Annotated in this window: 56 protein-coding genes (2 of these 56 running past the window's edge); 26 read left to right on the top strand and 30 right to left on the bottom strand. The window is 63.0% G+C overall.

Annotation, left to right across the window (positions count from 1 at the left end; all coding sequences use genetic code 11):
* The 12 genes from ACMQ11_RS11435 to ACMQ11_RS11380 all read left to right on the top strand — a co-directional run.
* On the top strand, positions 1–679 hold the 3' portion of the coding sequence (locus ACMQ11_RS11435) for a hypothetical protein (RefSeq protein WP_418992904.1). It extends 158 nt beyond the left edge of the window; the window shows 679 of its 837 coding nt (coding positions 159–837); the start codon falls outside the window, past its left edge; it ends in the stop codon at positions 677–679.
* A gap of 228 nt (positions 680–907) precedes the next feature.
* The gene (locus ACMQ11_RS11430) at positions 908–2,383 is read left to right on the top strand and encodes a lipopolysaccharide biosynthesis protein (RefSeq protein ID WP_418992903.1); all 1,476 of its coding nucleotides are present in this window, start codon (positions 908–910) and stop codon (positions 2,381–2,383) included.
* Positions 2,380–2,547 (top strand): hypothetical protein, encoded by a 168-nt coding sequence (locus tag ACMQ11_RS11425; protein WP_418992902.1) that lies wholly within the window; start codon positions 2,380–2,382, stop codon positions 2,545–2,547. Before ACMQ11_RS11430 ends, ACMQ11_RS11425 begins: the two co-directional genes overlap by 4 nt.
* Before the next feature lies 1 nt (position 2,548).
* Positions 2,549–3,694 carry an ATP-binding protein gene (locus ACMQ11_RS11420; protein ID WP_418992901.1) on the top strand — a complete coding sequence of 382 codons (1,146 nt, stop codon included), beginning with the start codon at positions 2,549–2,551 and terminating at the stop codon, positions 3,692–3,694.
* Between the two features lie 4 nt (positions 3,695–3,698).
* Entirely contained in the window at positions 3,699–4,202 is a 504-nt protein-coding gene (folK, locus tag ACMQ11_RS11415; RefSeq protein WP_418992900.1) for a 2-amino-4-hydroxy-6-hydroxymethyldihydropteridine diphosphokinase, read from the top strand.
* Between the two features lie 10 nt (positions 4,203–4,212).
* Positions 4,213–5,184, top strand: coding sequence for a hypothetical protein (locus ACMQ11_RS11410; RefSeq protein WP_418992899.1), 972 nt, complete (start codon positions 4,213–4,215; stop codon positions 5,182–5,184).
* Complete coding sequence (locus ACMQ11_RS11405) at positions 5,181–7,220, top strand: Ig-like domain-containing protein (protein WP_418992898.1); 2,040 nt, start codon at positions 5,181–5,183, stop codon at positions 7,218–7,220. The genes ACMQ11_RS11410 and ACMQ11_RS11405 overlap by 4 nt, the downstream gene beginning before the upstream one ends.
* Positions 7,221–7,222: 2 nt before the next feature.
* Positions 7,223–8,032 (top strand): outer membrane beta-barrel protein, encoded by an 810-nt coding sequence (locus ACMQ11_RS11400; RefSeq protein WP_418992897.1) that lies wholly within the window; start codon positions 7,223–7,225, stop codon positions 8,030–8,032.
* 13 nt (positions 8,033–8,045) lie between these two features.
* Positions 8,046–8,384 carry a 30S ribosome-binding factor RbfA gene (gene rbfA, locus ACMQ11_RS11395; RefSeq protein ID WP_418992896.1) on the top strand — a complete coding sequence of 113 codons (339 nt, stop codon included), beginning with the start codon at positions 8,046–8,048 and terminating at the stop codon, positions 8,382–8,384.
* A gap of 162 nt (positions 8,385–8,546) precedes the next feature.
* On the top strand, positions 8,547–9,752 hold the full coding sequence (locus ACMQ11_RS11390; protein ID WP_418992895.1) for an ABC transporter permease: 1,206 nt from the start codon (positions 8,547–8,549) through the stop codon (positions 9,750–9,752).
* Between the two features lie 2 nt (positions 9,753–9,754).
* A complete protein-coding gene (locus ACMQ11_RS11385) occupies positions 9,755–10,582 on the top strand; it encodes a DUF4296 domain-containing protein (RefSeq protein ID WP_418992894.1) in 828 nt (275 codons plus the stop codon).
* A complete protein-coding gene (locus ACMQ11_RS11380; RefSeq protein ID WP_418992893.1) occupies positions 10,542–10,997 on the top strand; it encodes a cytosine deaminase in 456 nt (151 codons plus the stop codon). The genes ACMQ11_RS11385 and ACMQ11_RS11380 overlap by 41 nt, the downstream gene beginning before the upstream one ends.
* 63 nt (positions 10,998–11,060) lie before the next feature.
* Here ACMQ11_RS11380 and ACMQ11_RS11375 read toward each other — a convergent pair whose 3' ends face one another.
* The 3 genes from ACMQ11_RS11375 to prmA all read right to left on the bottom strand — a co-directional run bounded on the left by ACMQ11_RS11375 (position 11,061) and on the right by prmA (position 13,348).
* Positions 11,061–11,438, bottom strand: a complete 378-nt coding sequence (locus ACMQ11_RS11375) for a hypothetical protein (protein ID WP_418992892.1) — start codon at positions 11,436–11,438, stop codon at positions 11,061–11,063.
* A 34-nt stretch (positions 11,439–11,472) separates the two neighbouring features.
* Positions 11,473–12,198: a DNA repair protein RecO gene (recO, locus tag ACMQ11_RS11370; RefSeq protein WP_418992891.1), complete on the bottom strand. Its 726-nt coding sequence runs from the start codon at positions 12,196–12,198 to the stop codon at positions 11,473–11,475.
* A 319-nt stretch (positions 12,199–12,517) separates the two neighbouring features.
* Complete coding sequence (gene prmA / locus ACMQ11_RS11365) at positions 12,518–13,348, bottom strand: 50S ribosomal protein L11 methyltransferase (protein WP_418992890.1); 831 nt, start codon at positions 13,346–13,348, stop codon at positions 12,518–12,520.
* 68 nt (positions 13,349–13,416) lie between these two features.
* Here prmA and xerA point away from each other — a divergent pair, with 68 nt between their 5' ends.
* Positions 13,417–14,313: a site-specific tyrosine recombinase/integron integrase gene (xerA, locus tag ACMQ11_RS11360; protein WP_418992889.1), complete on the top strand. Its 897-nt coding sequence runs from the start codon at positions 13,417–13,419 to the stop codon at positions 14,311–14,313.
* A gap of 6 nt (positions 14,314–14,319) precedes the next feature.
* On the opposite strand, the gene ACMQ11_RS11355 is transcribed toward xerA, so the two are convergent.
* From ACMQ11_RS11355 to tgt, 6 genes are all read right to left on the bottom strand, one after another.
* Positions 14,320–16,032 (bottom strand): YgiQ family radical SAM protein, encoded by a 1,713-nt coding sequence (locus tag ACMQ11_RS11355; RefSeq protein ID WP_418992888.1) that lies wholly within the window; start codon positions 16,030–16,032, stop codon positions 14,320–14,322.
* Positions 16,033–16,137: 105 nt separating this feature from the next.
* On the bottom strand, positions 16,138–17,220 hold the full coding sequence (locus ACMQ11_RS11350; protein ID WP_418992887.1) for an RluA family pseudouridine synthase: 1,083 nt from the start codon (positions 17,218–17,220) through the stop codon (positions 16,138–16,140).
* Positions 17,220–18,179 (bottom strand): PASTA domain-containing protein, encoded by a 960-nt coding sequence (locus ACMQ11_RS11345; protein ID WP_418992886.1) that lies wholly within the window; start codon positions 18,177–18,179, stop codon positions 17,220–17,222. The genes ACMQ11_RS11350 and ACMQ11_RS11345 overlap by 1 nt, the downstream gene beginning before the upstream one ends.
* A gap of 10 nt (positions 18,180–18,189) precedes the next feature.
* Positions 18,190–19,314, bottom strand: coding sequence for an LptF/LptG family permease (locus tag ACMQ11_RS11340; protein ID WP_418992885.1), 1,125 nt, complete (start codon positions 19,312–19,314; stop codon positions 18,190–18,192).
* A gap of 13 nt (positions 19,315–19,327) precedes the next feature.
* On the bottom strand, positions 19,328–20,215 hold the full coding sequence (locus ACMQ11_RS11335) for a hypothetical protein (protein ID WP_418992884.1): 888 nt from the start codon (positions 20,213–20,215) through the stop codon (positions 19,328–19,330).
* 14 nt (positions 20,216–20,229) lie between these two features.
* Positions 20,230–21,366 (bottom strand): tRNA guanosine(34) transglycosylase Tgt, encoded by a 1,137-nt coding sequence (gene tgt / locus ACMQ11_RS11330; RefSeq protein ID WP_418992883.1) that lies wholly within the window; start codon positions 21,364–21,366, stop codon positions 20,230–20,232.
* A gap of 122 nt (positions 21,367–21,488) precedes the next feature.
* Here tgt and ACMQ11_RS11325 point away from each other — a divergent pair, with 122 nt between their 5' ends.
* Genes ACMQ11_RS11325 through rsmG form a run of 3 tightly spaced genes read left to right on the top strand, consistent with a single transcriptional unit; the run spans position 21,489 to position 23,859 of the window.
* Positions 21,489–22,643, top strand: a complete 1,155-nt coding sequence (locus tag ACMQ11_RS11325; protein ID WP_418992882.1) for a glycosyltransferase — start codon at positions 21,489–21,491, stop codon at positions 22,641–22,643.
* Positions 22,634–23,215, top strand: a complete 582-nt coding sequence (locus ACMQ11_RS11320; protein ID WP_418992881.1) for an RNA polymerase sigma factor — start codon at positions 22,634–22,636, stop codon at positions 23,213–23,215. Before ACMQ11_RS11325 ends, ACMQ11_RS11320 begins: the two co-directional genes overlap by 10 nt.
* Positions 23,216–23,232: 17 nt before the next feature.
* Positions 23,233–23,859 carry a 16S rRNA (guanine(527)-N(7))-methyltransferase RsmG gene (rsmG, locus tag ACMQ11_RS11315; RefSeq protein ID WP_418992880.1) on the top strand — a complete coding sequence of 209 codons (627 nt, stop codon included), beginning with the start codon at positions 23,233–23,235 and terminating at the stop codon, positions 23,857–23,859.
* Between the two features lie 236 nt (positions 23,860–24,095).
* Here rsmG and ACMQ11_RS11310 read toward each other — a convergent pair whose 3' ends face one another.
* Positions 24,096–24,518 carry a thioredoxin family protein gene (locus ACMQ11_RS11310; protein ID WP_418992879.1) on the bottom strand — a complete coding sequence of 141 codons (423 nt, stop codon included), beginning with the start codon at positions 24,516–24,518 and terminating at the stop codon, positions 24,096–24,098.
* Between the two features lie 55 nt (positions 24,519–24,573).
* Positions 24,574–25,611, bottom strand: a complete 1,038-nt coding sequence (rlmN, locus tag ACMQ11_RS11305) for a 23S rRNA (adenine(2503)-C(2))-methyltransferase RlmN (RefSeq protein ID WP_418992878.1) — start codon at positions 25,609–25,611, stop codon at positions 24,574–24,576.
* A 154-nt stretch (positions 25,612–25,765) separates the two neighbouring features.
* Here rlmN and ACMQ11_RS11300 point away from each other — a divergent pair, with 154 nt between their 5' ends.
* From ACMQ11_RS11300 to ACMQ11_RS11275, 6 genes are all read left to right on the top strand, one after another.
* Positions 25,766–26,449: an energy transducer TonB gene (locus ACMQ11_RS11300; RefSeq protein ID WP_418992877.1), complete on the top strand. Its 684-nt coding sequence runs from the start codon at positions 25,766–25,768 to the stop codon at positions 26,447–26,449.
* A gap of 448 nt (positions 26,450–26,897) precedes the next feature.
* Positions 26,898–28,112 (top strand): GTPase HflX, encoded by a 1,215-nt coding sequence (hflX, locus tag ACMQ11_RS11295; RefSeq protein ID WP_418992876.1) that lies wholly within the window; start codon positions 26,898–26,900, stop codon positions 28,110–28,112.
* A 19-nt stretch (positions 28,113–28,131) separates the two neighbouring features.
* On the top strand, positions 28,132–28,788 hold the full coding sequence (gene upp / locus ACMQ11_RS11290; RefSeq protein WP_418992875.1) for a uracil phosphoribosyltransferase: 657 nt from the start codon (positions 28,132–28,134) through the stop codon (positions 28,786–28,788).
* Positions 28,789–29,069: 281 nt separating this feature from the next.
* A complete protein-coding gene (locus ACMQ11_RS11285; RefSeq protein WP_418992874.1) occupies positions 29,070–30,905 on the top strand; it encodes an LTA synthase family protein in 1,836 nt (611 codons plus the stop codon).
* Positions 30,906–30,986: 81 nt separating this feature from the next.
* The gene (locus tag ACMQ11_RS11280; protein ID WP_418992873.1) at positions 30,987–31,910 is read left to right on the top strand and encodes a LuxR C-terminal-related transcriptional regulator; all 924 of its coding nucleotides are present in this window, start codon (positions 30,987–30,989) and stop codon (positions 31,908–31,910) included.
* Complete coding sequence (locus tag ACMQ11_RS11275; RefSeq protein WP_418992872.1) at positions 31,907–32,830, top strand: cation diffusion facilitator family transporter; 924 nt, start codon at positions 31,907–31,909, stop codon at positions 32,828–32,830. Before ACMQ11_RS11280 ends, ACMQ11_RS11275 begins: the two co-directional genes overlap by 4 nt.
* Positions 32,831–32,966: 136 nt before the next feature.
* On the opposite strand, the gene yidD is transcribed toward ACMQ11_RS11275, so the two are convergent.
* From yidD to ACMQ11_RS11225, 10 genes are all read right to left on the bottom strand, one after another.
* Positions 32,967–33,227 (bottom strand): membrane protein insertion efficiency factor YidD, encoded by a 261-nt coding sequence (gene yidD / locus ACMQ11_RS11270; RefSeq protein ID WP_418992871.1) that lies wholly within the window; start codon positions 33,225–33,227, stop codon positions 32,967–32,969.
* On the bottom strand, positions 33,184–33,495 hold the full coding sequence (locus ACMQ11_RS11265) for a ribonuclease P protein component (RefSeq protein ID WP_418993036.1): 312 nt from the start codon (positions 33,493–33,495) through the stop codon (positions 33,184–33,186). The genes yidD and ACMQ11_RS11265 overlap by 44 nt, the downstream gene beginning before the upstream one ends.
* Before the next feature lie 145 nt (positions 33,496–33,640).
* Complete coding sequence (locus ACMQ11_RS11260) at positions 33,641–34,504, bottom strand: uroporphyrinogen-III synthase (protein ID WP_418992870.1); 864 nt, start codon at positions 34,502–34,504, stop codon at positions 33,641–33,643.
* A 34-nt stretch (positions 34,505–34,538) separates the two neighbouring features.
* Positions 34,539–35,558 (bottom strand): DUF4271 domain-containing protein, encoded by a 1,020-nt coding sequence (locus ACMQ11_RS11255; RefSeq protein ID WP_418992869.1) that lies wholly within the window; start codon positions 35,556–35,558, stop codon positions 34,539–34,541.
* Positions 35,555–36,739, bottom strand: coding sequence for a sensor histidine kinase (locus ACMQ11_RS11250; protein WP_418992868.1), 1,185 nt, complete (start codon positions 36,737–36,739; stop codon positions 35,555–35,557). Before ACMQ11_RS11250 ends, ACMQ11_RS11255 begins: the two co-directional genes overlap by 4 nt.
* Before the next feature lie 49 nt (positions 36,740–36,788).
* Positions 36,789–38,450 carry a S41 family peptidase gene (locus tag ACMQ11_RS11245; RefSeq protein WP_418992867.1) on the bottom strand — a complete coding sequence of 554 codons (1,662 nt, stop codon included), beginning with the start codon at positions 38,448–38,450 and terminating at the stop codon, positions 36,789–36,791.
* Complete coding sequence (locus tag ACMQ11_RS11240; RefSeq protein WP_418992866.1) at positions 38,443–38,913, bottom strand: hypothetical protein; 471 nt, start codon at positions 38,911–38,913, stop codon at positions 38,443–38,445. The genes ACMQ11_RS11245 and ACMQ11_RS11240 overlap by 8 nt, the downstream gene beginning before the upstream one ends.
* Positions 38,914–39,000: 87 nt before the next feature.
* Positions 39,001–39,882, bottom strand: coding sequence for a 4-hydroxy-3-methylbut-2-enyl diphosphate reductase (locus tag ACMQ11_RS11235; RefSeq protein WP_418992865.1), 882 nt, complete (start codon positions 39,880–39,882; stop codon positions 39,001–39,003).
* A 158-nt stretch (positions 39,883–40,040) separates the two neighbouring features.
* Entirely contained in the window at positions 40,041–40,739 is a 699-nt protein-coding gene (gene cmk / locus ACMQ11_RS11230) for a (d)CMP kinase (RefSeq protein ID WP_418992864.1), read from the bottom strand.
* Positions 40,729–41,403: a LysE family translocator gene (locus ACMQ11_RS11225; protein ID WP_418992863.1), complete on the bottom strand. Its 675-nt coding sequence runs from the start codon at positions 41,401–41,403 to the stop codon at positions 40,729–40,731. Before ACMQ11_RS11225 ends, cmk begins: the two co-directional genes overlap by 11 nt.
* 300 nt (positions 41,404–41,703) lie before the next feature.
* On the opposite strand from ACMQ11_RS11225, the gene ACMQ11_RS11220 reads away from it, so the two are divergent.
* On the top strand, positions 41,704–42,009 hold the full coding sequence (locus ACMQ11_RS11220) for a DUF3467 domain-containing protein (protein ID WP_418992862.1): 306 nt from the start codon (positions 41,704–41,706) through the stop codon (positions 42,007–42,009).
* Between the two features lie 151 nt (positions 42,010–42,160).
* Here the strand turns inward: ACMQ11_RS11220 and ACMQ11_RS11215 are convergent, their stop codons facing one another.
* Together ACMQ11_RS11215 and lnt are read right to left on the bottom strand one after the other, a co-directional pair.
* A complete protein-coding gene (locus ACMQ11_RS11215; RefSeq protein WP_418992861.1) occupies positions 42,161–43,450 on the bottom strand; it encodes a bifunctional folylpolyglutamate synthase/dihydrofolate synthase in 1,290 nt (429 codons plus the stop codon).
* A gap of 9 nt (positions 43,451–43,459) precedes the next feature.
* The gene (lnt, locus tag ACMQ11_RS11210) at positions 43,460–45,049 is read right to left on the bottom strand and encodes an apolipoprotein N-acyltransferase (RefSeq protein WP_418992860.1); all 1,590 of its coding nucleotides are present in this window, start codon (positions 45,047–45,049) and stop codon (positions 43,460–43,462) included.
* Between the two features lie 138 nt (positions 45,050–45,187).
* On the opposite strand from lnt, the gene ACMQ11_RS11205 reads away from it, so the two are divergent.
* Together ACMQ11_RS11205 and ACMQ11_RS11200 are read left to right on the top strand one after the other, a co-directional pair.
* The gene (locus ACMQ11_RS11205) at positions 45,188–46,057 is read left to right on the top strand and encodes a hypothetical protein (RefSeq protein ID WP_418992859.1); all 870 of its coding nucleotides are present in this window, start codon (positions 45,188–45,190) and stop codon (positions 46,055–46,057) included.
* A 67-nt stretch (positions 46,058–46,124) separates the two neighbouring features.
* On the top strand, positions 46,125–47,519 hold the full coding sequence (locus tag ACMQ11_RS11200) for a Gfo/Idh/MocA family protein (protein WP_418992858.1): 1,395 nt from the start codon (positions 46,125–46,127) through the stop codon (positions 47,517–47,519).
* 166 nt (positions 47,520–47,685) lie between these two features.
* Here the strand turns inward: ACMQ11_RS11200 and ACMQ11_RS11195 are convergent, their stop codons facing one another.
* Complete coding sequence (locus ACMQ11_RS11195; protein WP_418992857.1) at positions 47,686–48,645, bottom strand: UDP-glucuronic acid decarboxylase family protein; 960 nt, start codon at positions 48,643–48,645, stop codon at positions 47,686–47,688.
* A gap of 95 nt (positions 48,646–48,740) precedes the next feature.
* On the opposite strand from ACMQ11_RS11195, the gene ACMQ11_RS11190 reads away from it, so the two are divergent.
* Entirely contained in the window at positions 48,741–49,808 is a 1,068-nt protein-coding gene (locus ACMQ11_RS11190; RefSeq protein ID WP_418992856.1) for an endonuclease/exonuclease/phosphatase family protein, read from the top strand.
* 295 nt (positions 49,809–50,103) lie between these two features.
* On the opposite strand, the gene ACMQ11_RS11185 is transcribed toward ACMQ11_RS11190, so the two are convergent.
* From ACMQ11_RS11185 to ACMQ11_RS11160, 6 genes are all read right to left on the bottom strand, one after another.
* Positions 50,104–51,258: a response regulator gene (locus ACMQ11_RS11185; RefSeq protein WP_418992855.1), complete on the bottom strand. Its 1,155-nt coding sequence runs from the start codon at positions 51,256–51,258 to the stop codon at positions 50,104–50,106.
* 62 nt (positions 51,259–51,320) lie between these two features.
* Positions 51,321–52,493, bottom strand: coding sequence for a glycosyltransferase family 2 protein (locus tag ACMQ11_RS11180; protein WP_418992854.1), 1,173 nt, complete (start codon positions 52,491–52,493; stop codon positions 51,321–51,323).
* Positions 52,490–53,971, bottom strand: a complete 1,482-nt coding sequence (locus ACMQ11_RS11175; protein WP_418992853.1) for a lipopolysaccharide biosynthesis protein — start codon at positions 53,969–53,971, stop codon at positions 52,490–52,492. The genes ACMQ11_RS11180 and ACMQ11_RS11175 overlap by 4 nt, the downstream gene beginning before the upstream one ends.
* Positions 53,964–54,896 carry a glycosyltransferase family 2 protein gene (locus tag ACMQ11_RS11170; protein WP_418992852.1) on the bottom strand — a complete coding sequence of 311 codons (933 nt, stop codon included), beginning with the start codon at positions 54,894–54,896 and terminating at the stop codon, positions 53,964–53,966. The genes ACMQ11_RS11175 and ACMQ11_RS11170 overlap by 8 nt, the downstream gene beginning before the upstream one ends.
* 2 nt (positions 54,897–54,898) lie before the next feature.
* Positions 54,899–55,498 carry an acyltransferase gene (locus tag ACMQ11_RS11165; RefSeq protein WP_418992851.1) on the bottom strand — a complete coding sequence of 200 codons (600 nt, stop codon included), beginning with the start codon at positions 55,496–55,498 and terminating at the stop codon, positions 54,899–54,901.
* Positions 55,499–55,510: 12 nt separating this feature from the next.
* Positions 55,511–55,653 carry the final stretch of a glycosyltransferase gene (locus tag ACMQ11_RS11160; protein ID WP_418992850.1) on the bottom strand. Its footprint extends 979 nt past the window's final position, so 143 of the gene's 1,122 nt are visible here — the last part of the coding sequence; its start codon lies beyond the right edge, outside the window; the stop codon is at positions 55,511–55,513.

The following is a 55,653-nucleotide window of genomic DNA, read 5'->3' as shown; positions in this document are numbered from 1 at the left end:
CGTACTGCGGCTGGCCCCCGAGGCCCGCGTGGGGATCATCGACAACACCTCCAACCGGATCTTCTACTCCGCCGAAGCGGGCGAGCAGCGCGTCGGCCAGATCATCAACAGCGCCAAGCGCCGGGCCGACCGGATCACCGGTCAGATGAACGAGCAAATACGCCGCTCGGTGGCCTCGAATGCCGCCGAGGGGTATACGCACGAGTCGGTCGGCGCTTCGTACCGCGGCATGGCCGACGGCAGCACGACCGAATCGGTCTATGCCTCGCTGTGCGAAGCCATTGCCCGGCCCCCGGTCGGCTCCGACGAGCGGCTCGTGCTGCGCAAAGTCGCCACCGGGGACGGCGATTTCTATTTCGCGGTGTCGAACCGCAGTGCCGAGGCGCTCTATGTCAACGTGCTGGCCCTCTCCGAGCGGCTCAATTTCCCGGTGCTGTGCTTCAACCTGGGTTATTCGTGCGACGAACCCTACATGCTCGTACCGCCCCATGCCGAGCTGGCGGTCGAGCACTTCGTCTTCGCCGGACTTTCCGACGACGATACGGTCTATCTGCTCTTCGGCTCGGCCGAACCGTTCGACACGCAGGAGTTGCAGACGCTGTTCGCCAACGCCGTAAAATCGACCGTCTCCGAGGAGCAGCGGGCATCGCTGGTCCTCACGACGCTTGGCGCACAGTAGAGGCTGTCCCTTGCTCCGGGTAGCAATTCGCCCCTGCCAGCTGTATGCGGCAGGGGCGAATTGTCCATGCGGCCGCTTAACGAACGCCTCCGACAGACCCGTCGGCCCTGCGAACGGCGGGCTGTACACCCCACTTTCCCCGGTTCGGCGCTTTCTTTCCCGGAAAGAAAAAAACCGTGTCGCCTTTTCCGGCTAAAATTTGTATCTTTGCAGGCTTACCGTTGGGTTATGCTCGAAAAACTGGCCAAACAAACCGCTGTCTACGGCATCAGCACCATTGCGGTGCGGTTCCTGAGCTATCTGCTCACGCCCTACTACACGCGCATTTTCGGGCAGGAGACCTACGGCATCGTCACCTACGTCTATGCCCTTATCCCGCTCGCGCTCACCCTGCTGACCATGGGCATGGAGTCGAGCTATTTCCGTTTTTCGGGCAAGGCCGACGCGGCCGGGGGCGATGTTGCGGCGGCCAAGCGCCGGCTCTTCGCCACCACGTGGGGCATCACCTCGCTGGCGGCGGCGCTCTTTTTCGGGGCGGTCCTGCTCTTCCGCAACGGCATTTCGCAGTGGATGGGACCCGATTACGTCGCGCACCCGGAATACGTGGTGTGGGTCGGGGCGATCATCCTCTTCGACGTGTGGAGCTGCATCCCCTTTTCGCGGTTGAGGGAGCAGGGGCGGGCCCTCACGTTCGTGGGGCTGAAAGCCCTGAGCGTGGTGCTCAACGTGGTGCTGGCTGTGGCGTTCGGCGCCGCGGGGCTCTTCTCGACCGATTTCGGCGTGGGGTGGGTCCTGGTGGCCAACCTCGCGGCCAGCGTGGTTACGTGGGGAGCGGTCCTCTGCACCGTCGACCGCACCCTGCCCCGGATCGACCGGGCGCTGCTCGCGGCGGTCTTCGCCTACTCGCTGCCGCTGCTGATCGGCGGACTGGCGGGTACGGCCAACGAATTCATCGACCGCTTGATGATCTACTCCCTGGCGCCCGTGAACGCCGGGGCGCAGCTGGGAGTCTACGGGGCGATCACCAAGATCGCCGTGGTGATGATGCTCTTCTACCAGATGTATCGCCTGGCCGCCGAGCCGTTCTTCCTCTCCAATTTCCGTAAATCGGATTTCGTGCAGATGAACGCCGCCGCTCTGAAATACTACGTCATGGTCTCCATGGTCATTTTTCTGGGCATCGCCCTGTTCCGCGACCTGTTCGCGCTGATCGTGGGGCGCGATTTCCGCGAGGGAATCTTCATCCTGCCCGTCGTGCTGGGGGCCAACGTGCTGACGGGCGTGTGGCTCAACCTCTCGTTCTGGTACAAGCGCGAGGAGCGCACCTGGCTGGCCATCGTCGTCACGGGCGCGGGCCTGGCGGCCATCGTGGCTTTCGGCGGCTGGCTCATTCCGCGCTGGGGCTACTACGGAGCGGCCTGGGCGCGCCTGGGGAGCGAAACGGTCATGGTCGCGGTGAGCTGGTGGCTCAACCGGCGGTTTTTCCCCACGCCCTACGCCTGGCCGCGCATCGGCGAATTCGTCGCCGTGGCCCTTGCGGCATTTTTCGCCGCCGAGTGGTTCACGGTGCTGGCGGGCAATAAGATCGCCGGCTATGCGTTTAATATATTGGTCTTTGCGGGCTATGTCGCCTACCTGGTGCACCGCGAGCGGATCGACCTCGGGGCCATGCTCCGGGCGGTACTGAAAAGAGGGGAGCGATGAGGGGAAAGGCGACCGTGCTGCTCGTGAGTTTCGCCCTCTTCGTAGGCGGCGTGCTGGCGCTCCAGTTGGAGCGGGGAGGCGTGCGCACGACCCTGCTGGTGCTGGTTTTCGCCGCGCTGGGGGCCGTGGCCGTGCGGCAGACCATTCGCAAGCGTAAGAAATAGTATGAGATTTGCAGACATAACGGGACAGGAGGAGTTGAAACGGCATCTGGCGCAGAGCGTCGAAGCCGGGCGCATCAGCCATGCCCAGCTCTTCACGGGGCTCGGCGGCTCGGGCGCGCTGGCGCTTGCCGTGGCCTACGTGCAGTACCTCTGCTGCCGCCACCGTGCCAACGGCGACTCGTGCGGCGAGTGCCCCGACTGCCGGCAGATCGCGGCGCTGGCGCATCCCGACCTGCACCTGGTCTTCCCCGTGAACCGCCAGGGCAAAAAGTCGGGCGAGGCGATGCTGAGCGACGAATTTCTGCCGCAGTTCCGCGCCTTGTTCGCCGCGCGGGGCGGCTACGTCTCGCCCCGGCAGTGGTACGAGGCGCTCGACCTGGGCCGAACGCTCAAGGGGATGATCTCGGCGCGCGAGGCCGACGCGATCATTCGCAAACTGTCGTTCAAGAGTTTCGAGGCCGACTACAAGACGATGCTGGTCTGGCTGCCCGAGACGATGAACGAGGAGGCTTCGAACAAGATCCTCAAGATTTTGGAGGAGCCGTGGGAGCGGACGCTGTTCGTCCTGGTCTCGGAGCAGTCCGAGCGGCTGCTGCCGACGATCCTCTCGCGCACGCAGGAGGTCGCCGTACCGCGCATCGAGACCTCGGTGCTGGAGCGCGCGGCGGTCGAAAAGGGCGTTTCGGACCCCGTGCAGGCGCGCAACATGGCGCGGCTCGCAGGGGGCGACCTGCTCGAACTGGGGCACCTCGTGGCGGGCGAGGGCGATGCCGTGCGCAAGGAGAATTTCGACCTGTTCTGTTCGCTGATGCGCCTGAGCTACAACGACAAACACCTCGAACTGCTGGGCTGGGCCGAGGAGGCCGCGCAACTCGCGCGCGAACAGCAGCGGTCGCTGCTCCACGATGCCGCCCGCCTGCTGCGCGAGAGTTTCGTGCTGCATGCCGGCATTCCCCGCATCAGCTACCTTTGGGGCGAGGAGCTGGCTTTCTGCGCGAAATTTGCGCCGTTCGTCGGTCCCGGGAATATCGAGCCGCTCATCCAGCAGATCGAGAGCGCCACGGCGCAGATCACGCAGAACGGCAACCCGACCATCGTATTCACCCATTTTGCGCTTTCGGTGAGCAAACTGATAAAACCGATGTAATTTTATGGCACGTGTGGCACTTTTGACCGGAGGAAATACGGGGGACGTAAAACGGACCCTGCAAGCGGCCCAGCAGCTGATCAACGCCCGCATCGGGGCCGTGCTGCGCTGTTCGCACCGCTACGAGAGCGACGCTTGGGGCTTCGAGACGGCCGACCGCTTTTCGAACCAGGCCCTGGAGGTCTCGACCGACCTCTCGCCCTTGGAGGTGCTCGACGCCTGCCAGGAGATCGAGCGGGAGCTGGGACGCAACCGGGCCGCCGAGGCGGTCGAAAAGGCCTCGACGGGCGCGCGGTATACCGCACGCCCGATCGACATCGACATCGCATTCTACGACGACGAGGTGCTCGCCACTGAGCGGCTTACCGTGCCCCATCCGCTCCTTTCGGAGCGGGAGTTCGCCCTGGTGCCCCTCGCCGAGATCATGCGTTCGCACCGCCATCCGCTGACGGGACAGACCGTCGGCGAGATGCTCGACGCTTTGAGAGAATTAAGAATTAAAAATTAAGAATTAAAAATTGAAGACCAGATTCTTAATCGTCGCAGTTGCTGCCGTGCTGCTCGCGGGGTGCTTCAAGAAGGTCTCCTACCGGACCACCTACGTGCTCAAGCCGCTCGTCGAGCGGGTCTCGGGGGACATCAAGCAGCCGCTCGCCGGTGCCGTGGCCTACGCCTACGACGTCGACACGACGCTGTGGACCGTCGTCTCCTACGACGATGCCCTGCGGGGGGTGCTCACGTCCAAGGAGAACCCCTCCGAGAAGCGCTCCGACCCCGTCGCCACGGCCGAGCCCTACGAACTGGAGGGCACCGTGGGGTGGTTGCAAATGCCCCTCGTGCGGCCGTCGCAGATGGTGCTGGCGGTCGATACCGGGAACCGCATCTACGCCTACACCCAGCAGCCGATTCCCGAGAACCTGCCGCAGCTCACCGTTTCGCTGCTGTTCCAGCCTTGGAAAGCGGGTAACCGCTACCAGAGCGGCGCCTGGAGTTTCTTCAACGAATTCTACGAACCGCCGACCTACGTGGAGTGCACGATCGTGCCGGAGTTCCAGTCCGCCGAGGGCGGCGATACGGCCCCCGTTCCGACGGTGACGGCCTATGCGTTCGCCGCCGACACGGCCTACTGGTACATCGCCTCGTACGAGGACGCTCTCAAAGGCAAGATCACCTCGAAGAACGACCCCGCGCAGATACGCGACGTGCCCAACTTCACGGCCCGCAAGGATGGCGACCGCAACGCCTACGTCATGTCCGTGAGCGCCGCGGAGCTGATGGTCGTGGTCGTCGACCGCACCCACGAACGCTACGCCTACACCCGCAGGGAGGTGCTCCTGGACGGCGAACCGCAGACGTTCCCGGTCCTCTTCCGCATCTGGATCGAACAGTGGCACACCGAAGAGGATGGCTGGCTGGTGGTCGACCCGGCTCTGGAACCCGAACCCGCGGAGCCCGAGCCGCCCCAAACCGCAAGCACGTACAGACGATGAACACGACAAAGAGACCGATTGTGCGCACCCTGCGCCTGGGCGTCGCGCTGCTCTTCGCCTCGGCGTTCCTTTCGCGCTGCGCGAGCATGATGACCCCCACGGGCGGTCCGCGCGACACGCTGCCGCCGGTGATCGTCCAGATGGTGCCCGACAATTTCACGACCGGCCGTCCCACCACGGGCCACGGCAAAATCTACATCGAGTTCGACGAATTCGTCCAGCTCAAGGACCAGCAAAAGGAGTTCTTCACCTCGCCGCAGATGAAGAAGAAACCTACGGTCACCCTGCGCGGCCGGGGCATCGTGGTCCAACTGCGCGACACGCTGGAGCCCAACACGACCTATGCGCTGAATTTCGGCTCGGCCATCCGCGACAACAACGAGGGCAACCCGCTCTACTCGATGCGCTACGTCTTCTCGACCGGTCCCGAGATCGACTCGATGGTCCTCTCGGGCTACACGGCCGACAGCTACACGGCCGACTCGGTCTCCAAGTCGTTCATCTGGTTCTTCCCGGCCGATTCGGTCGAGAACGTAGCCGAGTACGACTCCACGGTGTTCAAGTACAAACCGGCGGTCATCGCCCGGGCCGAGAACAACGGCATCTTCATCGCCCAGAACCTCAAGCCCATTCCCTACCGCGTCTACGCCGTCCAGGACAAGAACGACAACCAGTCCTACGAGCCGGGCACCGACCAGGTGGGCTTCATGGAGGGGGTCTACAACCCGGCCGAGCTGCCCGATTTCGCCCTCTGGTACGACTCGCTGCGCCGCTACGTCTCGGCCGAGCCGCAGCTGTACCTGCGCATGTTCACCGACAAGGCGTTCCGCCGCCAGCTCCTCTCCGAGACCGCCCGACCCCGGCAGCACCAGGCCATGCTCTATTTCGGGGCCAACCGCCCGCGCATCGAACGGATCCGCTTCGACAGCATCCCCTCCGAGCGGGTGATCGTCGACCCGCAGACCGTGGGCCGCGACACCATCGCCCTGTGGTTCGACGTTCCCGCGGCGTCCCTGCCCGACACGATCAAGGGCGAGATCACCTACTACAAGCACGATACGCTCAACATGCTGCAACCCGTCACCGAACCCTTGAAACTGGCCTGGCGCTTCGTCGAGACCAAGGAGCAGGAGAAAGAGCGGGAAAAGCTCGAACGCGAACGGCGCAAGGCCGAAGCCGCGGGCGAGGAGTGGACCGAGCCCGAGAAGCCCAACCCGTTCGTCTACAAACTCCCGCTCACAGGCGAGATCAACCCCGAGAACCACCTGTCGATCGATTTCGACTACCCCGTGGTGCGCATCGACTCCGCGGTCACGCTTTTGACGGTGACGCATCCCGACAAGACCATCGAGGACGTTCCGGTCCATTTCGTCCGCGACACCGCCTCTCTGCGCCGCTGGCAGATCCGCGCCGACTGGCAGACCGGAGGCGAATACACGCTGACCATCCCCAAGGGCGCCGTCACGGACGTCGCGGGCTTTCAGAACGACTCGATCGTGGGTAAATACACGGTCTACGACCCCGAGAAATTCGCCACGGTGAAGATTCACGTCACGGGGCGCGACAGCACGCGGTACATCGTGCAGTTGCTCGACGGCAGCAACGCCCTCAAGCAGGAGCGGCGCGACGTCACCCCGGGCGATATTCAGTTCAACTACGTGCCTGCCGGAGAGATCAAGTTCCGTGTGATCGAGGACCTCAACGGCAACGGCAAGTGGGACACGGGCAACCTGGTCGAGCGGCGGCAGCCCGAGCGGGCCGAGATCTACACTAACGACCAGGGCGAAGAGACTTTCGCCACCAAGACCAACTGGGAGATCGAGTTCACGATGGACATGACGCGCCTGTTCGCCCCCGTGACGATGGAGTCGCTCACGCGGATGCTCGACGAGCGGGAGGCCCAGCGCCTCAGGCGCGAGGCGGAGAAGCGCGCCAAGGAGGGTCCCAAACGCGACGACCGCCATGAGCGGGAGGAGAACCAACGCTTCAACAACAGCATGAACGCTACGGGCGGCATGTTCAGCAATTTCAGATAAGGATGATACCACGCAGGATAGTTCCCCTTTTGCTGCTCTTTGCGGCGCTGGCGCTCGCCGGGAGCGCCTCGGCGCAGCACACCCTGGGCTTCAACGTCGGCTACGGCATGGGCAGCGCCCGCTTCGAACCCACGCAGGAGACCCGTGCCCGCTGGGGCATGTACAGCGGCGGCCTCTCGTGGCGCTACTACGGCCGGCAGCGCATCGTGGGGGGCTTCGGCATCGACCTGGAGTTCCTGCAACAGGGCTACTCGTTCGCCACCAACGCCTCGCAGGTCGACGAGAAACGCGATTACCTCTACTATTCGCGCAACATCAACTCGGTGGTGCTTCCCGTCGTCTGGCAGCCCCACGTCTATATGCTGCGCCACCGCCTGCGGGTCTATCTCGAAGCCGCCGCCACGTTCTCCTACAACCTCAGCTCCACCTGGGAGAACGAGTACCTCGACGCCGACAAGCAGAAGCGCATCGAGCGGGGCGACTACCGTTTCGAGACCGCGCGCGACAACCGCTGGGGCTACGGGCTGGCGGGCGGAGGCGGCGTGGCGGTGCTCGTCCGGCAGTTCGAGATCAACGTGCGCGTGCGCTACTATTTCGGCTACTCGGACATCGTGCGCAACCGCAACAAATACTACGACAACGCCACCGACGGCCCCGAAAACCCGTTCTATGCCACCCCCCTGCGTTCGCCGCTCGACAACCTGACCATCTCGGTGGGGCTGAGCTACCGTTTCAACAAGGAGGGGTTCGAAGCCTGGAAACCGCGGCCCAAACGGCCGAAGAACCGCGAAGTGTTCAAATACGGACTTTAAAAACCAATCGACTATGGAAAACAACCGCCAGCAGAAAATCGCCAAACAGATACAGAAAGACATCGCCGACATCTTCCAGAAAGAGGCCGCGCCCCTGGTGCGGGGCGAGCTGATTACCGTCACGGCCGTGCGCATGTCGCCCGATCTGAGCTATGCGAAAGTCTATGTGAGCGTCTTCCCGTTCGAGCGGAGCGGCGCGACGATGCAGCAGCTCGAGCAGCACAACCGCTTCCTGCGCGGCGCCTTGGGCCAGCGTCTGCGCAACCAAGTGAAGAACATCCCCGAGATCCAGTTCTTCCTGGACGACTCGCTGGAATATATCGAGCACATCGACGAAGCCTTGAAGAAATGAAAAATGAAGAATTAAGAATTAAAAATTGAGGGATTGTTACGGGACGGGCATACGGAATCCCTATTGTCAGTATACATACATTGCCCGGCACTCCTCGGCTACGCTAATTTTTAATTCTTAATTCTTAATTTTTAATTTTTGATTTTTGATTTTTGATTCGGAATGCTCGCCTTGCTCCTCGCCCGCCGCTACCTCTTCTCGCCCCGGTCCCGATCGGTTGTCAACTTGATCTCGGGCCTGAGCGTGGTAGCCGTGGCCATGCCCGTGGCGGCGATGATTATCCTGCTCTCGGTCTTCAACGGCTTCGAGACGCTGGTACGGGCGACCTGTACGGCATTCGACGCCGACCTGACGCTCTCCCCGCGCGCGGGGCAGACGTTCGAGGCCGCGCGGCTCGATACGGCGGCCCTCGGCCGCATCGAGGGGGTCGGTGCCGTCTCGTTCCTTTTGGAGCAAAGCGTGCTGCTGGAGCATGCCGGGCGGCAGGCCACGGCCACGCTGCGGGGCGCCGACGACAACTATGCCGCCGTCTTCCCGCTCGAAGAGGCAGTCACCGCGGGGGAGTGGCGCCTCCGGCTGGGCGACCTGGAGCGGCTCGTCGTCGGGCAGTCGATGGCCTACATGCTGGGCATCCGCTCGCTGGCCGACGCCGAGGTGAACCTCTACGCCGTGCGGCGCGGCTCGTTCTCGTCGCTGCTTCCGATGGCCAACTACACGCGCCGCACCGAGCCCGTGGGCGGGGTCTTCACGCTCGACCTCGAGACCGAGCGCACCTACGTCCTCGCGTCGCTCAGGCTGGCGCAGCAGCTCTTCGCCCATCCGGGCCGCGTCTCCTCGCTGGTCGTGCGCCTGACGCCCGACGCCGATCCCGAGCGGGTCCGCCGCGAGGTTGCGGCCGTTGCGGGCGACGAGTTCCGGGTCCGCACGCGCGACGAACTGAGGGCCTCGTTCTACCGGATCATGGCCTACGAAAAGTGGGGCATCTTCTTCATCGCCCTGCTGGTCCTCGTCGTGGCGTCGTTCTCGGTGGTGGGGGCGCTGTCGATGCTGATCGTCGAGAAGCGCCTCGACATCCGCACGCTGCACGCCCTGGGGGCCGACACACGGCTCGTCCGGGCCGCATTCCGAGGCGAGGGCTACCTGATCTGCGCCTTGGGGGCCGCGCTGGGAGTGCTTTTGGGGGTCGGCCTCAGCCTCGTGCAGCAGCATTTCGGCCTGATCGAGATTCCGGCCGAGACGTTCCTCACGAAGAGCTACCCCGTCGAGTTCCGCCCCTCCGACCTGGGGGCCGTGCTCCTGAGTTTCGCCCTGGTGGCCGCCCTGTTGACCGAACTTACGATACACAGCATGATAAAAAAGAACGCATAGCCATGAAACGCCCCTTACGAACGCTCCTCTTCGCGCTTCTCGTGCTGCTGGCCGGTGCATGCGCCCGCCACAAGATCATTCCCGACCGCGAGCTGGCCGAGATTTTCCACGACGCTTTCCTGGCCAACGCCTATGTGGGAAACCGGAGCCTCAAGCTCGATTCGCTGAACATCTACGAGCCGATCTTCGCCAGTTACGGCTACACCACCGACGACGTGCAGTACACCATCGGCAACTTTTCCAAACGCAAGAGCGCCCGCCTGGGCGATGTCGTCGAGCAGGCCATCGTGTTGCTCGAAGCCGAGGGCAAGTACTACGACCGCGAGGTGGCGATCCTCGATACGATCGACAACGTGGCCCGCCGCCGCTACACGCAGACCGTGCTTTCGGACTCGCTCATCCGCGTCGGCTCGCTGCGCGACACGGCGCGCCTGAGCTTCTCGCTCCCCGTGCGGCCGGGCGAGTACGAGCTGCGCTTCTCCTACCGGGTCGACTCGCTCGACCGCAACACGCGGGGGCTGCGCGGCCGCATGTGGCTCGACCGCTCGGACAGCACGCGCGCCAACGTCTACACCATGACCCTGCGCCGCCACCGCACCGAGACGTTCTCGCGGCGCTTCACGGTCGATTCGACCCACTGCCGTCTCAGGCTGGACCTGCTCGATTTCGTCGACAAACCGCAGCGTCCCTCGGTGACGGTGACAGACCTCACTGTCCGCTACATCCCCACGGCCGCCGACGCCGTGAGCCGCTTCTACGACGAGCAGCTCGACATCCGCATCTTCGCCGATGAATTCTTCCGTGCAGCCACCGCGGCGGATAGCCTCTAACCTCCTCTGGACAGGGGATGGGCTGCTGCGCGACCCGCTCGTGGAACTCGCGCCCGACGGGAGCATCCTGCGCATCGCACAGTGCGCCGAGCCCGACCGCCTGGCCGCGACCGAGTTCTATGCCGGGGTGCTGGTTCCCGGTTTTCCGGCCGACTACCGCGCCGCCTTTTCGCGGATGTGTGCGCACACACCGCCCTTTTTGCCCGACCTGCTGCGCGCGCTGCCGGCCGGTGCGGCAGGGGGATCGCACCCCGCGTTTTCACCCGGCGGCAACACCCCGTTTTCTTCGGTGTGTGCGCACACACCGCCTTTTTCGACCTGTACGGAGGGGGTGCTGGTCGTGATTTCGGGGCTGGATTACGAGACGATGCTTCTGACCGGGCGCTCGTGCATTCGCTGTCTGACGGGGAGATAAAAAGAGACCCCTGCGACGCGCTTGTCGCAGGGGTAATTCGTTCGTGCCAGCGTAAGCGCGGCCTTACCGCCGCATGGGGAACGAGAGGGTCCGGGCGTCGAGGTAGGCGTCGGGGAAAGGACTCCAGTTCCACGCCTGCCCGTTCGAAAGGGTGAAATGGCTGCCCAGACGCAGGGTGTTGTTGTCGATCACCGTCACCCGCGCCGGGAGGTTTTCGCGCTGGATCACCACCACCGAGGTCATCGAGACGTTGGGTTTGGACTGGATCGGCGACATGGTCCGGTAGTCGGGTTTCCAGGGGGTCAGGTGGGCCAGCGAATCGGGCAGCTGGAAGCCCGCCATGCGGGTCGAATCCCGCTGCGGCAACTCGAATTTCGGCTCCTGGGCCGCAACCGTCAGGGCCGCGCAGAGAGCGGCGAGAGCCGTCGTGATCTTTTTCATAAGCACCTCTCCTTTCATCTTTAAACAGTTAACGTTAAAATACCTCTCTTAGTATGCGGACCGACTGCACGGCGCTGATCGCGTCGAGGTGGTAGCCGTAGTAGACCAGCACGGCGTTCAGAAACTCGACCCGCTGCGTGCGGTTGAGCCCGATCCGGTCCAGCTGGCGGACGTCGGAGGCCATCATCCGCTCGAGGATGCCGGCGCACTCCTGCGTCATGACGCTCGTGTGGGTGGGCCGCACGGGCGTATACAGCCCCTCGCGGATGTCGAACCACGCGCCGGGCGCGTAGTCGTTCCCGGGGCGGAATCCCAGAAAGCGGCTCAGATTGGCCAGGAACCAGAGGTGGAAGTTGGCCACGCCCTCCTCCATGCCGTCGAGCGCCCCGACCGAGTTCCAGACGAAATCGAAAAGCCCCTCGTTCGGCTCGCTCTCGCGGACAAGGCGGTACAAAACCTCTGCCATGAAGAGGGCCATGGTCGATTTGCGCACGTCGAACGGCACCCCCTGCAACAGAAATCCGCTCCGCACCTCCTTGAAGCGGTCCAGCTGGCAGCGCGATGATTGCAACCCCTCGAACTCCACGGGGAACATCGGCTGGAAGAGTCCCATCTTCGAACCCCGCCCGCTGCGGCTGCGCACGCCCTGCACCAGGTAGCTGCGGCGTCCTCCCACGTCGGTCAGGAGGTAGACGACCAGCGACGAGTCGCCGTATTTGAGCGTATGGAGGACCACTCCGCGCCCCTTGTAGCTTTTCAATTCAAAATGCAGAATTCAGGATTCACAATTTCGCGGGGCAAGTCCGAGCCTCGAGCAAGGGCGAGCTGCCGCTATTCTCGGGGATCGAAAATGCCTTTCATCTGCTTTCAGCGGCTTGGCTTTGCATCCGCACGGCATAACCTGCAAACAGCCTCTGGCTCCTACCTTTCACCTTTCACTTTTCACCTTTCACTTTGTTGCGACCACTCGACGTTGCTCGGGGATCGAGAACCTTTCACTTTTAACCCGCTTTTGGCGGCTTGACTTTGCATCCGCACGGCATAACCTGCAACAGCCTCTGGCTCCTACCTTTCACTTTTCACCTTTCACCTTTCACCTTGATGAGCATCCACCCGTCGAGCCCGGCGACCTCCACCCGCTTCAGTCCCAGCCGTGACGCACACTGCGTGAGGGGTTCGACGTCGGCTTCGAGAAAGCCGCTCATCACCAGATCGCCGCCCGGCGCCAGCGCCGCAGCATAGGCCGGCATGTCGGCCAGGAGGATGTTGCGGTTGATGTTGGCCAGGATGAAATCGTAGCGGCGGCCCGCGATGCTCGCGGCGTCGCCCCGGATCGCGGTGATGCGCTCCGCAACGCCGTTCAGCGCCGCGTTCTCGCGGCAGCTGGCGTCGGCCCAGTCGTCGATGTCCACGGCGTCCATGTGCGCGGCGCCGCATTTCAGGGCGGCGATCGCCAGCACGCCCGTGCCGCTGCCCATGTCGAGCCCCGTGCGGCCGGCAACCCCCAGGTCGAGCACGGCGCGCGCCATGAGCTGCGTGGTGGCGTGGTGGCCCGTGCCGAAAGCCATCCTGGGCATCACCACGATCTCCATCCCGCCCTCGGGTGTCGGGTCGTGGAACGGCGCGCGGATCCGGAGGCGCCCGTCTACCTCGACGGGCGGAAAATTGCTCTCCCACAGCGCATTCCAGTTTTGCGTCTCGATGGCCACATAGCGGCCCGCGACGCCGTGGCGCGCGAGCAGGTCGTCCACCTCCGTTTTGCAGTCGCACAGCCGCTCCTCGGGGATGTAGGCCTTGAGAATGCCCGGCTCGCTTTCGAAACTCTCGAACGGATAGTCGGCCAGGTACGCCGTCAGGATTTCGGCCTGCGCATCCTCCGAAAGGGCGACGTTGAGGGCGATGTAATTCATATTATGTAAATTTTCGTACCTTTGTTTCTACAAAGTTACGGATAATCTTCGGATAAGGGAGGAAGATAATGGCAGAAAATACGAAAAAATGGGAAGAGGCGGGAAAACGCTACCGCACGCATCTGAAGCTCGAGAAGCGTCTTTCGCAGCATACGGTGGACTCCTACATGCGCGATCTGCGGCAGTTCGCCCACTTTGTGCTGCGGCTGTGGGACATTCCGCCCCATCGGGTCGGGCAGCCGATGATCGAACGCTACCTGGCCTGGCTCTACGATCGCGGACGCGAGCAGAGCTCCCAGGCCCGCTACCTGAGCGGCATCCGCAGTTTCTTCAACTTTCTGCTCCTCGGCGAAGAGATCGTCTCCTCCCCCGCCGAATTCGTCAGCATGCCCCGCTGCCGGCGCCACCTGCCCGAGGTGCTCTCCACGGCCGAGATCGACCGCATCATCGCCGTCGTGGACAACTCGACTGTCAAGGGCCGACGCGACAGTGCCATGCTCGAGGTGCTCTACTCGTGCGGACTGCGCGTTTCGGAGCTGACGTCGCTGCGCCTGGGCGATCTCTTTTTCGGCGAGGGTTTCCTGCGCGTCATCGGCAAGGGCGACAAGCAGCGGGCGGTGCCCCTGAGCGGTGCCGCGAGGGAGAAGATCCAGCGCTACCTCGAAGACCGCAAACCGCACCGGCCGGACGAGCAAGTGGTCTTTCTGAACAACCGCGGCAAGCCGATGACGCGCGTGATGGTCTTCACGCTGCTGCGGCAGGCGGCGCAGCGGGCCGGGATCGACAAGCGCGTCAGCCCCCACACGTTCCGCCACTCGTTCGCCACGCACCTCATAGAGGGGGGCGCGGGCATTCGTCAGGTGCAGGAGCTGCTCGGACACGAGAGCATTCTCACCACGGAGATCTATACCCACCTCGACAGCGAACGCCTGCGCACCACCGTAGAGAAGCACCTGCCGCTCTAAAGGGGCTTATTTCCGTTTCGGCCGTTCGAAGAAATAGCTTTTCTGCCGCCGCTTCTCCTCCTGCGAGCGGGCGACGCAGACCCGTTCGCCCGTGTAGGGGTTCTCGCCCGTATAGAACATCACCGACGAGAGGGTCATGGGCGTGGGCGTGAGGTCCTGCACCTGTTCGAGGGTGAAATGGAGCTTGCCCAGCACTTTTTCGGACAAGGCCTGCATGTCGCGCTCCGAGCACCCCGGATGGGAGGAGATGAAATAGGGGATCAGCTGGTAGGGAAGCCCCTCGCGGCGGCAGATGGCCTTGAAATCGGCGTTGAGCCGCTCGAAAAGCGCGAACGGAGGCTTGCGCATCAGCTTCAGCACCCGCTCCTCGGTGTGTTCGGGTGCCACTTTCAGCCGCCCCGAGGTGTGGTGGCGGACGACGGTTTCGAGGTAGGGCGAATCGTCGAACAGGTCGTAGCGGATGCCGCTTCCGACAAAGGCCTTTTTAACCCCTTTCACGGCCCGTATCTTCTCGTAGAGCGCCAGCAGCGGCCGGTGGTCGTTGTCCAGGTTGGGGCACTTGGCCGGGTGGAGGCACGACGGACGGCGGCACGCCGCGCACAGCGTGCGGTCGCGGCCGCCCATGCGGTACATGTTGGCCGAGGGCGCTCCCACGTCGGAGAGGTATCCCTTGAAATCGGGCATGCGGGCGATGCGGCGGACCTCCTCGAGGATCGAGCGCTCGCTGCGCGAGTGGACGAACTTGCCCTGGTGGGCCGAGATGGTGCAGAATGCGCAGCCGCCGAAGCAGCCGCGGTGGATGTTGACCGAGTGCTTGATCATCTCCCAGGCCGGCATGTCGCCCTTGCCCCGGTAGCGCGGGTGGGGCGCCCGCTCGTAGGGGAGGTCGAACGAGTGGTCGAGCTCCTCGGTCGTGAGCGTAGTGCGGGCCGGGGTGACGACAACGTAGCGGTCGGCAGTCTGTTCGACGAGCGTGGCAGTCGGCTCGAGGAGGTTGCTCTGGGTCTCGATGACGGTGAAATTTTCGGAAAATGCGCGGTGTGTGCGCACACACTCCTCATGGGAGTGCAGCCGGATGGTCTCGGCGGGGTCGAGCCGCGCGACATAATCCGCGTCGGCGAGGAACGCCACCTGACGCAGGGTGCGCAGCCGCTTGGCGTTGTAGCCGTTGTGCATGGCCCGCGCGACCTCGTGGACGACCCCCTCGCCCATGCCGTAGATCAACAGGTCGGCACCCGATTCGACGAGGATCGAGGGGCGGAGAGAGTCGCTCCAGTAATCATAGTGCGTCAGCCGCCTCAGCGACGCCTCGATACCGCCCACGACCACCGGGACGTGGGGAAAGAGCCGCTTGAGAATCTGCGTATAGACCGTCGTGGCGCGGTCGGGCCGGAAGCCCGCCTTGCCGCCGGGGGTGTAGGCGTCGTTGCTCCTCAGGCGCAGGTTGGCCGTATAGTGGTTGACCAGCGAGTCCATCGCCCCGGCCGTGACGCCGAAGAAGAGCCGCGGGGCACCCAGCTTGCGGAAATCCCGCAGGTCGTCCCGCCAGTTGGGCTGCGGAACGATGGCCACACGGTACCCCTCGGCTTCCAGGAGGCGGCCGATCACCGCCGCCCCAAAGGCCGGGTGGTCGATGTAGGCGTCGCCCGAGAAGAGGATGACGTCCAGCTGGTCCCATCCGCGCTCGCGGACCTCTTTTATGGTCGTAGGGAGAAACATAAAAGGTGAAAGGTGAAAAAACATTTATAATCGAAGAGGGCAGCGGATGTTGGCAGAGGTGTCTGGTTTATCGATAGTGAAAGCGAGATCTTTACCTTTCACTTTTCACCTTTCACCTTTCACCTCACTCGAATACCCCTCCCACTTTTCGAGCAGGGCCCGAAAATCGGCCGGGAGGGGGCTTTCGAAGCGCATTTCGCGGCGGGTTGCGGGGTGTTCGAAGCCCAGCGACGCGGCGTGCAGCGCCTGGCGGGGCAGCAGCGAGAAGCAATTTTCGATGAACTGCCGGTAGCGGGTGAAAGTCGTGCCCTTGAGGATGCGGTCGCCTCCGTAGCGTTCGTCGTTGAAGAGCGGATGGCCCGTCCAGGCCATGTGGACGCGGATCTGGTGCGTGCGGCCCGTTTCGAGGCGGCACTCGACGAGCGTGACGTAGCCGTAACGCCTCAGCACCCGCCAGTGCGTGACGGCGTGCTTGCCGTCGGAGCCGTCGGCGAAGACGTGCATTTTCTGCCGGTCGCGGGGACTGCGGCCGATGTTTCCCGTGACGGTGCCCTCGTCCTCCGAGAGGTTGCCCCAGACGAGCGCCACGTAGCGGCGCGTGATGGTGTGGTCGAAAAACTGTTTGGCCAGGCGCGCATGGGCGATCTCGTTCTTGGCCACGACCAGCAGCCCCGAGGTGTTCTTGTCGATGCGGTGCACCAGCCCCGCGCGGGAGTGCTCCCCGGCGGGGATTCCCTGCTGCTGAAAGTGCCACATGAGCGCATTGACCAGCGTGTGCTCGTAGTTGCCGTGGCCGGGGTGGACGACCATGCCGGCGGGTTTGTCGACCAAAAGCAGGTCGTCGTCCTCGTAGGGGATGTCGAGCGGGATGGGCTCGGGGGTCAACTCCACCTCGCGCCGCGGGTAGGGCATGACGATCTGGATGCGGTCCAGCGGCTTGACCTTGTAGCTCGACTTGGCCGGGAGGCCGTTGACCAGGATGTTCCCGCTGTCGGCGGCGGCCTGGATGCGGTTGCGCGAGCAGTGCTCCATGCGGACCGTGAGGAACTTGTCGAGCCTGAGCGGCGTCTGTCCCCGGTCGGCCGTGACGGCGAAATGCTCGTACAGCCCGGCGCCCTCGTCGTCCTCCTGCCCCTCGACCGGAATGTCGTCCAGTTCGGGCTCCTCGGTATAACGCTCGTCGGCCATCAGTCGAAGAAAGAGTCGGTCTCAGCGGGTTCCTGCGGCTGGCTCTGGTCGGGATTCGCGGCCCGCTCCAGCGCTTCGAGAGCGAGCGAGTCGGCGCGCTCCTGCTCCAGTCGCTGCCGCTCCTCGGCCAGCGCCCGGGCCTGCTTTTCGGCTTCGGCACGGCTTCGGGCGATCTTCTGCTCGTCGAGCGTCAGCCGCATGTCGACCCGCGACCCGAGCGCAGCCTGCCGTTCGGCCGCGGGGGTCTGGATGTAGACGCGGGCGTCTTTCTGGTTGAGGAGGTTGATCCCTTGGTCGAACTCGATGCGCCCGACGTTGAGCCCCAACTCCCACAGGCGGCTCTTGGCTTCGGCCAGCGGCGAACCGACCACCTGGGGCGTCACGGTGGTGCCATAGCCCCCCTCGACACCCACGTGGAGCGTGATGCCCGAACCCATCTCGGCTTCGAGGCGGCTGGTCGGCGCGACGGGCTGGTCGCCGAGGTACTCCTCGAGGACGTAGTTGGTGGCCATGTCGGCGCGGTAGACCAGCTCGCCGATTTCGAGTCCCGCGATTTCGAGCATGTTCTTGGCCTGGCGGAGCGAGCGGCCGGCCACGTAGGGCACCGGAACCATCTTCTGACGGTACGAGTTGATGGTGATGTAGACCGTGCGGCCGGGCTTGACCTCGACGCCGCCCTCGGGCAGTTGGTCCAGGACGATGCCGCCCTCGTAGGCCGGCACGAACAGCGAGTCGTTGATGTGGAGCCTCAGGTCGTGCTTGCGGGCGATGCGCTGCGCTTCGGGCAGCGGTATGCCCGAGAAATCGGGCACCGTGCGCCGTGCGCCGTGGCGCGTGCCCAGTTGCATCAAGACGTGGGCCAGGACGGCCGCGGCGAGGATCGCCAGCGCGATCAGAAAAAGGTTCCACAGAAGCGGATTGCGGCGGAGCCGCTGCCAGGAGGAGGGGGCTTTCTGCATGGGTCGTAGGTTATTTGGGCGCCTTGCGGTAGAGGTAGACGGCGATGACGAGGTAGATCAGGTTCGGGAGCCAGACGGCCAGCCCGGGGGGGAGCGTGCCGCTCTTGGCGAACTCCTCGAAGAAGCGGTTGAAGAGGATGTACGAGAAGCAGAGGGCCGTGCCGATGCCGATGTGCAGCCCCGTGCCGCCGCGCACCTTGCGCGAGGAGAGGGAGACGCCGATCAGCGTGAGGATGAAAGTCGAAAGCGGATAGGCGTAGCGGGCGTGCTTCTCGACCTCGATGATGTTGATCGAGTCGGAGCCCTTGGCCCGCTGCTGGTCGAGGAAGTCGTTGAGCTGCGAGATGTTCATGGTCTGGATCAGCTCGTTGACGCGGCCCAGTTCGGTCACCTCGAGGTTGATCAGGGTGTCGAGGTTGCGGTACTGGGCGAACGTCTCCGTCCCGAGCGAATCGAACTGGCGCATGGTATAGCGCGGGGCGGTCCAGCGCTTGCTCTCGGGGTCGAACTTGACGTCGGAGGCCTCGAGCGAGTGGGTCATCGTGCCGCTGTCGTAGTGTTCGAGCGAGAAGAACGAGGCCTGCTTCGAATTGTCGTGGTAGCCGCGGATGTAGGCGAACGTGCCCGGTTCGATCTGGCGGTAGATGTGGCGGTCGAACTGGGTGTTTCGGCGCCGTTTGATGTACTCCGACTCGAACGCGACGATGTGGCGCTGCGAGAGGGGGATGAGCCAGAGGTTGAGCGTCAGCGAGAGCGATCCGATGATGAGCGCCCCCAGGAAATAGGGCCACATGAGCCGCCGGAAAGACATGCCTCCCGAGAGCATGGCCACGATCTCGGTCTGGTAGGCCATCTTCGAGGTGAAGAAGATGCAGGCGATGAAAGTGAACAGGCCGCTGAACTGGTTGATGAAGAACGGAATGAAATTGAGGTAGTAGTCGAAGATGATGGCCGAGAGCGGAGCATGCAGCTCCGTGAAATCGTCGATCTTTTCTACATAGTCGAACAAGACCACCACCACGATAATCATGGCGATGGCGAAGAAATAGGTCGACAGGAACTTGCCCAGGATGTAGCGGTCCAGGATTTTGAATCCCGGAAAGCGGAATTGCGTTTTTCGTTCGGTGCTGGACACTCTTTCGTAATTGTTAATATTTTTCGAATGCGATCCACTCGCTCAGCGCCTCGCCGTCCGCCGCCGGGCGGGCGTAGCGGTACAATTCGCCGCAGCCGTTCACGACGGCCGTGTCGCCCTCGAAGCGCAGGAACGACCAGTAGATGCCCTCCCGGTCAAAGACGCACCGGTCGGGGAGGAATTTCGCGTCGTCGATCGCCAGCGGCGCGGCGCTTGCGGCCCGGTTGTCCCCGGCCATGCAGGCCGTCTGCTCCCAGGAGTTCGACATCAGGCGGATGTGCTGTGCGAACAGGCCCCCGCGGTCGTTGAAACGCAGGCGAGCCGCCCGGCAGTAGATGAAATCCGGCTGGATATAGAACGCATAGTTGTGGCGGTTCGTACCCGCTTCGAAACGGATGTCGTGCGCGTCCGCTTCGAGACGTGTGCCCAGATTCCACTGCTGGATGCACGTACCCCTCTCCAGCGGCGAAGCGTGCAGCATCTGGTAGGGCTCGGTGATGCGCACCCGTTCGATCTTTTCCAGCAGCCGCTCGCCGCTCCTGCCCGCGATGCGCAGCCGGCCGTCGGAGAGCACGGTGCCTGGGTCGGCCCGAAGCGTGTCGTTTCGGAGGATATACCGCTCCACGACGGTGGAGTCGTCCGCTGAAAACACCGCCCTGCCCAGCAGGAAAGGGTGGTTGCCCTCCGTGCGGATCAGAGAGGCCGCGATGACGCTGTCGCTCCGCTCGAACACCAGCGCAAAACGCTCCGTGCGGAGCACCTCGCAGTCGGTATCGGCCCAGACGCCCGCGGTTTCGGCCGATGCGGGTGCCCGATGCGTGCATGAAAGACCGGTCGCCAGGAGCGAAATGAGCAGCAGGCTGATCGCCGTCTCCGTCTTCGAGTTTTGCATCTTCATCATCTTCGGGCTGTCCGTTAGAGTCTGCGTACGAGTTTTTGGACCATCATCGCTTTCCACGCCCCGAAATCGCCCGCGGCGATGTGCTCGCGCGCCGCGCCGACCAGCCGCAGGTAGAACGCGATGTTGTGCAGCGAGGCGATCTGGGCCGCCAGCATCTCGCCGCACACCGCCAGGTGGTGCAGGTAGGCTTTCGAGTAGCGGGTGTCGACGTAAGCCGTGCCCCCGGGGTCGAGGGGCGAGAAATCGTCCTCCCACTTCTTGTTGCGGATGTTGATGATCCCCTCCGCCGTGAAGAGCTGCCCGTTGCGGCCGTTGCGCGTGGGCATCACGCAGTCGAACATGTCGACGCCCCGGGCGATCGCCTCGAGGATGTTCACCGGCGTTCCGACGCCCATCAGGTAACGCGGACGATCCTCCGGCAGAATGTCGTTGACAACCTCGATCATTTCGTACATCACCTCCGTCGGTTCGCCCACGGCCAGCCCCCCGATGGCGTAGCCGTCGGCATTGTACCGCAGGACGTTTTCCGCGGCCCGGGCCCTGAGGTCGGGGTAGGTGCAGCCCTGCACGATGGGGAAGAGGGCCTGGTAGTGGCCGTATTTGGGTCGGGTCCGGTGGTAGCGGTCGAAGCAGCGGTCGAGCCACCGCTCGGTGAGGCCGAGGGATTCGGCGGCGTACTCGCGCGGGGCGTCGCCCGGGGGGCACTCGTCAAAAGCCATCATGATGTCGGCGCCGATCGTGCGCTCGGTGTCGACGACGCTCTCGGGCGTGAAGAGGTGTTTCGAGCCGTCGATGTGCGAGCGGAAATGGCACCCCTCCTCTTTCAGCTTGCGGCACGCCGCGAGCGAAAAGACCTGGAACCCGCCGCTGTCGGTGAGCATCGGGCCCTCCCACGTCGAGAAGCGGTGGACGCCTCCGGCGCGTTCGAGGATCTCCATGCCGGGGCGCAGGTAGAGGTGGTAGGTGTTCGCCAGGATGATCTGCGCATGCGCTTCGCTGCTCAGGTCGCGGTGGAAGATGCCCTTGACCGTGGCCGCGGTGCCCACGGGCATGAAGATCGGGGTGGGAACGACGCCGTGGTCGGTCGTCAGCTCGCCTGCGCGGGCGCGGGTCGCGGGGTCGGTATGTCGGACGGTAAAATTCAAACTCATCTCTGTTCGGTGCGGACCGCAGCGTCGCAAAGGCGGCCGATGCGTGCAAAATTAGACAAATAATTCCGAATTCTGAATTTTGAATTCTGAATTGTTGTTATCTTTGCCGATATTTCGCCGATATGCCATTTCTCGATACGTTTCTTCGCTGCTACGGCTGGGAGGGCGCGGCCCTTGCGGGGGCGCTCCTCGTTCTGCTGAGCGTGCAGCTCTACTACTATATTTTCGTCTACGGCCGCATCGCCTCCTACAAGAACAACCGCCGGCCGGCGGTACTCGACGCCGAGCCCCCGGTGTCGGTCATCATCCCGCTCTTTACGGAGGATTACGGCTTCATCGAGGAGCGGCTGCCGCTCATCCTCGCCCAGAACTACCCCGATTTCGAGACCGTGCTGGTCTATGTGGGCAGCGACAACGATTTTTACGAGGACCTCACGCGCCTGAAGCACTCCTTTCCGCAGATCACCACGACCAAGATCCACCTCGACCCCCGCTTTCCGATCTCGCGCAAGATGGCCCTCAACGTGGGGATCAAGTCGGCCCACTGCGAGTGCCTGGTCTTCACCTCGACCGACGCCGCGCCCCAGACCGACCGCTGGCTCTCGCTGATGGCCAAAGGGTTCGTGCGCGGACAGATCGTCGTCGGCTACTGCGGCGTCGAGCGGACGCGCGGTTTTGCGAACCGGATGATGCGCACCTGGCGGATGATGCACGCGGCCGACTGGATCGCCCGCGCCGTGCGCCGCCGCCCCTACCGCGCCACGCTGCACAACATGGGCTTCACCAAGCAGGTCTATTTCGGTGCCAACGGATTCAGCCACCTCAACATGAATATCGGCGAGGACGACCTCTTCATGCAGCGCGTCATGACGCGCGACAACGTGAGCGTCATCCTCTCGCCGCGGGCCACGCTGCGCGAGAAGGTGTGGGGCGGCCTGGGCTGGTGGATGGGGCAGCTGCGCTACTACGGCTCGGCGTTTCGCTTCTATCCGATCGAGGTGCGGAATTTCATCCAGTGGGAGCTCTGGTCGCGCGTGCTCTTCTTCACCGCGGCGGCCTGCGCCCTCTGGGTCATGCCGTTCGAGTACAAGATCGCGGCGGGCGTGCTGCTTCTGGTGCGCTATGCGGCGGTGGTGTGGCAGGTGCGCCGCATCGCCCGGCGGCTGGGCGAGGGCGGTCTGGTGCGCCTCTATTTCCTCTACGACCTTTTCAGCCCCCTGTGGGCATTCGTGCTGGGCGTGCTGCTGATGCGCAAAGACGACCGCGTATGGAGATAGCCGACTACATCGTTGCCGAAGACCGGCAGCTGGTCGAACGCGTCCTTGCCGGCGACGACCTGGCTTTCGAATACCTCTTCAACCGGTACAGCGACGCCATCCGGCGGTTGTTCGTGCAGCGTCTGGGCGGTGCGAACGACGCCGACGACCTGTTGCAGGAGACTTTCATCAAGGTCTACATCAACCTGCACCGGTACAGCTCCTCGTTCACTTTCGGGCAGTGGGTCTACACCATCGCCCGCAATACGTTCATCGACTACGTGCGCCGGCGTCAGGACGACCTGTCGATCGACGAGCGATTCGCATCCCCCGCCTCCTCGGCCCCGACACCCGAGGAGAGCGTCATCAACCTCCAGCAGCGCACCCAGATCGAGCACTACCTCCAGACGCTCGCGCCCCGCTACCGGCAGCTGATCGTCATGCGCTTTTTCGACGAGTACTCCTACGAGGAGATCGCGGCCAAACTGGGGCTGCCCCTCGGGACGGTCAAGACGCAGATCCACCGCGCCCGGGAGCAGATGTGCCGCCTGATCGCCCGGAGCGACGAACGCTTTAAAATTCAAAATTCATAATTCACAATTCAGAATTTATGCGCTGTGATCTGATCCTCGAATATTTTCCGGAGCTTGCGGAGCGGCAGCGGCAGCAGTTCGAAGCCCTCTGGGACCTCTATGCCGTGTGGAACGCCCGGATCAACGTCGTCTCACGCAAGGATTTCGACCAGTTGTACCTGAGGCACGTGCTGCATTCGCTGGCCATTGCGAAAGTCTGCACGTTCGAGGCCGGAGCGCGGATCCTCGATGTGGGGTGCGGCGGCGGCTTCCCCTCGGTGCCGCTGGCCATCCTCTTCCCCGAGGCGCATTTCACGGCCGCGGACTCGATCCGCAAAAAGATCACCGTGGTCGAGGGGGTGGTCGAGGGGCTGGGCTTGCAGAACATCGAGCCCCGCTGCGCGCGCGTCGAGTCGATTCCCGAGCGGTTCGACTACGTGGTTTCGCGCGCCGTGACGGCCATGCCCGCGTTCGTCGGCTGGGTCTGGAACCGCATCGAGCGGGGGCGGAAAGGATCGCTTCCCAACGGCATTCTCTACCTCAAGGGCGGCGAACTGGCCGAGGAACTGGCCGCCACGGGCAAACGCTGGTACATCTACGAAATCGCGCGTTTCTTCGGGGAGGAGTTTTTCGAGACCAAGAAAGTGGTCTATACCCCGCGGTAATCCGTTCCGGTCGCGGGAAATGGCGTTGAATCGAAAGCGGGTTCTCCGGGAGGGGCCGCGGTGATGCTGCCGCCTGCATGGCTCGCTGCGTGGTTCGGCCGCTCCCGGGAGCGCATTGCGTCGTGCTTCGGATGGGGCGTCTGCACTGCACAATAATAAAAACTCCCGGCTTGTCTTGCTCCGGGAGTTTCACGCATGCGGCGGGCTGAGATGCCGGTTTCGGCTCCGGCCGCTCGCTATTGCTGCCTGGCTTTCTGCCGCTCGATAATCGTGCGCAGGTTCTCCATGAACTCCTCGGAGCCCGAGGCGCCCTGGATGCGGCCCAGCAGCTCGCCCGCGGTGTCGAATACGAGGTAGAGGGGGATGGCGCCGCTGCCGTAGCGTTTCAAGAGCTCCCGGCCGGTCGGCTGGTCGGTGTCGTACTTGGCCGCCACAAAGCGTTTGTCCATGAACTCCCCGACATCGCGGCGCGAGAATACATCCCGCTCCATCATCCGGCACGGCGGGCACCACGAAGCATAGAGGTCGATGAAGACCAGTTTGTTCTCCCGGATGGCCATTTCGCGCACGGCGTCCGTCGATTTGGTTTCGAATTTCACCTGGGCCTGCGCCGCGCTGACAACGAAAGCCAGCATGAGGATAAAGATCACTTTTTTCATAGGTCTTTTTTTCGCTCTTCGCTGCAAATTTCTCTCCGCAGGCAATTTTTAATTCTTAATTTTTCATATTCAATTCGGAGGTGCTGAGCAGCCCGCAGGCGGCCTGTATGTCCTCGCCGCGCGAGGCGCGGATGGTGGTCTGGATGCCGCGGGCCGTCAGCGCGTCGCGGAAGCGGATCATCGCCTCCGGAGCGGGCGAGTAGTAGGGCGAACCGGGGATGCGGTGGAAGCGGATCAGGTTGATGCGGCAGCGGATGCCGTTCAGCAGCCGGCAGAGTTCGCGCACATGGCGCGGGGTGTCGTTCAGCCCCTCCATCAGGATGTATTCGAACGAGACGCGGCGCTGGTGGGTAAAATCGTACTGGCGGAGGATCGCGGCGACCTCCGAGATGGGCCAGACCCGCTCGACGGGCATGATCGCCGCCCGCTCGTCGTGGAACGGGTTGTGGAGGCTGACGGCGAGGTGGACGCGCGTGGCGTCGAGCAGGCGCCCGAGTTCGGGAACGACCCCCGCCGTGGAGACGGTCACGCGCGTGGGCGACCAGCCGAACCCCCACTCCGAGGTGATGATTTCGAGTGCGCGCAGCACGTTGTCCGTATTATCCAACGGTTCGCCCATGCCCATGAATACCAGGTTGGTAAGACGGTCGCGTTCGGGCAGCGAGACGATCTGGTTGAGTATCTCGGCCGCCGTGAGCGAGCGCTGCAACCCCTGCCGCCCGGTGGCGCAGAACGTGCAGCCCATGCGGCACCCGGCCTGCGACGAGACGCAGAGCGTGGCCCGCTCGCCGTCGGGAATATAGGCCGTTTCGACGAAATGACCCCCGGAGGTGGCGTAGAGGTATTTGCGCGTGCCGTCCGCCGATTCCGTGACCCGGACGGGGGCTGCGAGCGCCGGGGCGAACTGCGCCGAAAGGCGCTCCCGGTTGGCGGCCGCGAGGTCGGTCATCCGCGCCGGGTCCTCGGTATGGCGCTTGTAGAGCCAGCGGGCGAGCTGCCGGGCCGCGAAGCGGGGCAGTCCCATCCGGTCGCAGAGGACCGTAAGTTCGGTCGGATTTTTGCCGTATAATGTTTCGTGAGGGGTCGTTTCCATCGTGCGGGGTGGTTTGCTGCGGAACAAAAGTAGCCAAAAAATAAAGATTTTTTCGCCCGTGCGTGCGTTTTTGGATTTTTATCTCTATATTTGTGGTGCATAGTGCATCGGTACGCGATTTTTGAAAAGTTAAGAACAATTAAAATTCAAATAGATGGAAATCAAGAAATCACCCAAGGCAGACTTGCAGAACAAGCGGGGTCTGCTGCTCGAAATCGGTTTGATCGTGGCGCTCGGACTCGTCATCGCCGCATTCGCCTACACGCCCAAGGAGCACCGCATCGAGAAAGTCGATCTGAACTACGCTCCCGTCGAGGAGGAGATCACCGAAATTACGCGTCAGGACCAGAAGCCGCCCGAGCCTCCCAAGAAAGTCGAGGTCAAAGTGATCGCCGACCTGTTGCAGGTGGTGACCAACGACACGAAGATCACCACCGAGGTCGATTTCGCCGAGTTCGACGAGAACACGGAGGTGATCCAGCAGGTCGAGGTGGCCGAGGAGGTGGTCGAGGACGACCAGCCGTTCCTGATTGCCGAGACCATGCCCTCGTTCCAGGGCGGCGACCTCAACACGTTCCGCAACTGGGTTCAGACCAACGTCAAGTTCCCGCAGATCGCCCTCGAAAACGGCATTCAGGGCCGTGTGGTCCTCTCGTTCGTGATCGAGAAAGACGGACGTCTGACCAACATCCAGGTGCTTCAGACCCCCGACCGTTCGCTCTCCGAGGCCGCCATCGCCACGCTGAGCAAGTCGCCGCGGTGGACGCCGGGCAAGCAGCGCAACCAGGTGGTCCGCGTGAAATACACGCTGCCCGTCGATTTCCGCGTGCAGAACTGATCCCCGGCTGGGGTGTTTCCTCCCTGGCGGGAGGGGCGGCAGACGATTCCGTGTGGACGGGCCAGCTTTCTTGACGGGCCAGTTTCGGTGGCAGACAAAAAAACAGAAAGAGGGGGCCAGCTTCTGCGGAAGACAAAACCGGAAAGAGAGCTGCTTTTGCGGAAGATAAAAACCGGAAAGAGGCGGCCAACTCCTGCGGAAGACAAACACCGGAAAGAGCGGGCCAGTTTCGCGCTGAGTCAACCGATTTCTGGAGCGCTCGCAATGCAGCCGTTTTCATTGTGTCAGCCGCATGCAGACTTTCCGTCCGCCGGTCGTATTTTGAGGGTATCTCGCTTTCGGGCGGATACCCTCGTTTATAGCATAGAGTTTGCACCCTCTTCGACGGGTGCGGCCTCGGTGCCGCGAAAGGCCGGACAAGCCATATCGCTCATTTAAAAGACGAATTTTGGAAGAAATTAACAACAAGCATACTGCAACCGCCGCACCTGCGGAACGGGAGCGTGCCGTGCTGGTGGCCGTAGTCCGCGACCAGGAGGAACCGCGCCAGACCGAGGAGTTCCTCGACGAACTGGAGTTTCTGGCCGACACGGCCGACATAGGGGTCGTACGCCGCTTTACGCAGCGTCTGGCGCAGCCCTCGGCCCGCATCTATGTGGGGCCGGGCAAACTCGAAGAGATCGCGCAATACTGCCGCGACGAGCAGATCGACGTGGTGATCTTCGACGACGAACTCACCCCCTCGCAGACGCGCAACATCGAAAAGGCGATGCCCTGCCGCATCCTCGACCGCACGCGGCTGATTCTCGACATTTTTCTCAGCCGCGCCCAGACGGCCTATGCCAAGACGCAGGTGCAGCTGGCCAATTACGAGTACATGCTTCCGCGGCTCTCGGGCATGTGGACCCACCTCGAACGCCAGCGGGGCGGCACGGGAACCCGCGGCGGTGCCGGCGAGCGGGAGATCGAGACCGACCGCCGCATCATCCGCAACCGAATCGCCAAGTTGAAAGAGGACCTCAAGAAGATCGACCGCCAGATGGCCGTGCAGCGCTCCAACCGCGGGCAACTGGTCCGTGTGGCGCTGGTGGGCTACACCAATGTGGGCAAGTCGACGCTGATGAACCTCCTCTCCAAAAGCGAGGTTTTCGCCGAAAACAAGCTCTTCGCCACGCTCGACACCACGGTGCGCAAGGTGGTTTTCGACAACCTGCCGTTCCTTTTGTCGGACACCGTGGGGTTCATCCGCAAACTGCCCACCGAGCTGATCGAGTCGTTCAAGTCGACCCTGGATGAGGTGCGCGAAGCCGATCTGCTGCTCCACGTCGTCGATATTTCGCACCCGCAGTTCGAGGAGCAGATCGCTGTCGTCAGTGAGACGTTGCGGGAGATCGGCGCGGGCGACAAACCCGTCTATCTGGTCTTCAACAAGGTCGATGCCTATACCTATGTGAAGAAAGACGAGGACGATCTGACGCCTCCGACGCCCGAGAACCGCTCGCTCGACGACCTGAAGAAGAGTTGGATGGCACACACCGACACCCCCTCGATCTTCCTCTCGGCCCGCGAGCGCACCAACATCGAGAAATTCCGCCAGGACCTCTACGGCATGGTGCGCGAGATACATGCCGGACGCTACCCTTTCAACAACTTCCTCTATTGACCACAAAACCTCACCCATTATGACGTTGCACATCCTGAGCAAGCAGAACACCGTACTGAACAAGTTTATCGCCCAGATCCGCGACAAATCGATCCAGACGGATTCGATGCGTTTCCGCCGCAACCTGGAGCGGATCGGGGAGATCACGGCCTACGAAATCTCCAAAACTTTCGCCTACGAACCCCGCACGGTGGAGACGCCGCTGGGCGAGGCGACGGTCGAGATGATCGACGATCGGGTTGTCGTGGCCACCATCCTCAGGGCCGGGCTGCCCTACCACCAGGGTTTTCTCAACTATTTCGACGATGCCCAGAACGCCTTTGTCTCGGCCTACCGCAAGAGCACCAAAGACGGCAAGTTCAAGGTCAAGGTCGAGTACATCTCGTGCGGCGACCTGGAGGGCAAGACCCTGCTGCTCGTAGACCCGATGCTGGCCACCGGATCGTCGCTCGTGCTGGCCTACAACGCCTTGTGCGAGAAAGGCGGCACGCCGGCGCACACGCACGTGGCGGCCGTGATCGCCTCGGAGCAGGGGATCGACTACGTCGAGAAGAACATGCCGCGCCAGACCACGACCATCTGGGCCGCGGCCGTCGACGAGGAGCTGACCTCGCGCTCCTACATCGTTCCCGGTATCGGGGATGCGGGCGATCTGGCATACGGAGAGAAGATTTGACCTTAAAATTAAGAATTAAAAATTAAGAATTTAAGGTCGGTTTCGCCGCTGCAAGCATCGGTCGTCCGCAACCATCGGGAGCCGAGGAGAGCTGTTCAGCCTCCGGGCTTCGAGGAGTTCCGTCGGTTGCATACTGCAAAAACCGGGAGTGCGGGGCCGGCGAAAGCATCTGAACGGGCCATGAAGTCCCGTTGCCGGCTGCACGACCGAACACCCCGAAGCGGTGCATATCCCGCACGTTCGAGCGCGCGCTCCGGCGGCCGCCGGACCTGTTATAAGAGATGAAGAGAAAAATAGCATTCGTAGTGGCCGTCTTCGCCGCGACGGTCGTACTGATGGCCGTTCAGAAGCCCGTTTTCCTGGCCTACTATGCCTCGCAGGCCGCCGAGGCGGGTGCAGGCGGGTGGTGGCGCGTCGTCTGGCACGGCCTCGCGCTCGACATGACCGTGGCGGGATACGTCACCGCGCTGCCGCTGCTCATGACCCTCACCACATTGTGGGTGCGCGTGCCCGAGCGGGTTTGGCGCGGGGTGCTGACCGGCTATTTCGCGCTGGTGGCGCTGCTGACGGCGTCGATCTTCTCGGTGGACGTCGCGCTCTACGAGCACTGGGGTTTCCGGCTCGACTCGACCCTTTTGATCTACCTCGCGGACCCGCGCGAAGCGATGGCGAGCGTCGATTTCTGGCTCGGGGTGCGTCAGACGCTTCTCTGTGCGGTCTATGCCCTCGTGATCTTCTGGGTCTACCGCCGCGCGATGAGGCTCTTCGATGCGCGTACGCTCCGGTGGCGCGCCGCCCTGCCGTGGACGGTGGGGATGCTGTTGCTGGCCGGACTGGACTTTCTGGCCATCCGCGGCGGGGTGGGGGCTTCGGTGGCCAACGTCTCGAAAGTCTATTTCAGCCCCGACATGTTTCTGAACCATGCCGCCACGAATCCGGTCTTCTCGTTTCTTTCGAGCCTGGGCAACAGCAACGATTATGCTCGGGAGTATCCTTTCTTCGACGAAGCCGAGCGCGCGGAGAAATTCGACGCCCTCCGGGGCAACGGCCCGGCTTCGGGGCCGACCGAGCGGGTGCTCCGCACGACGCGGCCCAATGTGGTGGTCGTGATTCTGGAGAGCTTCGCCCGCACGATCATGGACGCCCAGACGGAGGGCGAACCGGTCATGCCCCGGATGCAGCAACTGAAGCGCGAGGGAATTTGGTTCGAGAATTTCTTTGCCAACTCGTTCCGCACCGACCGGGGCGAGGTGGCCATTCTGAGCGGTTTTCCGGCCCAGACGCGCATCTCGATCATGAAACTCCCCACTAAGAGCCGCAGCCTCCCCTCGCTGGCCCGTTCGCTCGGCCGCGAGGGTTATGCCACGAGTTTCTACTACGGCGGCGACCTGAATTTCACCAACCAGTCCTCCTACATGTATGCGACCGGCTGGCAGCGGCTCGTCTGGCAGAAAGACCTCTCGTTCGACACGCCGCCGGGTGCGTGGGGCTACGACGATGCGCTGATGTGCGACTATTTCGCCCGGGAGGTCATCCGGTTGAACGCCGCCGGGGAGCCGTTCCTCGCGGGGTTGCTGACCCTGAGCAGCCACAAGCCGTTCGAGGTGCCCTATGACCGGGTTGACGACCGGATACTCAATGCTTTCGCTTTCACGGACGAGTGCGTGGGCCGCATGATCGACACGCTTCGCGCCTCGCCGGCGTGGGACAACCTCCTGGTGGTGCTGGTCGCCGACCACGGATTCCCCTATCCGGCCGACCTGGCCTACAATGCGCCTCTGCGCCACCGCATTCCGATGATCTGGACGGGCGGCGCCGTGGCCGCTGCGCGCGCGGTCGGGGAGTACGCCTCGCAGATCGACCTCTGCGCCACGGTGCTCGCGCAGCTCGGGGTCGCACACGACGATTTCGATTACAGCAAGGACCTCTTCGCGCCGTCCCCCCCCCGCAAGTTCGGCTACTATGTCTTCAACGAGGGGTTCGGCGTCGTGGATGCCGACGGCGAGGCCGTGTGGGACGCCACGAGCGACCGGGAGTTGTCGGCCACCAACCCGGCGCTCTTCGACGTGGGACGGACCCTGCTCCAGACGACCTATGTCGATATCGACCGGCGCTGATACCTCGATTTGGGTATTGCGGCCTGTTTCTTGATTGCGTATCTTTGCACCGTTTCGTGAGGTGCTTGAACAGAGAAAGAGATGTATAAAACAGCTTATACCGGAGACGACCGCATGTGCGAGCTGGTCTGCGACCGCTATCCGGTCTTGCAGGTGATGAGCCGCTTCGGCATCGCGCTGGGGTTCGGCGACAAAACCATTGCGGAGGTGTGTACCGAAAACCGGGTCGATACCGCCACGTTTCTGGCGGTGGTCAACCTGCTCCTGTACCCCCGCAACGCGGCCGGATGCTCGGACGAGGTGTCGGTGCGCGCGCTGACCGACTACCTGCAAAACTCCCACCGTTACTTTCTCGACTTCCGCCTGCCTGCCATCCGCCGCAAGCTGATCGAGGCGGTCGATTGCAGCCTGAGCGACGTTTCGATGGCCATCATGCGCTATTTCGACGAGTACGTGGCCGAGGTCCACAAGCACATGGCCTACGAGGAGAAGACCGTTTTCCCCTATGTCGAGGCGCTGCTGGCGGGCGAGAAGCGTTCCGACTACTCGATCGACGTCTTTCGCCGCCACCACGACCAGATCGAGGCGCGGCTGCGCGAGTTGAAGAACATCATCATCAAGTATTACCCCGCGGGCGGCACCAATGAACTGAACGGTGTGCTGTACGATATTTTCACCTGCGAGCAGGAACTCGCGTCGCACAACGCCGTCGAGGACGAGATTTTCATTCCGGCCGTCGAGCGGCTGGCCGTGGACGGGGCCGCCGCTGCGCGCAAGGAGCCGCTGAGCGCCCGCGAGCAGGAGATTATCGTCTGTGTGGTCAAAGGGTTGACCAACAAGCAGATCGCCGATGTGCTCTCGATCTCGACCCACACCGTCATCACCCACCGGCGCAACATCGCCTCGAAATTGCAGATTCACTCGGCCGCGGGGCTGACGATCTACGCCATCGTCAACAAGCTGGTCGACCTGGCCGACATCAAGGACACCATTCCGACGCCATGACACACGATCACAACCATCATCACCACGACCACGCCATCACGTCGCTCAACCGGGCGTTCATCCTGGGCATCGCGCTCAACGTCGGATTCGTCCTGGTCGAATTCGCCGTGGGAATCGCCTACGGCTCGATGGGCCTCCTGTCCGACGCCGGGCACAACCTCTCCGACGTGGCGGGCCTCTTGCTGGCCATGCTCGCGTTCCGCCTGGCCCGGGCGCACGCGACGCCCCGCTATACCTACGGGTACAAGAAGAGCACGGTACTCATCTCGCTTCTGAACTCGGTGATCCTCCTGGTCGCCGTGGGGGTCATCGTCGCCGAGAGCATCGGCCGCATGGTGCATCCGGCGCCGGTCGCGGGCGATGCGATTGCGTGGACGGCGGGCGTCGGGGTCCTCATCAACGGCTTCACGGCCTGGTTGTTCCTCAAGGACAAGGAGCGCGACCTCAACGTCAAGGGCGCCTACCTGCACATGGCCGCCGATGCGCTCGTCTCGGTCGGTGTGCTCGTCTCGGGGCTCGTCATCCGCTGGACGGGGTGGACCTGGATCGATCCCGTCGTGGGCCTTGCGGTCGCCGGGGTGATCGTCGCTTCGGTGTGGTCGCTCACGCGCGACAGCCTGCGCCTGTCGCTCGACGGCGTGCCCCGGGGCATCCGCATCGACGACCTGGAGCGGAAAATGACCGCAGTCGAGGGGGTCGAAGCCGTACACCACATCCATGTCTGGGCCATCAGCACCACCGAGAATGCGTTGACGGCCCATGTCGTGCTCGCACAGGGGGCGCATCCCGAGCCGGCCAAGCGTCGCCTCAAGGAGCTGCTTGCCGCGGCCGGCATCCGTCATGCGACGCTCGAAATGGAGTCCGCGGCGGAGCAGTGCTCCGACCGCTGCGAAAGCGGGTCGGATGAAAAATGCTGCTAAGGTTTAGAACCGGATTTGCGGTATCGGTAAAATGGTACTACTTTTGCGCCCGGTTAACGGAGAAGAATCCAAACAGTGACGCAACGACAGCCTGCCCGAAGCAGGCTGTTTTCGTTTTGTCCGGCCGCACAGATAGTTACGGAACGGGGTCGTAGCCGCTGCCGCCCCAGGGATGGCAGCGCGCCAGCCGCTTCAGAGTGAGCCACAGTCCTTTCACTGGCCCGTACCGGCGCAGCGCTTCGAGCGCATACTGCGAACAGGTCGGCGTGAAGCGGCACGAGGGGGGCGTCAGGGGCGAGATGCAGAGCTGGTAAAAGCGCACCAGCACGATCAGGGGCAGGGCGCAGAGCCGTTTAAAGCTGCTCCACGACCGATTCCAGAATCCGGCGGACGGCATGTTGGATGTGTTTGTACGCAAGCGCTTCCTTCGAGGAGTAGATAAGTGCCAGATCGAGGTTGACGGCGCGGCCCGAGGCGTGGAGGATTTGCTTTTGCAGCCGGTAGGCCTCCTTGGTGCGGCGGCGCAGCAGGTTGCGGCGGTTGGCCCGCTTGTGGAACTTTTTGGGTACCGAGAAGAGCACCTCGACCGACGGCACGGGGTCGGCCTCGGCGAACCAGACGTAGCGGAACGGAAAGATGAAGCCGCTCTGGCCGCTCTCGAAGATGCGCCGCACGGCCCCGAGCGTGCGGAGCCGCTCCGAGTGGGGGAGCGAGCGGTCGGGTCGCGGGGTGACTGGTTCGGGATCGGTCATGGTCGAGGGCTTTTCGTCCGCTCCGCAGCCGTGCACGGGGCCAGGCGCGGGTCGGACGTTATTTGCGGCTGTCGCCCGCAGGCCGGCGCACGCGGCCCTTTTTGAGCAGCTTGTGCTGTTGCGAACGGATGAACTCCTCTTTTTGGGTGTCGGTTTTCAACTGGACCGGAGCGATCGCTTCGCCTCTGCCCACTTTCGAGAGGTAGATGTCGATGGCCTTGACCATCGAGGGGGCTTCGGGGGTCGGCGCATGGGCCAGGACGGTGATGCCGGCGCCGATGGCCGTGCGCAGCGTGCCCTCGCCGAAGACCGCCACGGGGGGCAGGTCGTCTACTCCGAAGCGCGTCACGAGCGTGTTGACATCCGACGGAGAATAGAGCGCCAGCAGGTCGTAGTCCGCCAGTTTTACATCCTCCAGCTCGGCGGCCACCGTGCGGGCCAGGATCACCGGATCGACCGCCAGTTTGAGCTTTTTGAGCGTCTCGGGCAGTTCGGGCTTGTGCGGTTCGCTCAGCGCAAGCAGGAATTTCTCCTCCTTATGCTTGATGATCAGTTCGATGAACGAGGTGAACGTGCCGTCCGAGAACGAAATTTTGCGCTTGCGGTAGACGATGTATTTCTGGAGGTAGAGCGCCACGGCTTCCGTCTGGCAGATGTATTTCATGCTTTCGGGAACGGTGATGCGGGCCTCTTCGCAGATGTGGAAGAAGCTGTCGACCGTCGTGCGCGAGGTGAAGATGACGGCCGTGTGTGTGAGAATCTCGACCCGTTGTGCGCGAAACTCTTTCAGCGACACGCCCTCGACGCGGATGAACGGCTTGTAATCGATCTCGACGTCGTATTTTTGGGACAATTCGTAGAACGGGGACTTTTCGATGACGGCAGGCCTCGGCTGCGAAACCAATACACTCTTCACTTTCAACTGAACCTGTTTTTATGTTGCGTTTGTTGGGGAATCACCTCGCCGCGAGCAGCCACAGCAGACTCAACGGGAAGATTTCCACGGTGCAAAGGTACAAAAACCAATGCAATATTGAAATTTTTTTCGAAATAAACAGATGCAGCGTCTCCCTGAGGTATAAGAGAACCGTTAACAGCAACTCGATGGCAATCACGTAAAACCACACGCTGCCCGTGCCCGGCGGACAGAGCGCGTAGAAGAGCAGCGGGGGCGAGAGGGTGAGGACCACCAGGGCGAAATAGGTGCGTTTGAGAAGGAGCAATTGCCCGGTGAACGGTTGCGAGAGGGTCACCGAGCCCGCGATCCCGAGGGCCGCAGCCTGGTAGAGCATGATGCCCGCGAAAGCGAGCGATGCCCCGAGGAGGAGCAGCAAAACGGCGCTGCGGGGCATGGCCTCCCCCAACGCCCGCGGGATGAACGGATCGCCGTACTTGACGGCGAGGATGCCGACGAAGAGGATGCCCACGGCGGCCGTAACGTGCAGAAAACGGGGCAGGCCGCTGCCGCCCGGATCATCCCCGAGCCGGTTGCCGGTGGCGCCGCCGCGCAGGATGCGGCCCAGGAGGAGACGGATGTCGCCCATGTGGCGGTAGAGCATTAGGGCGTAGGTGGCGGCGAACAGCAGGACAAGGCTCTGGAAGAGGGCGTTCGACGTGAGGGTGGGCGCCGCTGCCCGTGGCGGCGCAGCGGTCGGGGCGGAGGTAGAGAGCGCGCCGAAAACGACGTTGGGGGCGACCGGAAAGTAGCCGTCCTGCAACCGGGGGAGCGTTTGCAGCGAATCGGCGAACTGTCCGGGCAGCGTGTCCGTAGTGACCGTCTCTGCATCGGAAGCGAGGTGCCGCGATGGGGTCGTGCCGGAGAGGGAGTCTGTTGTGGAGGCGCGGCGGGCCGGCGGGATGTTCTGGCGCCGGGAGGAGGGTGCGGCCACGGCGGTGCCGGCGGGCGACGGGAGGGCGCTATCGACCACGGTACGGGTTACCGAATCCGGAGCGGGGTATGTATCGAAAGGGGTCATCCCTCGAAGATGCGTTTGAGCGTGATGCGGATCGTCGTGCCCTTGCCCATCTCGGAGTCGATGACGGCGATCTTACCCTGGTGGTACTCCTCGACGATGCGGCGCGAGAGCGAGAGGCCCAGCCCCCAGCCGCGGGTCTTTGTCGTGAATCCCGGTTCGAAGATTCGTTTCCAGTTCCCCTTGGGAATGCCCTTGCCCGTGTCGCGCACGTCGATCATCACGTGGCGGTCGTCGGACGAGATCCTGACGTCGATGGCCCCGTGCCCTTGCAGGGCGTCGAGCGAGTTCTTCATCAGGTTCTCTACGACCCACTCGAAGAGCGCCGCGTTGATGTTGGCCTGCACGGGGGCGATGGCCAGCCCGTTGTAGTCGAGCGTGACGTTGCGGGGGATGCGCTTGCGGAAATACATGACCGATTCGCCCACCACCTCGTTGATGTTGGCCGGCGTGAGCGGCGTTTCGGAGCCGATCTTCGAGAAGCGGTCCACGATCTTCATCAGGTGCGTGAGGTCCTTCTGCATCTCCTCGACGGCCCCCTGGTCGACGGGTTGCGAGCGCAGGTACTCGATCCACCCCAGCAGCGACGAGGTGGGCGTGCCCAACTGGTGGGCGGTCTCCTTGGCCAGCCCGATCCAGACGCGGTTCTGCTCGTCGTGCTTCGACGAGCGGAAAGCGATGAACCCGAGGGCCATGAATGCCGCGATGACCAGAATCTGGATGTAGGGGAAATAGTAGAGCGATTTCAGGAGGGCCGATTTGCCGTAGAAGATGATGTGGTAGTGGTCGTTGGTCCACCACAACTTGACCGTCAAGGGGGTGTTCTCCTCCGAAAGTTTGTAGATGTAGCGGCGCAGCCGGTCGGGGTGGTCGATGATCTTGTCCGGAATCAGGTGCGACTTGATGACCTCGAGGTTCTCGTTGGTGATGATGAACGGGATGTTGTTGTTGTTCGAGATAAGGTCTTCGACCAGCGGGTCCGTCGCCTGGATCGTGCCGCCCAGCACGTCGCGGTTCACCCGTTCCATCGCATGGGCCCACAGCGCCACGTCGTGCTGCTCCTTTTCCTTGAGCCGCTGGGCCATGTTGTTGGTATAGAGGAGCGAAAGCGCCCCCAGCAGGATGCCCACGACGATCACCACCACACGGTTGCGGAACGAGAAGAGGTCGCGGCGGATTTTCATGGTCTTCGGTTTTTCGATGTTTTTTCGGCCGGCGTGCGGCTGAGCGGATTTACTTGCGGCGGGTGTCCTGTCGGGTGAGAATCCGGCGGTACTCCTCGCCGTTGCCGAGCACCCCGGCGGCACGTGCGACCTCCGGGTCGCCGACCAGTGCGTGCTCAATGACCCCGGCCGAGTAGCCGTGGCGCAGGACGATGTCGTTGTTGATCGACTCGATGATCTGCGCGCGGTAGGTTTCGAGGTTGGTCTGCGTGTCGTCCCGCAGCTCGGCCTCGATGGAGGCGATCTGCTGCTCGATCTGCCCGAAGCGGTCGCTTTTGGCCGCTTCCTTGAGCTTTTTAAGCACCCGGCGCGTGTCCGACTCGTAGGGGACCTCTTTCTCTTTCATGAACTCCGCGAAATCGGTGTAATCCCGGTCGGTGATCGAGAACGTGCGGATGTCGATCTGCTGTCCGGGGTAGCGGCGCATGTATTCGTCGCCGAAATCCTCGATGAAGCCCAGGGTGTAGAGCGTCGCGGCGAAGCGGCTGATGTACTCCGGGTCGGTCGGGATGTCGGGCATGACGCCCCCTCCGTCGTAGACCTTGCGGCCGGCGCGGGTCGCGTACTCCCGGATGAGCGAGTCGGGCACGGCGCCGACCGACCCTTGCTGCGAGTGGGAGTAGTCGATGGCCTGGATGCAGCGGCCCGAGGGGATGTAATATTTCGCCGTCGTGAGCTTGAGCATGGCGTTGTAACCGACGGGCCGCGTGGACTGCACCAACCCCTTGCCGAACGTGCGCTGGCCGACGAGCACCGCGCGGTCGAGGTCCTGCAAGGCCCCCGAGACGATCTCGGCGGCCGAGGCCGAACTGCCGTTCACCAGCACGGCCAGCGGCAGGTCGGGGAAGAGCGGCTCGGACGCCGTGCGGTAGGTCTGCTTCGACTCCTCGGTGCGGCCCTTGGTGCTGACCACCTCGGTGCCCTTGGGGACGAACATGCCCAATATCTTCACCGCCTCCTGCATGATGCCGCCGCCGTTGGAGCGGTAGTCGAGCACGAGCCCTTTCAACTCGCCCTCGGCCCGCAGCCGCTCGATGGCAGCGCGCATCTCCTCGTAGCTGCCCTCGGTGAAATCGCTGTGGCGGACGTAGCCGATGCCCTCGGCCACCCACCCGGCATAAGGTACGCCGGGAATGGCGATGCGTTCGCGCCGGAGCGTGACGGTCTCGCGGCTCCCGTCGAGGTGCTCGACCGTGACGCTGACCTTGCTGCCGGGGTCTCCTTTCAGCCGCGAGGAGACCTGCTCGACGGTGAACCCCCGCGTGTCGGTGCCGTCGATGGCAACGATCTTGTCGCCGATCTTCAGCCCGGCCCGGTCGGCGGGCGAACCGGCATAGGGCTGGGCGATACGCACGTAGTCCTCTTTCTGGCGGATGAGCGAACCCACACCGCCGTATTTGCCCGTGGTGAGCAGTTCGAAAGCCGAAAGCTCCTCTTCGGGAATGTACTCCGTGTAGGGGTCCAGGTCGCGGACCATGCCGGCGGCGGCGCCCTCCATCAGGCGGTCCGGGTCCACCGGGTCGACATAACCCAGCGACAATTCGCGCATCATGTTGACCGCGATCTCCATGTTGCGGCCCAGCCCGAAATCGTTGCGGGAGGCGAAGATCGAGAGTGCGGCGACGGCCGCCAGGGTCGCCGCCAGCAAAAAGCGGTATTTGGTTCTAATCATTTCCAGTCATTTGTATGTACGATTCGAGCCGGTACTGCACCCGGGCCACACCGCGGCGGATGCCGTCCAGGACGATCCGGTCGTCCTGCTGCGTAACCCGTATCTCGTCTTCCCAGAGCAGCATCAGCCGGTGCACGAAACCCTTGGCGCGGAACGTCATCACGCCCCCGTGCTCGTCGTGCAGCGAAAAGCCTGCCGAAAGAAAGGCGTTGACGATCTGCTCCCGGTTGCGGACCACGTCGCCCTCGACCTTGCGGACCACGAACCCGAAACGGGGGTAGAACGCTGCCAGAAGAACGATCATCGCCGGCAGCAGCACGCCGCGCGGGGTGTGGAACATGACGTAAAAGGTCTCGCCCGGGGTCAGCGTCGCCCAGCCCAAGGTGCGGTTGAGCACCATGAGGGCCGCACATAGAACGCAGAGGGCCAGAAAATATTTTGCAGAACGGATTGCGTATTTCATACGAAATTGAGAATTAAAAATTAAGAATTAAAAATTGGACGGGCGGTGACAGAAATGGGCAGAACTCTTTTCGAAAGTATGAATTTTTCATTTTTCATTTTTCATTCTTAATTGCAATGCGCCGATTGCATCGGCACATTGCTTCATCAGCCATTTCGGGGTCGAGGTGGCGCCGCAGATACCCACCGATTCCGCTCCGGCAAACCACGCCGGGTCGATCTCGGCCGCCTCCTCGACCTGATGGGTGCGGGGATTGGCCGCGCGGCACACCTCGTAGAGGACCTTGCCGTTGGAGGATTTGCGGCCCGAGACGAAGACCACGGCGTCGAAGCGGCGGGCGAACCCGGACAGGTGCTCCTCGCGGTTGGAGACCTGGCGGCAGATCGTGTCGTCGATCCGAACGGAGTCGGGATCGGCGGCCCGGCGGCGCATCTCGTCCCCCAGCCGCTCGAACAAAGCGATGCTCTGCGTGGTCTGCGAGAGGAAATAGAGGGGCCGCGAAAAGTCGATCCGCTCGAGGTCCTCCGCGCCTTCGATCACCAGCGTCGGCGCGGCGACCTGCCCCGTGAGCCCCACCACCTCGGCGTGGCCCCGTTTGCCCAGGATCACGACCTGCCCGCCGACGGCGCGCATCCGCTCGTGGGCCCGGACCACCCGCGCCTGGAGGCGCGCGACCACCGGACAGGTGGCGTCGATCACCTCGATACCCAGCTTCCGGGCCCTCGCAAAGGTGGTCGGCGGTTCGCCGTGGGCCCGGATAAAGAGGCGGCAGCCCCCGAGCTGCGGCATGTCGGCATGGGTCACCGTCCGCAGCCCCAGCCGCTCGAGCCGCTGCACCTCGACGCGGTTGTGCACGATGTCGCCGAGCGAGTAGACCGTACCCCTGCCCGCGAGGGCCTTTTCGGCCTCGGTGATCGCCCGGACAACGCCGAAGCAAAAACCCGATTTATCATCAATCTCTATTAGCATCCCGAATGTGAGTCGCCCTTTTTCGCTGCCGAGCGCTGTCCTCGCGGCGTTCCGCCGCGTTTCCAATTCCGACCCCGCCCCAAACCCCTCCCTCGGGGAGGGGCTTCGTGCCGCAAGCGGCAAAATCGTCGCTTCGGAAAGTCGGTAATTTTTAATTCTTAATTTTTCATTTTTAATTGCAGCAGATCCATGAACCACGCCATCTGCTCCTCGACGGTCATGCGGCTGTTGTCGAGCACCAGGGCGTCGTCGGCCCGGCGCAGGGGCGAAATGGCGCGGCCCGAGTCGGCCCTGTCCCGTTCGCGGACGTTGCGTTCGATTTCGTCGAGCGTTACGTGCTGCCCCTTGGCGCACAGTTCGTCGTAGCGGCGGCGGGCCCTGACGGCAGGGTCGGCCGTCATGAAGATTTTCAGTTCGGCGTCGGGGAAGACCACCGTGCCGATGTCGCGGCCGTCCATCACCACCCCGCGGCGGCGTCCCATCTCCTGCTGCATGGCCACCAACTTGCGGCGCACGGCCGGGATGGCGCTCACACGGCTCACGCAGTTCGAGACCTCGATGGTGCGGATCCGGCCCTCGACCAGCTCGCCGTTGACGTAGATGTCGCTGGCGCCGCGCTCGGGGTTGAAGCGGAACGTGATGGCGATTTGGTCGAGCAGTGCGACGACGGCCTCCTCGTCGACGATGCCCGAGCGGATGGCGCCGTGCTCCAGGGCGTAGAGCGTCACGGCGCGGTACATGGCGCCCGTGTCGATGAAGATGTATCCCAGACGTGCCGCGATGGCCTTGGCGAACGTGCTCTTGCCGCACGAGGAGTGGCCGTCGATGGCGATGATGATTTTGCGGTTATCCGACATTGGGGAAAATATCAAAGAAAGTCGATAAGATGGTGTAGATTCCGATGACGCCGATGATGAGCCCCGCCACGTGGTTGATCGTCAGCATGTGGCGCGGACGGAACCGGCGGCGGAAGAGGTTGATGACGTAGGCCAGCAGGGTCCACCAGGCGGCCGCGCCGCCGAAGAAGCCCGCGATGACGAACACCGAGCGCACGAAAGCGCCGAACGTGTGGCCCGCCATGTCGCCCCCGGAGATTTTGAAGACGGCGAAAAAGGCGAGGATGTAGGGGATCACCATGATGAAATTGGCGATCGTGAGACCGAAGATCGAGGCGAAATCCTGCCACAGCGAGGTCTTGCCCGCGCGGTTGCGGCGGATCTGCGGCACGGGGTTCTGCGCGAAGATGTAGACTCCGACGATCACCACGAAGATGCCTCCGACCACCCTGAGCAGGGTGTTGTACTGTTCGATCTGGGTTTCGAGGATCGAGTAGAAGAACAGCGCGGCCATGGCCATGAACGTGTCGGCGCAGGCGACGCCCAGGCCCGAAACGATGCCCGAGCGGCGGCTTTTGGAGAGCGTGCGCTGAATGCACAGCACCGCCACGGGGCCGACGGTGATCGATGCCGCTACGCCCACGCAGATGCCGCGGAGGAGGACTTCCAGAATTTCGAATGCCATTTTTCTCGCCTTACGCTGTTGTTTGTGTTCGCGGTTACCCTGTACGATGGGGGCACCCTGTCCGTACGGAGGATAAACCTGTGCAAAGATAATACATGCCCGTGGCAGAACCAAATTTATTTGCTCGGCACCGGATCGGGTGCGGGTCGCACGAAAGGCGGGAACGGGTGTGCGATAAGGGCGCGAAAAATGGTCGCAACGGGCTCTTATGTTGATAAATTATCGAAAACTTTGGCCGCACTGTTGCATATCGATCCCGTAAAACGGGTACATTTGTACCATACAACTTTTTTGAAGCCTATGGCAGAGATGAAACAATTCGGACTCGACGTTGAGCTCGACGACGAGGTGGCGCAGGGTCACTATTCGAATCTGGCGATCATATCCCACTCCACCTCGGAGTTCATCCTCGACTTTGCGACGGTGCTGCCGGGCGTGGAGAAGGCGCGCGTCAAGAGCCGGGTGATCCTCACGCCCGAGCATGCCAAGCGGCTGCTGCGCTCGTTGCAGGAGAATATCGTACGGTACGAGTCGTCGATCGGCAAGATCGAGATTCCCTCGCCGCAGCCCACGCCCGAAACGGGGCCGAAAATGGGAGAAGCATAGCCGCAGACTCGGCTATGCTTCTCCCATGATTAAGAATGAAAAATGAAGAATTGCCCGGTAACTGTTTCGGACAGCTGATTTTTAATTTTTAATTTTTCATTCTCAATTTTTAATTGTCGTAGCAGAGGCCTTGTAAACCGGTTTTTCCGGTTTACAAGGCCTCTGCTACGACGTAGGTGCTTCCGCCGATGAAGATCATGTCCTCCTGAGCGGCCAGTTCCCGGGCGCGGGCCACGGCGGCCGGAACCTCGGGGACGGCTTCGCCCCTGAGGCCGTAAATCGCGGCCTTAGCCGTCAGCTCCGCCGCGGGCAGGGCACGCTCGGTTCGGGCCTGGGTGAAGATGTAGTGGGCGTCGCGGGGCAGCAGCGGCAGGATGTGGGCCAGGTCCTTATCGCGCACGAATCCGATCACGCAGTAGAGCGCCCGGTGGGGCGTCGCACGGATCTGCTCGGCCACGCAGGCGATCCCGTGGGCGTTGTGGCCCGTGTCGCAGATCGTGAGGGGCTTGTCCGAGAGCTGCTGCCAGCGGCCGCGGAGCGAGGTGTGGGCTGCGGCGTTGCGCACGCCCTCCAGAAAGGCGCGGCGCGAAATGGTCAGCGGGGTCTCCTGGTGCAGAAAGTCGCAGGTGGTCGAGGCGGTGATGATGTTGTGCCGCTGGTAGGTGCCCGCAAGGTCGACGCGCAAGTCGAAGCGGTGGCCGTCGCGTGTGCGCCGCACGCGGAAGAGCTGGCCGGCGCCCTCGCTCAGCTGCTCGTCGCAGGCGAACTCCTCTTCGGCGTAGACCACCTTGGACTTGTTGGCGGCGGCGGCCTGCTCGATCACAGTGTTGTAGCGCGCATCGCCCTCTCCGACCACCACCGGGATGCTCTTCTTGATGATCCCCGCCTTTTCGGCGGCGATCTTCTGCAACGTGTCGCCCAGCAGCGCGGTATGGTCCATGCCGATGTTCGTGATGACGCTCACGATCGGGACGATCAGGTTCGTGGCGTCGAGCCGCCCGCCCAGCCCCGTTTCGATCACGGCCACCTCGACATCGCTCTGCGCGAAATAGTCGAACGCCATGGCCGCGGTCATCTCGAAGAACGACAACTCGAGCTCGACCATCTTCTGGTGGTGCTTGTCCACGAAATTGACCACTTTCTGCTTGGGGATCATCTCGCCGTCGACCCGGATGCGTTCGCGGAAATCCTGCAAATGGGGCGAGGTGAAGAGGCCCGTGCGATAGCCCGCCTGCTGGAGGACCGATGCGATGATGTGCGAGACGGAGCCCTTGCCGTTGGTCCCGGCCACGTGGATCGTGAAGAAGTTGCGCTGGGGGTTGCCCATGTGGCGGCAGAATGCGACGATACGCTCCAATCCCGGTTTGTAGGCCGTCGCGCCTTTCGATTCGAATGCGGGCAGCGACTGGAAGAGGAATTCGAGGGTCTGGGTGTAGTTCATAGCGGGGGTTTATTTGACGAGGTAATGCTTCTTTTTGACCCGGTAGGCGATGTAGTAGAGCACCGAGAGCAGCAACAGGTATTCGGCGATGCGGCCCAGGTAGTCGCCGTAGCGGGTGTAGAACGTGAGGGAGGAGTTGAGCGGCACGGCGGCCGTCAGCACGCCGCGCTCCTCCCAGCCGAGGGTCGCGCCCACGTCGCCGCGCGCCGAGATGAAGCCCGAGCGGCCGGTGTTGGCCGCGCGCGCTACGGCACGGCGGTGCTCGATGGCCCTCAGGCGCGAGATCGTGAACAGGTGCTTGTAGCCGGGCGTATCGCCCCACCAGCCGTCGTTGGAGATGATGGCCATGAATTGCGCCCCGCGGCGGACGAAATCGCCGTAGAAATCGCCGTAGAGACCCTCGTAACAGATTGCGGGTCCGGCTTTGACCCCTGCGTGTTCGAACGCGGTGCCGCCCTGCCCGACGCCCAACTGCCCCAGCGTGCCGCCCAGGTCGATGACCAGGAAATCGAGCAGCTCGAAGAGCCACGGCAGCGGGGTCTTTTCCACCCCGATTACCAGCCGTCCCTTGTGGTGGAGCTGCGTGCGGCCCGCGGAGTCGAGCCCCACGGCCGTGTTGTAGATGTCGTAATAGCTGCCGTCCGCGGGGTTGCGGCGCGCCGTGCGGCTCTGTGCTCCGGCTTCGTATCGCCGCCGGGTGTTGGCCCCGGTGATGAGCAGCGCCCCCGGATGCGACCGCCGCAGGCTGTCGGTCAGCTCGCGCCAGTAGGGCCCCGGCTCCGTAGTGAACCACCAGTCCGAGAGTCCCGGTTCCCAGTAGTAGCCCGGCACGGCGGTCTCGGGCAGCAGGATGAACTCGGACGAGGCGGGCACCTCGGCGAGCAGGGAGACGATGTTGCGCTCCTGCCGCTCGGCATCGTCGTGGAACTTGCTGTAACAGTCGACGTTGGGTTGGATGAGGCTCACCTCGACGCTCCCTTCGTCGGGCTGCTCCCAGCTCCACCAGACGGCAAGCGAGGCGGCCAGCGGCAGCAGCAGCGAGCAGGCCGCCGCGATCCAGCGCCCCGCGCTGCGGCGGGCCCGGAGGGCTTCGAAGAGGAGGATGTTCGCTACCAGTACCCAGAGCGAACCGCCGAAGACGCCCGTCCATTCGTACCACTGCACGGCCCACACCTCGTGCGAGAAGCCGTTGCCCAGAATGAGCCAGGGCCATGAGAACTCGCCCACGGTGTACCAGTATTCGGTGGCGATCCACGCGGCGGCGAGCGTGGTGTAGGCCAGCGCCTTGGGGGCGTGTTTCGAGACGGTGTGGAACGTCATGAAGGCGATCATGTTCAGCGTCGTGGAGGCCAGCGTGGCGGCCACGGGACCCACGGGCGTGGCATACCAGATCCACCAGACGGTCGCCGCATTCCACAGCGCGAAAGCGAGGGCCGCCCAGCCGAACATGCGCCACCACGAGCGGCGCGAAGCGTCGTAGGTGGAGCTGATCCAGAGCAGGGGCACCAGCGCCGCGAAGAGCGTCAGCCCCGTCAGGGAGAGCCATCCGCCAGAGAGCAGAACGACCGAACCGATTACCGCCGCGAGTCTACGGAACATGGAGATGCGATTTTAACGAGGGCAAAAATAGGGAAAAGCGTGCAAACTTTCCCATTTTTTCTTACTTTTGTTATTCCAAAAAATTGGAAATGCAGGATTGTCCTGCCGTTCCCTGCTGTTTCATTCATTTCTGTTTCCATGATTCTTCTGCATAATCTGCGCGCCGCCATCATCGGATCCCTCTTTTACGGAGTTCGGGCTTACGAAAAATCGCTTCGGCGGAGCGCAAGTCCCGTGGCGCGTTATTTTCGGGAGAAACGGGTCGGACTCTTCACCAACTCCGCCCAGGCCGAGCTGCTCGCAATGTCCACATCGCTCTACCGGGAGATTTGCAGGCCCATCGTCATTCCGGGCCGCACCTCGAAAGGGAAAAGTTTTTACGGCTACGCCTGTTTCGACCGCATGCTCCGCTCGCGCCTCGTGCGCTGCCGCTTCGACTACCTGGTCTACGTCGACGAGGACTGCTTCCTTGCCGATGCCGAAGCGCTGCTGGGTGTGGTGAAGCATTTCGTCGAGAACGACTACGGCTTCTGCGGCATGCCCGACGGGGGCGTGTGTCGAGTCCGCCGTCACAATCCGGTGGCCATCAACCCGTTCTTCTCGATCTTCAACCTGCGGCAGATCGCCCGCGTATACGACCAACAGGAGGTGCGCCGCACCGTGTTCGACGATTCGCTCCGGCGATTCACGCCCACGTCGCTGCTGCACGCCGCGCACGGCGTACCCGCGGACCCCCCCCCGGCCGAACAGCCGCTGGCCTACGATGATTTCGAACCCTACTATCGAATCTTCTTCTACCTTTTACGGATGGGGTTGAAGCCCCTCTACCTCGATGCCGACACCTCGCCTCTCGATCCGACGGGGATCACGACCTGTCTGATGGACCATCGGGGCCGGGCGCTGTGCCACCACACCTGGTATGCGCGCCATTTCGCCACTGATCCCGTGCAGCGCGCACGGATCGAGGGGGTTTTCGAAAGCGTGCGTGCGGCCGCCGCAAAAGGGTGATTTTTTCGGCGGGGGAAGCGCAGGAATATTCCGGGAATTCCCTATATTTGTAAAAATACCCTTGCTTATGAAACTATTTGCTCGCTTCTTGTGCGCCGTGGCGGTGGCTGCGTGCTGCGGCTGCTCGAACGAAGGCTGGACGACGGTCGACGGCGTGATCGTCTTCGACACTCCGGCGCGTGCCGCCGGGCAGCACTCGGTGCTGCGGTTGCAGACCGAACCGCTGGACACCGTCCGCGTGGGATTCATCGGCCTGGGCATGCGCGGTCCCGGGGCGGTCGAACGCTTCACCTACCTCGACGGGGTCGAGATCAATGCCCTGTGCGACCTACTGCCCGAACGGGTCGCTTCGTCGCAGCAAATTCTCGCGCACCGCGGGTTTCCCGAGGCTGCCGCATACAGCGGCGAGGAGGGGTGGCGCGAGCTGTGCGAGCGGGACGACATAGACCTGGTCTACATCTGCACCCCGTGGCAGCAGCATGTCGAGATGGCGGTCTACGCCATGGAGTGCGGCAAGCATGTGGCGCTCGAAGTGCCCGCGGCCACGTCGCTCGCGGAGTGCTGGCAGCTGGTCGACACAGCCGAGAGGACCCGCCGCCACTGCATGATGCTCGAAAACTGCGTCTACGACTTTTTCGAACTGACGACGCTCAACATGGCCCGCCACGGGTTGTTCGGCGAGATTCTGCACGTCGAGGGTGCGTATATCCACAACCTCGAACCGTTCTGGGACCACTACCAGGGTAACTGGCGGCTCGATTTCAACCAGTCCCACCGCGGCGACGTATACGCCACGCACGGCCTGGGTCCCGCGTGCCAGCTGCTCGACATCCACCGCGGGGACCGCATGCGCTACCTGGTGGCGATGGACACCCCCTCGGTCAACGGGTTGGCAATTGCCCGCGAGAAGATGGGGGCCGAAACGTTCGCCAACGGCGACCACACGCTGACGCTCATCAAAACCGAGCGGGGCCGCACCATCCACCTCCAGCACAACGTCTATACCCCGCGGCCGTACAGCCGCATGTACCAGTTGACCGGCACCGAGGGCTTCGCCGACAAGTATCCCGTCGAGGGGTATGCGTTCCGGCCCGAGCAGCTCTCCGGGGAGGAGATTCCCGACCACGAGAACCTCTCGGCCCACGGCTTCGTGCCCGAGACGGTCAAGAAAGCGCTCATGGAGCGCTACAAGCACCCGATCGTGCTGGAAATCGAGGAGAAAGCCCGCGAGGTGGGCGGCCACGGGGGCATGGATTTCATCATGGACTACCGGCTCGTCTACTGCCTGCAACACGGCCTGCCGCTCGATATGGACGTCTACGACGCCGCGGAGTGGTCCGCGATGGGGGCGCTGACGGCCATGTCGCTCCGGCATAACAGCGCCCCGGTCGCCGTGCCCGATTTCACGCGCGGCGACTGGAACAAGGTGGACGGTTTCCACCACGCCATGCTGGTCCGCTGAGTCGCGCGGCCGGGCAAAGAGAAGCGGACGGAGAATGGCTCCCGTCCGCTTTTTTTCGTGTTCCGTCCATTTCCGATAAGCCGGTTTCCCGGCACCGCACTGTACGGGCTTCGCTCTGCCCAACCGGCTCCCGGCTCCGCGACTGTCGGCGAGGCAGAGCGTCGTCTCAGCGCCGGACCCCGCCCCGCGAGAGCACCTCCTCGAAATAGGCGATGGTCTTCCGGAGCCCCTCGCGCAACTGGATCGCCGGCTCCCAGCCTCCGAGCATGTTGCGGGCCAGCGTGATGTCGGGTTTGCGCTGCTGCGGGTCGTCCGACGGGAGCGGCATGTGTACGATCCGCGATTTCGACCCCGTGAGCGCGATCACCTCCCGGGCCAGTTCGGCGATGGTGAACTCGTTGGGATTGCCGATATTGACCGGTCCCGTGAAATCGTCGGGAGTCGTGTTCATCATGCGGATCATGCCTTCGACAAGGTCGTCGATGTACTGGAACGAACGGGTCTGCTCGCCGTCGCCGTAGATCGTAATCTCCCTGCCCCGGAGCGCCTGCACGATGAAATTCGAGACCACGCGCCCGTCGTTGATGTCCATCTTGGGTCCGTAGGTGTTGAAGATGCGGATGATCTTCACCCGGACGCCGTGCTGGCGGTAGTAGCTCATGAAGAGCGATTCGGCGCAGCGCTTGCCCTCGTCGTAGCACGAGCGCAGCCCGAGCGGATTGACATGACCCCAGTACTCCTCCCGCTGGGGGTGGACGAGCGGGTCGCCGTAGACCTCCGAGGTGGAGGCTTGCAGAATTTTGGCCCGGTTGTATTTGGCCATGCCGAGCATGTTGATGGCCCCCAGCACAGATGTCTGCGTGGTCTTGATCGGATCGTGCTGGTAGTAGATCGGCGAGGCCGGACAGGCCAGGTTGTAGATCTCCTCGACCTCGGCCATGTAGGGGTAGACGATGTCGTGACGGATCACCTCGAAGTTGGGATGTGACAGCAGGTGCCGGATGTTGCTCTTGTGCCCGGTGAAATAGTTGTCCAGGCAGATCACGTCGTTGCCTTCCGAGAGGAGCCGTTCGCAGAGATGGGAGCCGATGAACCCGGCGCCGCCGGAAATCAGAATTCGCTTCATGGGCGATGAATGTGTGTTTTGAACTACAAATTTAAACTATTTCTTTCGAAACGCACTATATTTGTACCTTATAAATTCACTGAAAAGAATAAAACATGGGTCGTAAAGCCGTTTCCTGTCTCCTGCACGTACTTGGCGTGATTTTCACGGCCTTGCTGCTCGCTGCCGCCGTGGTGAGCTGGCGGGCCTCCTACGTGTCGCCCGAGCGGGGCGATTTCTGGGCTTCGATCGCGTTGCTGATGCCCGTGATCCTGCTGGTGAACCTCGCGGCGATGATCTGGTGGCTGGCCCGCCGCCGGTGGGGTGTGGCCATGATGCCGCTGGCGGCCCTGGTGCTCAACATGGGTTATGTCTCGTCCATGATCCAGCTTCCCGATATTCGGGTCGGGGAAAAGGGGAGCGATCTGAAAGTCGGAACGCTCAATGTCAATGGATTCCGCCGCCTGAGCCGCCTGGCCCCCTCGGCTCGGGCCATCGCACGTCTTGCCCGCCGGGAGGAGATCGATGTGCTCTGCATGCAGGAGTTCGTCGAAGAGGGGGCTTACCCGGCCGACAGCATCGCCGCGCTCTTCGCCCCCGAAATGCCCTATTTCGTGCGCCGGAACGGGCAGGCTCTTGTCAGCCGCTATCCGATTCTCGATTCTTATTACGGCTCTTTTCCCGATACCGACAACGACTACATGTGGGCCGATCTGGCCGTGGGGGACGACACGGTGCGCATCTTTTCGGTGCATTTGCAAACCTCGGGCGTCTCGGCGCTCCGGCGCCGTTTCCGCAAGGACTACAACCGCGATGCTCCCGTGGACCGGGTAATGGGGGAGGTCGAGCGCAACAGCAAGATACGGGCCCGGCAGGTGGACGAGATACGGAGTGCGGCCGATAAGACCCGCTGGCCGGTCGTTGTGGCCGGAGATTTCAACGACACGCCCTCGTCCTACTCCTACCGCAAGCTCAAGGGCGATCTGAGGGACGGCTTTCGGGCTGCCGGAAACGGCTACGGCGGCACGTTCCGCTATCTGGGCGGCTTGCTGCGCATCGACTATATCTTCTACGACAACGACCGCTTTCAGGGGGTGCGTTACTACATGCCGCGCGACGATGTGAGCGACCACAAAATGGTCGTTGCGGAGCTGCGGCTGCGCGACGAAATTCAAAATTCATGATTCAGAATTCGAAAGAAAAAAGATGCCCGGGAGCGCTGAACCGATTGAAAAGCACCCGAACCGGCCGGCGCCCATAAAACGGGCGTCTTACGCCCGCGGCAGATTCTTTGCTGACGTTACGAATAGCATGAATAACGGCAGACCGTCATGCTCCCTCGCGTCGCTCGTGCTCCGTCGGGATGACAGATACCATTCGACTTTTCACCTTTCACCTTTCACCCGCTTTCAGCGGGTTGACTTTGCTCTCGCTCGGCATAGCCCGCAAGCGGTCTCTGCACTCGCTTACCCGCAAAGTTCACCTTTCACCTTGGTTGACCTCCCGGTTCTCTTTGGCTATGGTGAAAGTGAATGTCGATCCCTCGCCCTCGGTCGATTCGACCGTCAGCTCCCCGCCGTTGCGGCGCGTGAGGTCCATGCAGAGTTGCAGCCCCAGCCCCGAGCCCTCCTCGTTGCGGGTGCCGTAGGTGGTGAAATGCACCTCGGGGTTGAGCAGTTTCGGCAGGTTTTCTTCGCTTATGCCGATGCCGTAGTCGCGGACCGAGACGGCGGCGTGCGTCGGCGTTTCGCGTACCGAGATGAGGATGCGGCCGCCCTCGTCGCTGTATTTGACGGCGTTGGACATGAGGTTGCGCATGATGGTCTTGACCATGTCCACGTCGCAGCGCACGCGGATCGGGCCGGGAATGTCGTACTCCACGCGGATGTTCTTGACCTGCGCCACCATGTCCGACATTTTGCTGGCGAAGAGCACCACCTCCGAAATGTCCACCTCCTGAAAGACCGTATTCATGCGGCCGATCTGGCTCTTGGTCCATTTGAGCAGGTTGTCCAGCAGCATGAACGTGCTCTCGGTAATGTCGTTTCCCATGGTGAGCATCTCGAAATTCTCGTCGCCGATCTCCTCTTTCGAAAGGCTCATCGAGAGCATGTTGAAGACCATTTTGAGCGTGCCGATCGGCGAGCGCAGGTCGTGGGCGATCACCGAGTACATCTTGTCGCGCGCCTCGACCGTGGCCTGCAATTCGTCGCGCTGTGCGGTGATGGTCCGCTGGGCCGCCGCCAGGTAGATGTGGTGCGCCACGCGCGTGATGAGCTCCTCGTGGTTGAAAGGCTTGGAAACGTAGTCGCTCGCGCCCAGTTTGAATCCCTTGACGATGTCCTCGGGGTTGTGCAGGGCCGTGAGGAAGATCACCGGAATGTCAGCGGTCGCGGGGTCGGCCTTGAGCCGGCGGAGCACCTCGTAACCGTCCATGTCGGGCATCATGATGTCCAGCAGAATGAGGTCGGGGCTCTCCGAGGCGACCTTTTCGAGCGCTTCGGTGCCGCCCGTAGCCGTGATGATCTTGTACTTGGCACGACTCAGCACGGCTTTCAGCAGCATGATGTTGGTGGTAATATCATCGACCGCGAGGATGGTGTAGTCCTCGGGCCTCAGGGCGATATTTTTCATGGCGGTCAGCTCTTTACGTTTTGCAAATCTAACGATTTTTTCCGCGTTTTCCAAACGGTTTCTCAGGCGCGCCGCGCTTTCTCCCAGGCGCCGCGTCCGCGGTGCTTAGCCAGGTAGCGGGCGCCGCGGAAGACGTTGAGGTTCATGAAGAGAAAATAGTAGGGGACGCTCATGAGGCCTCCGCTGCGGCCCCGGCGCTCCCGCAGCCATCCCGCGAGGGCCGCTCCGTAGAAGAGAATTTGCAGGGCGAACAGTACGGCGTAGAGCACCGGGTGACGGGACCACAGGAGTGCTAAGTTGAGCGGCAAAAGCGCCGCGAGCGCCACAGGGGTCACGGTCCAGCGCAGCGCACGGTGCGAGACGTACTGGAACGTGAGCAGCCCGTGCCCGAAAGGATTCAGGAGCCGGCGCAGCCGCCATACCGATTGCAGCCCGCCGGCCGCGATGCGCTGCTTGCGCTTCTGCTCCTCGCCCATGTCGGCCGAGGGGCTCTCCAGGGCGTAGGCCGCGCGGCAGTAGGCGATCCGGTAGCCCCGCGCGGAGATGCGCATCGAGCAGACGAAATCGTCGAGCAGCGTATCTTCGGGCAGCACCTCGAACAGCTCGCGCCGGACGGCGTACAGTTCGCCCGCGGCGCCCACGGCGGTGTTGAGCCGGTCGTCCAGCTCCTTGAGCTTCGATTCGTAGCGCCAGTAGACTCCCTCGGTCGCTGCGGCTCCCGCTCCCGCGGCAGCCGTCACGCGCTTCTCTCCGGCCACGCACCCCACCCGGGGATCGTCGAACGCCCGGACGATTTCGCGCACGGCTGCGGGGTTGAGCATCGTGTTGGCGTCGGTGAAGACCACCAGCGGCGTCGTGATATGCTCCATGGCGCGGTTGAGCGCAGCGGTCTTGCCGCCGCGCCGTGCGTCGTGCAGCACCCTGATCTCGGGGTAGGCGCCCAGCAGTTCGACGGTGCGGTCGGTCGAGCCGTCGGTCACCCATACCACCTCGAGCCGCCCGGCGGGGTACTCCAGCGCCCGGCAGTTGGCCATCTTTTCGGCCACGACCTTCTGTTCGTTGTAGGCCGCGATGAGCAGCGTCACCTCGGGTGTCTGCGGCGGGCGTTCCGCGTTTTTGCGCGGACACAGGGTCTCTCGGATTTTTACCATGCCCCACAAGAGGATGCCGTACCCGAGGTAGGTGTAAAAGACCAGAGCCACTGCGGCCCAGAAAAGAATCGCAAGCTTAGTCATAGGACATTCGGATTATCGGAGTTCGGTTTTTTACGTGACAGCATGCTGCCGGTCAATTCGCGCAGGTCGTACACGCCCCGTCCCTGCACGTAGAGGACCCAGACTGCGGCGGCTGCGGCGCCTTTTGCGGCCAGCGAGACAAGGAGGGGCATCGGCGGCAGCAGCCACTCCACTGCGGCGAGCGGCAATGAGAGCAAAGCCGCGAGCAGCAGCGGCGAAAGGAATGTCCGCCAGAAAGGCCGCATCGGCGCATGCAGCGTGCGCCGGAACAGCAGCACGTAGCACAGCACGAAATTCAACGCGAACGAGGTGCAGATGCACCAGGCGACGGCTTCGATGGTGCCGAAAGCGAAGATGCCCGTCGAGATCGCCGCGACGTTGAGCGCGGCGGTGATGACCCCGCACACGAAGAGCATCCGCGTGGCGTTGGCCGCCTGGAAGATGGCCCCCGAGGTCGAGAGGACGATCTGAATGCCCACCGAGAGAGTAAGGATGCGGAACACCGGCACCGAGGGCATCCACTGGTCGCCGAAGATCACCAGCACCAGTTCGCGGGCCGTGAACCACAGCACCACCGAGAGCGGCAGACCGATGAATGCCAACAGGCGGATCACCTTGAGGTAGTTGTCGGCGAGCTTTCTCAGGTCGTGCTGCATCTCCGAGAAGACGGGGTGCATGACCGGCGAGACGACGTAGGTGATGTTTTGCAGCGGGAGCATCATCAGGCGGTACGACTTGTCGTAGTAGCCCAGTTCGGAGAGGCTCATGTAGCGACCCATCAGCAGTTTGTCGAGGTTGCGGCTGAAATAGTTTATCAACTGGAAGCCGAACTGGTAGGCCGAGAACGAAAAGACCTTTCGAAGAGCCGCACGCCGGGGGCGCAGCCGCAAGCGCAGGGGGTATGCGCGCAGGTTGACGATCAGAAGCAGCAGGCTCGACAGCACGGGATTGATCGTCAGGGCGTAGATGCCCGCTCCGGCATAGGCGGCCGCGATGGCCGTCGTGCCGCCCAGCACCTGCACCGAGAGGGACCGCACGGCCGCGAAGCGGAAGCGCTTGTCGCGCAGCACCAGCGCGTTGGGTGTGATGTTGGCCGAAGCGAAAAAGAGGTTCAGCGCGAGGATGCGGCAGATGTTCCTCAGCGTCTGGGAGTCGTCGTAGAACGAGGCGATGAGCCCCGAGGCGGCGAAGAAGAGCAGGGCCATGACGGCTCCCGACCAGACCGTAAGCGAGAAGATGCTGCCCAGGTCGCGGCGGCTGAGCGTCTTGTGCTGGATGACCGCCGGTCCGATGCCCAGGTCGCTGAAGATGGCGAAAAAGGCGATGATCACCGTGGCGATGTTCACCACGCCGAACTCCTCGGGGGTGAACAGACGCGCCAGCACGCCCGAGACCGCGAGCGTGACGACGATACCCGTATACTTGGCGACGGAGGTGTAGAATACTCCGGAAATCAGCTCTTTGCGGACGTTACTCATGGTTCGGTTCCTCTTCCAGCCAGCGCGGGCCGGGTTGTGCGTCGCGGCGGCGGCTGGCGGCCACCTCGCGGCGGCGGCGCCACAGATCGCCGTAGGCGCGCCCGATTTGCCGGGCCTCCTCCGAGCGTCCCGCTGCCAGCAGCCAGGGCACTTTCGCCAGCAGCCGCAGCTGCACAACGGCCGTGCGTCGCGTCGCCTGCCAGGGCGTGTAGCGCGGATCGGCGTATGTCATCAACAGGTAGCGCCCGACCCAGGCCGTTTGCAGCGGCTTTTTCGTGCCCTGCCGGTCGTGGCAGATCGCGGCGTCGGGAACCACGCGGATCGTCAGGGCGTGGTGCAGCACCCGGTGGCAATAGTTGTCGTCCTCGCCGTAGTGGGCGAAGATCGGGTCGAAACCGCCCACCGTCTCGATGGTCCGCCGGGGCAGCAGCCACGCCGCGGCGTTGACGAACTGTACGTCGCGCGGCGTGGTGAAAGCCGCCAGCAACTCCCTGTCGCCCCCTGTCGCCTCTTTGCCGAAGACGTATTTGCGGAATGCCCGGTCCATCTTCTCGCCGGTCCCGTCTAAGTGCACGGGGCTGAGGATGCCGCACGCCGGGTCCTCGGCCGCGAGTAGCCGCGCCACGGTGTCGGGGAAGAGCCAGGCGTCCTGGTTGAGCAGCAGGAAATGGTCGGCACCCCGCTCGCGGGCGTAGCGGATGCCCAGGTTGTTGGCGCGCCCGAAGCCGAGGTTTTCGCCCGAACGGATCTGATGTACCTCGGGAAAGCGCTCGGCGATCCGCTCCGCCGTGCCGTCCGTCGAGGCGTTGTCCACCACCACCGTGCGCAGCGGCACGGAGGAGTTTCTCAGCGACCCGAAGCACGCATCCACCCACCGCAGGCCGTTGTAGGTGACGATGACGACGTATATGACCGGGACAGCCATGTTTACGGTTTAACCCACTCCTTGCGCTCGAAATCATATCGACGCAGGATGCGCGCCGGGTTGCCTCCAACGACCGAGTAGGGCGGAACGGACTTGGTGACCACGCTGCCCGCGGCGACGATGCAGTGCGTACCGATGGTGATGCCCTGGTTGATGCAGGAGTTGCCGCCGATCCAGACGTCGTCCTCGACGACGGTCCGGTTGGGTGTGACCCCTTGCAGGGCGATGGGTTTGTCCACCTCGGTGTAGTTGTGTGTCAGGCCGGTTACCTGCGCGCCGCTGCCGATGATGACGTGCTTGCCCAGCGTGACCGGACCGACCAGCTTGACGCGGGAGGTTACCTGGGAGTAATCGCCGATCAGGATGTCTCCCATGCCGTTATTGAGGATGGCGTAATCTTCGACGATGCAGCGATAGCCAAGCACGCATTTTTTCGAAGGAATGATGTCCAGCCGTGCTTTGCGCCGGATGATGGTGCCGCGCCCCCGCTTGATGACCAAGGGAATCACGAAAATGCGTGCCCACAGCCGCGGACGGGCCGAATAGGGATGGATGAGCAGGTAAAGCAGAAACTTTTTGAGCTTGGGTTTGCTGTCGAGCATGGTTGCTGTGTTTTAGTTGAATAAGCGATCGAGTACTTTTTTCATCTGGTTGGTCCAGGATAATTCGGCGATCGAACCGCGGATTTGCTTCGGCGTAAGTCGCACTTGGTCGCTGAATGCGATCAGATCGGCGGTCCGGACCGGGGTTTCGTCGG

The organism is Alistipes sp. (assembly GCF_048465575.1).
Taxonomy (GTDB): Bacteria; Bacteroidota; Bacteroidia; order Bacteroidales; family Rikenellaceae; genus Alistipes.
This window is presented reverse-complemented; position numbering and strand designations above follow the sequence as displayed.

Excerpts from the sequence above, each read along its gene's own strand:
- cmk (WP_418992864.1), bottom strand. The coding sequence starts at position 40,739 with ATGTCGGATAACCGCAAAATCATCATCGCCATCGACGGCCACTCCTCG.
- ACMQ11_RS11325 (WP_418992882.1), top strand. The coding sequence starts at position 21,489 with ATGCCATTTCTCGATACGTTTCTTCGCTGCTACGGCTGGGAGGGCGCG.
- ACMQ11_RS11245 (WP_418992867.1), bottom strand. The coding sequence starts at position 38,450 with ATGATTAGAACCAAATACCGCTTTTTGCTGGCGGCGACCCTGGCGGCC.
- ACMQ11_RS11375 (WP_418992892.1), bottom strand. The coding sequence starts at position 11,438 with ATGAAAAAGATCACGACGGCTCTCGCCGCTCTCTGCGCGGCCCTGACG.
- folK (WP_418992900.1), top strand. The coding sequence starts at position 3,699 with ATGGCACGTGTGGCACTTTTGACCGGAGGAAATACGGGGGACGTAAAA.
- rlmN (WP_418992878.1), bottom strand. The coding sequence starts at position 25,611 with ATGGAAACGACCCCTCACGAAACATTATACGGCAAAAATCCGACCGAA.
- ACMQ11_RS11235 (WP_418992865.1), bottom strand. The coding sequence starts at position 39,882 with ATGCTAATAGAGATTGATGATAAATCGGGTTTTTGCTTCGGCGTTGTC.
- ACMQ11_RS11195 (WP_418992857.1), bottom strand. The coding sequence starts at position 48,645 with ATGAAGCGAATTCTGATTTCCGGCGGCGCCGGGTTCATCGGCTCCCAT.
- ACMQ11_RS11285 (WP_418992874.1), top strand. The coding sequence starts at position 29,070 with ATGAAGAGAAAAATAGCATTCGTAGTGGCCGTCTTCGCCGCGACGGTC.
- ACMQ11_RS11180 (WP_418992854.1), bottom strand. The coding sequence starts at position 52,493 with ATGACTAAGCTTGCGATTCTTTTCTGGGCCGCAGTGGCTCTGGTCTTT.
- rsmG (WP_418992880.1), top strand. The coding sequence starts at position 23,233 with ATGCGCTGTGATCTGATCCTCGAATATTTTCCGGAGCTTGCGGAGCGG.
- ACMQ11_RS11425 (WP_418992902.1), top strand. The coding sequence starts at position 2,380 with ATGAGGGGAAAGGCGACCGTGCTGCTCGTGAGTTTCGCCCTCTTCGTA.
- ACMQ11_RS11390 (WP_418992895.1), top strand. The coding sequence starts at position 8,547 with ATGCTCGCCTTGCTCCTCGCCCGCCGCTACCTCTTCTCGCCCCGGTCC.
- rbfA (WP_418992896.1), top strand. The coding sequence starts at position 8,046 with ATGGAAAACAACCGCCAGCAGAAAATCGCCAAACAGATACAGAAAGAC.
- yidD (WP_418992871.1), bottom strand. The coding sequence starts at position 33,227 with ATGCCGTCCGCCGGATTCTGGAATCGGTCGTGGAGCAGCTTTAAACGG.
- upp (WP_418992875.1), top strand. The coding sequence starts at position 28,132 with ATGACGTTGCACATCCTGAGCAAGCAGAACACCGTACTGAACAAGTTT.
- ACMQ11_RS11215 (WP_418992861.1), bottom strand. The coding sequence starts at position 43,450 with ATGAACTACACCCAGACCCTCGAATTCCTCTTCCAGTCGCTGCCCGCA.
- ACMQ11_RS11185 (WP_418992855.1), bottom strand. The coding sequence starts at position 51,258 with ATGAAAAATATCGCCCTGAGGCCCGAGGACTACACCATCCTCGCGGTC.
- ACMQ11_RS11275 (WP_418992872.1), top strand. The coding sequence starts at position 31,907 with ATGACACACGATCACAACCATCATCACCACGACCACGCCATCACGTCG.
- ACMQ11_RS11200 (WP_418992858.1), top strand. The coding sequence starts at position 46,125 with ATGAAACTATTTGCTCGCTTCTTGTGCGCCGTGGCGGTGGCTGCGTGC.
- ACMQ11_RS11190 (WP_418992856.1), top strand. The coding sequence starts at position 48,741 with ATGGGTCGTAAAGCCGTTTCCTGTCTCCTGCACGTACTTGGCGTGATT.
- ACMQ11_RS11165 (WP_418992851.1), bottom strand. The coding sequence starts at position 55,498 with ATGCTCGACAGCAAACCCAAGCTCAAAAAGTTTCTGCTTTACCTGCTC.
- ACMQ11_RS11350 (WP_418992887.1), bottom strand. The coding sequence starts at position 17,220 with ATGGCCGACGAGCGTTATACCGAGGAGCCCGAACTGGACGACATTCCG.
- ACMQ11_RS11310 (WP_418992879.1), bottom strand. The coding sequence starts at position 24,518 with ATGAAAAAAGTGATCTTTATCCTCATGCTGGCTTTCGTTGTCAGCGCG.
- ACMQ11_RS11380 (WP_418992893.1), top strand. The coding sequence starts at position 10,542 with ATGAATTCTTCCGTGCAGCCACCGCGGCGGATAGCCTCTAACCTCCTC.
- ACMQ11_RS11320 (WP_418992881.1), top strand. The coding sequence starts at position 22,634 with ATGGAGATAGCCGACTACATCGTTGCCGAAGACCGGCAGCTGGTCGAA.
- lnt (WP_418992860.1), bottom strand. The coding sequence starts at position 45,049 with ATGTTCCGTAGACTCGCGGCGGTAATCGGTTCGGTCGTTCTGCTCTCT.
- ACMQ11_RS11345 (WP_418992886.1), bottom strand. The coding sequence starts at position 18,179 with ATGCAGAAAGCCCCCTCCTCCTGGCAGCGGCTCCGCCGCAATCCGCTT.
- ACMQ11_RS11170 (WP_418992852.1), bottom strand. The coding sequence starts at position 54,896 with ATGGCTGTCCCGGTCATATACGTCGTCATCGTCACCTACAACGGCCTG.
- ACMQ11_RS11355 (WP_418992888.1), bottom strand. The coding sequence starts at position 16,032 with ATGTTTCTCCCTACGACCATAAAAGAGGTCCGCGAGCGCGGATGGGAC.
- ACMQ11_RS11205 (WP_418992859.1), top strand. The coding sequence starts at position 45,188 with ATGATTCTTCTGCATAATCTGCGCGCCGCCATCATCGGATCCCTCTTT.
- ACMQ11_RS11225 (WP_418992863.1), bottom strand. The coding sequence starts at position 41,403 with ATGGCATTCGAAATTCTGGAAGTCCTCCTCCGCGGCATCTGCGTGGGC.
- ACMQ11_RS11250 (WP_418992868.1), bottom strand. The coding sequence starts at position 36,739 with ATGAAAATCCGCCGCGACCTCTTCTCGTTCCGCAACCGTGTGGTGGTG.
- ACMQ11_RS11255 (WP_418992869.1), bottom strand. The coding sequence starts at position 35,558 with ATGACCCCTTTCGATACATACCCCGCTCCGGATTCGGTAACCCGTACC.
- ACMQ11_RS11240 (WP_418992866.1), bottom strand. The coding sequence starts at position 38,913 with ATGAAATACGCAATCCGTTCTGCAAAATATTTTCTGGCCCTCTGCGTT.
- ACMQ11_RS11220 (WP_418992862.1), top strand. The coding sequence starts at position 41,704 with ATGGCAGAGATGAAACAATTCGGACTCGACGTTGAGCTCGACGACGAG.
- ACMQ11_RS11335 (WP_418992884.1), bottom strand. The coding sequence starts at position 20,215 with ATGATGAAGATGCAAAACTCGAAGACGGAGACGGCGATCAGCCTGCTG.
- ACMQ11_RS11175 (WP_418992853.1), bottom strand. The coding sequence starts at position 53,971 with ATGAGTAACGTCCGCAAAGAGCTGATTTCCGGAGTATTCTACACCTCC.
- ACMQ11_RS11385 (WP_418992894.1), top strand. The coding sequence starts at position 9,755 with ATGAAACGCCCCTTACGAACGCTCCTCTTCGCGCTTCTCGTGCTGCTG.
- ACMQ11_RS11405 (WP_418992898.1), top strand. The coding sequence starts at position 5,181 with ATGAACACGACAAAGAGACCGATTGTGCGCACCCTGCGCCTGGGCGTC.
- ACMQ11_RS11300 (WP_418992877.1), top strand. The coding sequence starts at position 25,766 with ATGGAAATCAAGAAATCACCCAAGGCAGACTTGCAGAACAAGCGGGGT.
- ACMQ11_RS11430 (WP_418992903.1), top strand. The coding sequence starts at position 908 with ATGCTCGAAAAACTGGCCAAACAAACCGCTGTCTACGGCATCAGCACC.
- xerA (WP_418992889.1), top strand. The coding sequence starts at position 13,417 with ATGGCAGAAAATACGAAAAAATGGGAAGAGGCGGGAAAACGCTACCGC.
- ACMQ11_RS11280 (WP_418992873.1), top strand. The coding sequence starts at position 30,987 with ATGTATAAAACAGCTTATACCGGAGACGACCGCATGTGCGAGCTGGTC.
- prmA (WP_418992890.1), bottom strand. The coding sequence starts at position 13,348 with ATGAATTACATCGCCCTCAACGTCGCCCTTTCGGAGGATGCGCAGGCC.
- tgt (WP_418992883.1), bottom strand. The coding sequence starts at position 21,366 with ATGAGTTTGAATTTTACCGTCCGACATACCGACCCCGCGACCCGCGCC.
- ACMQ11_RS11420 (WP_418992901.1), top strand. The coding sequence starts at position 2,549 with ATGAGATTTGCAGACATAACGGGACAGGAGGAGTTGAAACGGCATCTG.
- ACMQ11_RS11400 (WP_418992897.1), top strand. The coding sequence starts at position 7,223 with ATGATACCACGCAGGATAGTTCCCCTTTTGCTGCTCTTTGCGGCGCTG.